52 protein-coding genes (1 of these 52 running past the window's edge) are annotated in these 56924 nt (G+C 66.7%); 17 read left to right on the forward strand and 35 right to left on the reverse strand.

Annotated features, from left to right (window positions below; translation table 11 throughout):
- A partial coding sequence (locus tag KY501_RS22875; protein ID WP_224365377.1) for a DnaJ-like cysteine-rich domain-containing protein occupies positions 1-635 on the forward strand: 635 nt, incomplete at its 5' end.
- Positions 636-918: 283 nt separating this feature from the next.
- Here the strand turns inward: KY501_RS22875 and KY501_RS22880 are convergent.
- From KY501_RS22880 to KY501_RS22945, 14 genes are all read right to left on the reverse strand, one after another.
- Entirely contained in the window at positions 919-1812 is an 894-nt protein-coding gene (locus tag KY501_RS22880) for a hypothetical protein (protein WP_224365378.1), read from the reverse strand.
- A 634-nt stretch (positions 1813-2446) separates the two neighbouring features.
- Positions 2447-2911, reverse strand: a complete 465-nt coding sequence (locus tag KY501_RS22885; protein WP_224365379.1) for a hypothetical protein — start codon at positions 2909-2911, stop codon at positions 2447-2449.
- On the reverse strand, positions 2904-3134 hold the full coding sequence (locus KY501_RS22890; RefSeq protein ID WP_224365380.1) for a hypothetical protein: 231 nt from the start codon (positions 3132-3134) through the stop codon (positions 2904-2906). The genes KY501_RS22885 and KY501_RS22890 overlap by 8 nt, the downstream gene beginning before the upstream one ends.
- On the reverse strand, positions 3127-3558 hold the full coding sequence (locus tag KY501_RS22895) for a hypothetical protein (protein WP_224365381.1): 432 nt from the start codon (positions 3556-3558) through the stop codon (positions 3127-3129). Before KY501_RS22895 ends, KY501_RS22890 begins: the two co-directional genes overlap by 8 nt.
- The gene (locus tag KY501_RS22900; protein ID WP_224365382.1) at positions 3551-4000 is read right to left on the reverse strand and encodes a hypothetical protein; all 450 of its coding nucleotides are present in this window, start codon (positions 3998-4000) and stop codon (positions 3551-3553) included. Before KY501_RS22900 ends, KY501_RS22895 begins: the two co-directional genes overlap by 8 nt.
- Entirely contained in the window at positions 3993-4349 is a 357-nt protein-coding gene (locus KY501_RS22905; protein WP_224365383.1) for a hypothetical protein, read from the reverse strand. Before KY501_RS22905 ends, KY501_RS22900 begins: the two co-directional genes overlap by 8 nt.
- A complete protein-coding gene (locus KY501_RS22910) occupies positions 4342-4629 on the reverse strand; it encodes a hypothetical protein (protein ID WP_224365384.1) in 288 nt (95 codons plus the stop codon). Before KY501_RS22910 ends, KY501_RS22905 begins: the two co-directional genes overlap by 8 nt.
- A complete protein-coding gene (locus tag KY501_RS22915; protein ID WP_224365385.1) occupies positions 4619-4864 on the reverse strand; it encodes a hypothetical protein in 246 nt (81 codons plus the stop codon). Before KY501_RS22915 ends, KY501_RS22910 begins: the two co-directional genes overlap by 11 nt.
- Positions 4857-5156: a hypothetical protein gene (locus tag KY501_RS22920; RefSeq protein WP_224365386.1), complete on the reverse strand. Its 300-nt coding sequence runs from the start codon at positions 5154-5156 to the stop codon at positions 4857-4859. The genes KY501_RS22915 and KY501_RS22920 overlap by 8 nt, the downstream gene beginning before the upstream one ends.
- Positions 5153-5425 (reverse strand): hypothetical protein, encoded by a 273-nt coding sequence (locus KY501_RS22925; RefSeq protein ID WP_224365387.1) that lies wholly within the window; start codon positions 5423-5425, stop codon positions 5153-5155. The genes KY501_RS22920 and KY501_RS22925 overlap by 4 nt, the downstream gene beginning before the upstream one ends.
- A complete protein-coding gene (locus tag KY501_RS22930) occupies positions 5418-5828 on the reverse strand; it encodes a hypothetical protein (protein ID WP_224365388.1) in 411 nt (136 codons plus the stop codon). Before KY501_RS22930 ends, KY501_RS22925 begins: the two co-directional genes overlap by 8 nt.
- Positions 5821-6207, reverse strand: coding sequence for a hypothetical protein (locus KY501_RS22935; RefSeq protein WP_224365389.1), 387 nt, complete (start codon positions 6205-6207; stop codon positions 5821-5823). The genes KY501_RS22930 and KY501_RS22935 overlap by 8 nt, the downstream gene beginning before the upstream one ends.
- Positions 6200-6463: a hypothetical protein gene (locus KY501_RS22940; protein ID WP_224365390.1), complete on the reverse strand. Its 264-nt coding sequence runs from the start codon at positions 6461-6463 to the stop codon at positions 6200-6202. The genes KY501_RS22935 and KY501_RS22940 overlap by 8 nt, the downstream gene beginning before the upstream one ends.
- Positions 6456-6755, reverse strand: a complete 300-nt coding sequence (locus KY501_RS22945) for a hypothetical protein (RefSeq protein WP_224365391.1) — start codon at positions 6753-6755, stop codon at positions 6456-6458. Before KY501_RS22945 ends, KY501_RS22940 begins: the two co-directional genes overlap by 8 nt.
- A gap of 276 nt (positions 6756-7031) precedes the next feature.
- Here KY501_RS22945 and KY501_RS22950 point away from each other — a divergent pair, with 276 nt between their 5' ends.
- A complete protein-coding gene (locus KY501_RS22950) occupies positions 7032-7745 on the forward strand; it encodes a hypothetical protein (RefSeq protein ID WP_224365392.1) in 714 nt (237 codons plus the stop codon).
- 130 nt (positions 7746-7875) lie between these two features.
- Here the strand turns inward: KY501_RS22950 and KY501_RS22955 are convergent, their stop codons facing one another.
- The 3 genes from KY501_RS22955 to KY501_RS22965 are packed head-to-tail and all read right to left on the reverse strand — an operon-like array spanning position 7876 to position 12834.
- Entirely contained in the window at positions 7876-9213 is a 1338-nt protein-coding gene (locus tag KY501_RS22955) for a hypothetical protein (RefSeq protein WP_224365393.1), read from the reverse strand.
- Positions 9210-11528 (reverse strand): hypothetical protein, encoded by a 2319-nt coding sequence (locus KY501_RS22960; RefSeq protein WP_224365394.1) that lies wholly within the window; start codon positions 11526-11528, stop codon positions 9210-9212. Before KY501_RS22960 ends, KY501_RS22955 begins: the two co-directional genes overlap by 4 nt.
- Positions 11518-12834, reverse strand: a complete 1317-nt coding sequence (locus tag KY501_RS22965; RefSeq protein WP_224365395.1) for a hypothetical protein — start codon at positions 12832-12834, stop codon at positions 11518-11520. The genes KY501_RS22960 and KY501_RS22965 overlap by 11 nt, the downstream gene beginning before the upstream one ends.
- 316 nt (positions 12835-13150) lie before the next feature.
- Between KY501_RS22965 and KY501_RS22970 the strand changes: the two genes are divergently transcribed.
- Entirely contained in the window at positions 13151-13420 is a 270-nt protein-coding gene (locus tag KY501_RS22970) for a helix-turn-helix domain-containing protein (RefSeq protein ID WP_224365396.1), read from the forward strand.
- 1031 nt (positions 13421-14451) lie between these two features.
- Here KY501_RS22970 and KY501_RS22980 read toward each other — a convergent pair.
- From KY501_RS22980 to KY501_RS22990, 3 genes are all read right to left on the reverse strand, one after another.
- Entirely contained in the window at positions 14452-15054 is a 603-nt protein-coding gene (locus KY501_RS22980) for a hypothetical protein (protein WP_224365398.1), read from the reverse strand.
- A gap of 42 nt (positions 15055-15096) precedes the next feature.
- Positions 15097-16113 carry an RNA 3'-terminal phosphate cyclase gene (rtcA, locus tag KY501_RS22985; RefSeq protein ID WP_224365399.1) on the reverse strand — a complete coding sequence of 339 codons (1017 nt, stop codon included), beginning with the start codon at positions 16111-16113 and terminating at the stop codon, positions 15097-15099.
- A gap of 131 nt (positions 16114-16244) precedes the next feature.
- Positions 16245-17474 carry an RtcB family protein gene (locus KY501_RS22990; RefSeq protein ID WP_224365400.1) on the reverse strand — a complete coding sequence of 410 codons (1230 nt, stop codon included), beginning with the start codon at positions 17472-17474 and terminating at the stop codon, positions 16245-16247.
- Between the two features lie 142 nt (positions 17475-17616).
- Here KY501_RS22990 and rtcR point away from each other — a divergent pair, with 142 nt between their 5' ends.
- Positions 17617-19260, forward strand: coding sequence for an RNA repair transcriptional activator RtcR (gene rtcR, locus KY501_RS22995; RefSeq protein ID WP_224365401.1), 1644 nt, complete (start codon positions 17617-17619; stop codon positions 19258-19260).
- A gap of 22 nt (positions 19261-19282) precedes the next feature.
- On the opposite strand, the gene KY501_RS23000 is transcribed toward rtcR, so the two are convergent.
- From KY501_RS23000 to KY501_RS23020, 5 genes are all read right to left on the reverse strand, one after another.
- The gene (locus tag KY501_RS23000) at positions 19283-19975 is read right to left on the reverse strand and encodes a hypothetical protein (protein WP_224365402.1); all 693 of its coding nucleotides are present in this window, start codon (positions 19973-19975) and stop codon (positions 19283-19285) included.
- Positions 19976-20071: 96 nt separating this feature from the next.
- On the reverse strand, positions 20072-20845 hold the full coding sequence (locus tag KY501_RS23005; protein ID WP_224365403.1) for a Uma2 family endonuclease: 774 nt from the start codon (positions 20843-20845) through the stop codon (positions 20072-20074).
- A 204-nt stretch (positions 20846-21049) separates the two neighbouring features.
- Positions 21050-22762, reverse strand: a complete 1713-nt coding sequence (locus KY501_RS23010; RefSeq protein ID WP_224365404.1) for a sensor histidine kinase — start codon at positions 22760-22762, stop codon at positions 21050-21052.
- A complete protein-coding gene (locus KY501_RS23015; protein ID WP_224365405.1) occupies positions 22759-23463 on the reverse strand; it encodes a response regulator transcription factor in 705 nt (234 codons plus the stop codon). The genes KY501_RS23010 and KY501_RS23015 overlap by 4 nt, the downstream gene beginning before the upstream one ends.
- Positions 23464-23484: 21 nt before the next feature.
- Positions 23485-25242 carry a DUF4139 domain-containing protein gene (locus tag KY501_RS23020; RefSeq protein WP_224365406.1) on the reverse strand — a complete coding sequence of 586 codons (1758 nt, stop codon included), beginning with the start codon at positions 25240-25242 and terminating at the stop codon, positions 23485-23487.
- A 311-nt stretch (positions 25243-25553) separates the two neighbouring features.
- Here KY501_RS23020 and KY501_RS23025 point away from each other — a divergent pair, with 311 nt between their 5' ends.
- Entirely contained in the window at positions 25554-26414 is an 861-nt protein-coding gene (locus KY501_RS23025) for a DUF4388 domain-containing protein (RefSeq protein ID WP_224365407.1), read from the forward strand.
- Between the two features lie 79 nt (positions 26415-26493).
- On the opposite strand, the gene KY501_RS23030 is transcribed toward KY501_RS23025, so the two are convergent.
- From KY501_RS23030 to KY501_RS23045, 4 genes are read right to left on the reverse strand one after another with little or no spacing between them, the layout of a single operon-like run.
- Positions 26494-28098, reverse strand: a complete 1605-nt coding sequence (locus KY501_RS23030; protein WP_224365408.1) for a sensor histidine kinase — start codon at positions 28096-28098, stop codon at positions 26494-26496.
- Between the two features lie 30 nt (positions 28099-28128).
- Complete coding sequence (locus tag KY501_RS23035; protein ID WP_224365409.1) at positions 28129-28782, reverse strand: hypothetical protein; 654 nt, start codon at positions 28780-28782, stop codon at positions 28129-28131.
- A 13-nt stretch (positions 28783-28795) separates the two neighbouring features.
- Entirely contained in the window at positions 28796-29476 is a 681-nt protein-coding gene (locus tag KY501_RS23040; RefSeq protein ID WP_224365410.1) for a hypothetical protein, read from the reverse strand.
- Positions 29477-29488: 12 nt separating this feature from the next.
- Positions 29489-30097, reverse strand: coding sequence for a hypothetical protein (locus KY501_RS23045; protein ID WP_224365411.1), 609 nt, complete (start codon positions 30095-30097; stop codon positions 29489-29491).
- A 250-nt stretch (positions 30098-30347) separates the two neighbouring features.
- On the opposite strand from KY501_RS23045, the gene KY501_RS23050 reads away from it, so the two are divergent.
- From KY501_RS23050 to KY501_RS23060, 3 genes are all read left to right on the forward strand, one after another.
- Entirely contained in the window at positions 30348-31211 is an 864-nt protein-coding gene (locus KY501_RS23050; RefSeq protein WP_224365412.1) for a DMT family transporter, read from the forward strand.
- A gap of 72 nt (positions 31212-31283) precedes the next feature.
- The gene (locus tag KY501_RS23055; protein ID WP_224365413.1) at positions 31284-31841 is read left to right on the forward strand and encodes a hypothetical protein; all 558 of its coding nucleotides are present in this window, start codon (positions 31284-31286) and stop codon (positions 31839-31841) included.
- Positions 31838-32431, forward strand: a complete 594-nt coding sequence (locus tag KY501_RS23060) for a tRNA-uridine aminocarboxypropyltransferase (protein WP_224365414.1) — start codon at positions 31838-31840, stop codon at positions 32429-32431. Before KY501_RS23055 ends, KY501_RS23060 begins: the two co-directional genes overlap by 4 nt.
- Here the strand turns inward: KY501_RS23060 and KY501_RS23065 are convergent, their stop codons facing one another.
- Entirely contained in the window at positions 32432-33841 is a 1410-nt protein-coding gene (locus KY501_RS23065) for a protein-disulfide reductase DsbD family protein (RefSeq protein WP_224365415.1), read from the reverse strand. It lies immediately after the preceding gene.
- A gap of 57 nt (positions 33842-33898) precedes the next feature.
- Positions 33899-35692, reverse strand: coding sequence for an SPFH domain-containing protein (locus KY501_RS23070; RefSeq protein WP_224365416.1), 1794 nt, complete (start codon positions 35690-35692; stop codon positions 33899-33901).
- A 262-nt stretch (positions 35693-35954) separates the two neighbouring features.
- Between KY501_RS23070 and KY501_RS23075 the strand changes: the two genes are divergently transcribed.
- Entirely contained in the window at positions 35955-37259 is a 1305-nt protein-coding gene (locus tag KY501_RS23075; protein WP_224365417.1) for a cytochrome P450, read from the forward strand.
- Here the strand turns inward: KY501_RS23075 and KY501_RS23080 are convergent.
- The gene (locus KY501_RS23080) at positions 37243-38205 is read right to left on the reverse strand and encodes a bifunctional 5,10-methylenetetrahydrofolate dehydrogenase/5,10-methenyltetrahydrofolate cyclohydrolase (RefSeq protein WP_224365418.1); all 963 of its coding nucleotides are present in this window, start codon (positions 38203-38205) and stop codon (positions 37243-37245) included. The two genes, KY501_RS23075 and KY501_RS23080, sit on opposite strands and share 17 nt — an antisense overlap.
- 192 nt (positions 38206-38397) lie before the next feature.
- Between KY501_RS23080 and KY501_RS23085 the strand changes: the two genes are divergently transcribed.
- Positions 38398-40800: a glycoside hydrolase family 31 protein gene (locus tag KY501_RS23085; RefSeq protein ID WP_224365419.1), complete on the forward strand. Its 2403-nt coding sequence runs from the start codon at positions 38398-38400 to the stop codon at positions 40798-40800.
- 107 nt (positions 40801-40907) lie between these two features.
- Positions 40908-42173, forward strand: a complete 1266-nt coding sequence (locus KY501_RS23090) for an ABC transporter substrate-binding protein (RefSeq protein WP_224365420.1) — start codon at positions 40908-40910, stop codon at positions 42171-42173.
- A gap of 81 nt (positions 42174-42254) precedes the next feature.
- On the opposite strand, the gene KY501_RS23095 is transcribed toward KY501_RS23090, so the two are convergent.
- Positions 42255-45650, reverse strand: coding sequence for a CARDB domain-containing protein (locus KY501_RS23095; RefSeq protein WP_224365661.1), 3396 nt, complete (start codon positions 45648-45650; stop codon positions 42255-42257).
- Positions 45651-46325: 675 nt separating this feature from the next.
- Here KY501_RS23095 and KY501_RS23100 point away from each other — a divergent pair.
- Positions 46326-47477 carry a serine/threonine protein kinase gene (locus tag KY501_RS23100; protein WP_224365421.1) on the forward strand — a complete coding sequence of 384 codons (1152 nt, stop codon included), beginning with the start codon at positions 46326-46328 and terminating at the stop codon, positions 47475-47477.
- A gap of 37 nt (positions 47478-47514) precedes the next feature.
- Here KY501_RS23100 and KY501_RS23105 read toward each other — a convergent pair whose 3' ends face one another.
- Together KY501_RS23105 and KY501_RS23110 are read right to left on the reverse strand one after the other, a co-directional pair.
- A complete protein-coding gene (locus KY501_RS23105) occupies positions 47515-47880 on the reverse strand; it encodes a helix-turn-helix domain-containing protein (RefSeq protein ID WP_224365422.1) in 366 nt (121 codons plus the stop codon).
- 52 nt (positions 47881-47932) lie between these two features.
- The gene (locus tag KY501_RS23110; RefSeq protein WP_224365423.1) at positions 47933-48160 is read right to left on the reverse strand and encodes a helix-turn-helix domain-containing protein; all 228 of its coding nucleotides are present in this window, start codon (positions 48158-48160) and stop codon (positions 47933-47935) included.
- Positions 48161-48252: 92 nt separating this feature from the next.
- Between KY501_RS23110 and KY501_RS23115 the strand changes: the two genes are divergently transcribed.
- From KY501_RS23115 to KY501_RS53665, 5 genes are all read left to right on the forward strand, one after another.
- Complete coding sequence (locus KY501_RS23115) at positions 48253-50226, forward strand: serine/threonine-protein kinase (protein WP_224365424.1); 1974 nt, start codon at positions 48253-48255, stop codon at positions 50224-50226.
- A gap of 112 nt (positions 50227-50338) precedes the next feature.
- Positions 50339-51262: a DUF2381 family protein gene (locus tag KY501_RS23120; RefSeq protein ID WP_224365425.1), complete on the forward strand. Its 924-nt coding sequence runs from the start codon at positions 50339-50341 to the stop codon at positions 51260-51262.
- 451 nt (positions 51263-51713) lie between these two features.
- The gene (locus KY501_RS23125; RefSeq protein WP_507236557.1) at positions 51714-52070 is read left to right on the forward strand and encodes a PAAR domain-containing contractile injection system baseplate protein; all 357 of its coding nucleotides are present in this window, start codon (positions 51714-51716) and stop codon (positions 52068-52070) included.
- Between the two features lie 12 nt (positions 52071-52082).
- On the forward strand, positions 52083-52937 hold the full coding sequence (locus tag KY501_RS23130) for a DUF4123 domain-containing protein (RefSeq protein WP_224365426.1): 855 nt from the start codon (positions 52083-52085) through the stop codon (positions 52935-52937).
- Between the two features lie 11 nt (positions 52938-52948).
- Positions 52949-56924: the 5' portion of an RHS repeat-associated core domain-containing protein gene (locus KY501_RS53665; protein ID WP_304608632.1), read on the forward strand. 1883 nt of this gene lie beyond the right edge of the window; only the first 3976 of its 5859 coding nucleotides appear in the window; it begins with the start codon at positions 52949-52951; the stop codon falls past the right edge of the window.

Genomic DNA, 56924 nt, shown 5'->3' on the forward strand with positions numbered 1-56924 from the left:
TCTCGGACTTGGCCAGTCAGGCCTCCCTCTTCGGGGATGGCTCCCAGCTCGACGCCACTGCCGCGAAGCTTGGCACCATGCTCGACGAGCTCGGCCCGCGCCAGGTGGGCGATGCCTTCCGCCGCTGGGCAGCGGCCGCAGACCACGATCCGAACCAAGGCAGTCTCCTGGGTGACGCGCCGACGCCGGCGTCGGCCCTCGCCGTGCTGTTCGGCCGGAAGACGAACCCACGTACCAGAGGCAAGAAGATAACGTGTCCGCGTTGTGGCGGTTCAGGCCGGGTATCCCCGTGGGCTGGCGTCATCGACTGGTGCGAGGTCTGCAGCGGGCAGGGGACGATCGCCGCCCCAACCGAGGAGGACAGCAGACAACTGCGGCTGCTCAATCCGGCGCGGGACTCCTTTTCCTCGGTGGCGAAGACGACGGGCGCCCTCGTGCGCGAGCTCCTCAAGAAGTATGCTGGCGCAGGCTTCCCCGCTCGGGTCGAGGTGACACTGAAGGGCAAGACAGAGCGCAAGCTCGTCCTCACCTTCGCAGACCGCGAGCTGACCCAGGCCACGCTCCGCGGCAAGCAGGACGGTGAACTCCTGCAGGCGCTGCGCAAGGACCTCGAGCGCCGCAAGGCCTCCGTCTGACGGCCCCTGCCCAGGCCGCCCCGCGTCAATCCCCCCGAGAGGGGGGATGCAGGCACCCGGGGCCAGTGCTCTCAGGGATGCCGGGGATGGAACCAACACCCGGGCAGCCCGCACCGCCCCACCTCACCTCCAACGGCCCCCAGGTGGGCCGCATTTGGCCCAGGACGCACGAAAAGCGCCTGGGCCGGGTTCCCGGCCCTCCTCCGCACCCCAATGCAGGCAAGGCTCCAGCGTTCGCGGCCAGCACGGCGGGCAGGGAAGCAGAGGGTCCGGCAAGACTCCCTCAACGGCCAGCCTGCTGTTTGCCGCTCGCGTGCCATGGACGGCCGAGAGCTCGAGCTCTGAGGCGCTCGTACTCGCTGGCCAGCCACTGCCGGGCCTTCACGTCACCGTGCTTCCAGAGCCAAGGCCAGAGGGCCTCGGGGCTCGTGAAGACCTGGAGGACCTGCAGGAGCTCGAAGCGCGTGAGCGCGTCGAGCGTCCGAGGCCAGCCACGTCCCTTGGGGCTGAGGAGGCCGAGGGCACATAGCGCGCGCGGGGGGAGGTCCACCACGCGAGCAGGGAGCCCCCGGCGGGCACCCGGCGGGTCGGAGCCGTGGGCCTCCGTGCCGAGGGCACCTCCCTCCGTAACAAGCAGAGCGGGCGACGAGGAGTAATTATTGTTGGGGTAGTTGTCTCCTCCTTCTGGTGTCGGGCCCTTCCGGGCGCTGGCGCAGCGAACTGCCACTGCGCGAAAAATCGGGGCCAGAGTTGTCAACAGGCGGCCCACAACCCCCCCGGACTTCTCCACACCCTCGGCGCGGATCCGCCCCATGTCCCTGAGCAGCTCCGCGCCGCTGCGGGTGAGGTACAGCACACCGTGCACGTTGATCCGTTCGCGCTGCTCCCGGCCGCCACCCTGCCCCTTGCCCCGCTTCACATCGGCCGTGGAGAGACGCCCATGGGTGACGAGCTCCACCCGGCGCACGAACGCGTGACGCTCGAGCAGGCCGAGCTCCATGCCCTGGTTGAGCGCATCGCAGATCGTCGACGGGTGGCGCCCCAGCAGGATCGAGAGGAACCGGAGGGGCAGCTGCAGCCCGCGCCCCCAGAGGCGGCGCCGCTGCTGTGCCGCAACCCCGGGCAGCCCGTGGAACCCGAGGCACAACGCACACAGAGCGATCAGCGTCGCGGACACTCCCAGCAGGCGCTCCCGTTGCTTCAGCTCCGCCTCGTGCTGGCGAGCCAGGCCCCGCAGGCCACGGCCACGGCCGTGGCACCTCTTGCAACGCTGTGGCTTCTTGCTGAGAAGCTCCGGTACCAGGCCAAGGCCCCTACAGCGTCTGCAGTCGTCGAGGAGTTGGGCGAGATCCCACTCAACCGCGTACGACTCCGGCTGTGCCATCTCCTCCGGCTTCGGGAGGGCTGGCACATCAGACTCTGGTCCCCCCTTCTCGCCACCCTCCCCCGGGGCTGCTGGGGAGGGTGAGCGAGAAGCCGCCGCCGCCACCCGTGCAGGAGTCACCGAGGAGGTGCCCCCTTCCTGTCTGCGGGCAACGCGCGCACGCAGTACACGCAGAGCCCGTGCTCGAGCTCGAGGGCAAGGTCCTCAAGATGTAGACGAACCAGTGCCCTCGACACGCCGAGCTCAACGGCAGCCATCAGTGCGGCGTACTGCTCTCCGGACGCGCACGACGGTAGTGGGGGCGGATCCTCGACAACCCTGCGGGCCGCCATGAGGTCAGCAACGTCAGCCGCGGCGCGGATCTCCGCCGCAATCGAGAGCATCGGCCGCCGAGCACGCCCACACGTGCACTTGCCGCTGTGGGCTCTCACGCTGCCACCTCGCGGACGGGCTGCAGCCCGAGCTCCACCACATCGGCCGGATCCGCCCATGGCACCTCATCCCGTCCCTGTGGGGGCGGAACGAGGGTGAGCAGGGGCTTCACCTCGACAACGTCCGCAGGGTCGGCCCAGGGGAGCTCCTGCTCTTCATGTGCAGCGGCCGCAACACGCGCGACCCTCGGGGCAGCGCGCCGACGAGAGGAGGTGCGCCGTTTGCGCGGCGCACCTGGTGGCGTCGGCTCGAGGATGAGCTCCGGGCGCCCGGAGGGTGGCTCGGGCGGACGCGGGTTGCGGGCGCGGATCTCCTCGTCGAGCTCCCGCAGGTCCCTCGCTCGAGCTTCCACCACGTTGAGCAGGTACGCGAGCCGCGGGGGCGCCTCGAGCACGGGCGGAGTGTCCTCCCACTGGGGAAGAGGCAAGGCCCCCGGCGCGCGCACGAAGGGACTAGCCATTGCCTGGCCCCTCCGCGTCGAACAGGGAGAGCTGGTGAGGCTCTGCCGCAGTCGAGAGCTTCGCGTCTCGGTGAGGCGCGGCCCGCTGGCAGAGGCTGCCCTCCACCATCTTGCCGCCATGGTGCTGGCAGACGCTGTCCCCCTCCTTGTCGGGGAAGCGGCTCGCCTCGCAGGGCTTCGCGAGCCGGGCGAGCTCCGTCCAGAACTGCAGAGCCTCACCCATGGGCGCCTCCCGAGAGAGAGCACCTGCTGCACAGCGTGGCGGAGGCGTTGGCCCAGATGCAGCCACCAGGACAGGGCAACGCATCCGTGCAGCCGCACACACTGCACCTCGTACCCGAGAGTACGCCTCCCTCATCCTTCTGGTGGAAGAGGCGAGACTCGCCCGCCTCGTACACCCCAGCGGGACGGAGCTCGCTCAAGTCCTCTGCGTCCGGAGGGAAGACGCCTGCATCCCCGGCCGTGGGCCCACTGTCGAGGTCCTCGTCGGCGTAGGCTGGACCGAGAGGATCGGCGTTGAGCACTGCCAGCAGGAAGTCACCCGCAGCGCAGTCGCAGAGCGTGTCCCCTCCGTCTCTGTCGTCCGGGCCCGAAGGGAGCCTGCCGGTGTCGTGGCACCGGGAGCAGCTCGAGCGAAGGCTATGCATGAGCAGGCCTCTTCCCGAACTCCGCCTCTTCAACGACCGCACGAGCACAGGCCAGGCAGTACGCGTGAAGCTCCCAGCTGAACTGCATCAGGCAGGCGCGCAGCACGGCCCTTTCTCCGGGGACGAGCTCGCACCGACGCTGACGGAGCTGCTCTGCAACCGCAGAGAGAGACGCGACGACCTCCGCCATGGAACGCCGCTGGTGGCCGCACGTGCTCGGCGCGCGATCAGGCACCACCCTCTCGACCAGGCCGAGCGCGCACTGCTGACACACCCCAGCCAGCTCAAAGCCCAGCTGCGACAACCTGCGCTTGAGCCAATGGCCGCCCCCGATGACGGGGGCAGCCATCTCCGAGACAGTGAGCACGTCCTCAGCGATCGCCTTGACGGGGCGCTCGTGACGTCGGCAGCCCTCCCAGCCGCACACAGGGGAGTCAGCCATGGCTCTGGCCCCCCTCAACCTTCGCCCACTGCCTCATGAGCTCAGCCTCGTCGGCAGGCGATACCACCTGGTCTATCGAGACTCGCTCCCACCACGAGGCGAGCTCAAGACGACCGTCAGCCCTCACGTGGATGGGGGCGCCACACTGCGAACCACGATCAAAGAGCGCCCACCTCAGAACGACGTAGGAGTGACGGCCACGAGGGGACTTCCACGGCCCGCTGAACACGAGGAACGCAGTCGCGTCCACGAACCGCGAGCGCTTCGCCTTCGCGAGAGCATCCTCTCGCGTCACCACTCTCCCTCGCTGGAAGTAGAGGCGCGCAGGACCCTCAAACGTGTCAGCCATGGCTCCGCCCTCCCTTCGGCTCGACGCGCTTGCGGATGCGGTGCACCTCAGTCCTCAGCGCCGCGACGACCCGCGCGAGGGTCCAGGTGACAGAGGCCTCTGTCATGCACCTCGCACTGCTGGGCACCGCCTCGAGGATGGAGCTTGCCCCATCAAGGTCTTCCACGGCCTCAGCGAGACGGATCCGCGCACGGTGGAGGGCCGCCGCCGCCCTCTTCCGCGCCGCGAGCTCCGCAGGGCTGTAGAGGGTGAGCTCGAGCCCGTTGCGTTTACTGGCCATGGTTCACCTCCGGACGCGCGCGCGCATCGCTCGCGTACTCGTTGGCGCACCACACGCAGCAGCTGTAGATCTCCCTGCCCAACGTCGTGACGTACGACTGGAGCCAGTCGCAGCGCCGCCCCGGCGAGGCCGAAGGAAGGACGTGGTCGAGCAACCTGCCCGCGTCGACCAGCTCCAGGTCGATGCTCGCGCGCGGTCGCCGCGGCGTGTCGCACCATTCGCAGACCTCAGCCATGGTGGGCATCCTCCGCTCCGCCCCCGCCGTGGCTCAGCAGCTCGAGCTTGAAGGCGCACGCGTAGCAGTAGCCGTTGATCTCCGACTGCAGGCGGGTGAGACGGCCCGAGACAACCTCAGCCAGCCGCTCGTCAAACTCCTCGACCGTCGCCGTTGGCGCGACGACCACGACGTCAGCAGCACGCGGAGCATTCTGGACGTCGCGGAGGATGGAACTCAGAGGACGCAGAGCCAGATTGCAGGCCGTGCACTTGTCACCGCGCCGCCGGGGCGCTGTCGGCTGGCCCGTCATCGCGACACCTCCGGAGGAACCTGCAGGTGCCGCTTCGTCTCGGCACTCAGATCGAGCGGTCCACCGTTGCGCAGCTGCAGCACGCGCAGCTGCACGGTGTGGAGCTGCAGCTGGAGTTCCTCCAGCTGCTTGAGGAGCTCAGGGGGGAGGGCGAGCATGGACAGGCCGCCGACGCTCTCCTCGAGCGCCTCTTGGGCCACTGCCAGGCCCACCACACCCTTCTCGCACCACCTGCGCGCCAACCCCGGGAAGGAGAAAGGATCAGCCATGGCGGGCCTCCCACCTGGCGCGCATCTGCACCACTGAGACAAGCCGACGAATGTCACAGAGCCGCATCCACACGGCCGTGCGGTTGATGACCAGCTCCTCAACGCGCTCCGGCTCGAGGCTGAGGACCTCGGGCTCCTCGAGGACCTCACCGAGCACCTTGTGGAGGTTCTCCGCCAAGGCCTGCGCCGTCTTCAGCTTGTCCAGCAACGTCTCCGGCGGGGGCTCCGTCGGAAGAGGCCCAATCCCACTCACGCCCGCAGGCAGCGTCTCCTCCCTCAACGCGTGGCCCGTCTCCACGTGGTGCTGACGACGCACTTCCGGATCAAACGTCCAGAAGGTGCACCTGGTGCACTTGTGGAGGATGGGCCTCACTTCCGTGGGCTTCTCCGCGGCGCTAGCCATCGGACACCTCCGTCCCCTCAGCCAGCGCACGCACGGCCGCGCAGACCTCGTGGTACGAGCGCTCGGACACGCCCCGGGCCAGGAGCTGCGCCTTGATGGCACCCCCGTTGTCGATGAGCTGCTTCAGCAGCCGCTCCGCGCAACCAGGCGCGAGCACGGGAACACGCGACCGACGGACACGCGTCCCCTTCTGCCGCGAGACGGGCGCACCGATGCGGCGGGCAGCGGCCTGGTACTCCTCCGAGCGCTGGCACCCCGGGCAGGTGACATCCGGCACAAGGCTGGCGACGCCGCCCGCGTGAACCTTGCGCATCGGCGTACCGCACGCAGTCTCTTCCATGGTGCCGAACCAGTGGCGCAGCTTCTTGCGCTCAGCCATGGCGCACCTCCCGCAGAGAGCGCCGCACATCCCGCGTCTCCTTCCGGAGCTGCGTCACCTGGTCGATGAGGGAGCGCACCCGGCCGGACTCGAACGCGGCCGCCACACTCCCCGACTCCTGCCTGCGGGACAGAGGCAACTGCACGTGCTGCAGCACCTCGCGCGCCTTACCGAGGAGATGAGCAGCAAGCTGCAGCAGCTCGCCCTCGTCACTCTCGTGGAGCGGCTTCCGCGTCTGAATGGAGGGCTTAGCCACGGCCCACCTCCAGGACGTAGAACGCCTGGTGCCCGCGCAGCTGCAGCCGCAAGCTCACCAGCTGCAGCGCCGCGTGCTCAAGGGCCGGTTTCTGCCAAGCCGAGGCTCGGTCAGCCATCAACTGCGGGGCAATCTCCTTCAGCAACTGCTCGAGATTGGCCGCCGCCTTCTCAGCCCTCCCCAAAGCCTCCGCCACCATGTACTGGCGGGGCTCCGGGAACCTGAAGGGGGTACGCACGTCCACTGTCGGCTCCGCCCTGCGGGCGTGCCGTTCCTGCTTCTTGCGAGCCATGGGAAGGGGCTCCTGGCGCCATCGGTAGAAACAGCACGGCCCCGGCCGCACCGGCCCCCAGCTCACACACTGGGGACAAGCACGACCGGGGCCGCCAGCCCCTTCCCGGTCTGGCGCCACTCACCGGGAAGGTCACCTGCAGCGCTACCTGGACGGTTGCTTCCTGCCCAAGCCGCGCATCACCCTCCCCCTGTGCTTCCGAGGGGGACTGGTGATATTGCTCCCAATGTCTCTCCCCATTCCCGGGGAGCCCTCGGATTGAACAGGAGCTCATGCATGGATCCCATCGGCCGCCGCCCCGCAACCCTTCGGCCCGCCACCACTTCCGCCCAGTCGGAGGCCCGTCCCGTGGCCACGGCTGCGAAGACGACAGCGACCAACGCGGTGGATCAGGTGGGACGGAGCACCTTCGACGCGCCGGTGGTGAAGGCAGCGGCGGCGCAGCCGATCCCGGGAGCATGGCGCGGCGGGCCGGACACCGAGGTGGGCAAGGCGATCGCGGGGATGATCAACCGGATGCGCTCCTCGGATGCGGCGGGCATCCAGCTCAAGGGTGACACGATCGAGAGCCTGTTCACGCGCGCCATCATCGACAACAAGCACGTGACGAACGATCAGCTGCTGGCGATGACGAAGATGACGGTGGACCAGCTGTCGGACGGTCCCGAGGACAGCGCGAAGATCCTGAAGAAGATCCCCAACGCGCGGGAGCTGCCGGCGCACAAGTTCACGGTGGCGATGCTGGCGGCGGCCACGGGCGTGGATCCGAAGGCGCTCTCGCAGGCCTCACCCGGCCTGGGCATGACGGGAGCACCGGACGTGTTCATCTTCGCTGCTCCGACCGAGGGGCTGCAGCGCTCCACCGCGCTGCATGACTTCACGGACTACCTGCGGGGCGCGGGCCTCAAGGGCATGAACAAGGCAGTGTGGGGCGTGGAGAACCGCGTGCTGTCTGCCATCGTCAGCGCGGTGGGCGGCGGGCGGTACTGACACGAGCGAGGGAAACGCGCCCTTCCACCAAGGACTTCTGAGGTTCAACCAGATCCGGCGGCGCTCATTTTTTGCCGACACCTCCCGGGCCGAAGGAGGCGAACACCCCTGGCCCCAGCCTCCTCCATCATCAAGTGCGGTGATGCACGGCGACGCGGAAGAGCTGGGTGAGGGAGTAGTCCAGCAGCGACTGGCACGAGCGCATGTACCGGTGCGCCCGGAGGAACGGAAGCCACGCCCGGTTGCCCACGCGCACCTGCGCCTCCTCAAGCTTTTTGCGCGGGATCCACTTCCCGCCCAGGTTGCGGACCAGCACCTCGCCCAGATACGCGCCCACCGCAGGCACAGCGTGCTCATCGATGTCGCGGCGCTCGAAGACTCGGGGGAACTCCTCATGCCAGAACTGGTAGTCCACGTCCGTGAGCGACTCGGGGGTTTGCTTGAAGACCGAGGGCACCTTGGTGTGCAGGAGCGCCACGAGGTGCTCCGCGAGCAGTGAGTAGTGCTCGCAGGCGGCCTTGGGGTCGGTCACGTCCGGAGGCAGCGCGGCGTCCGCAGGTAACCACTCCTCCGGCTCGGGCGGCTTCCAAGCGTTGAACTCCGCAAGCTTCCGCTGGCGCTGGCTGATGACGACGTCGTCCACCACGCGAGCCAGGAGGGGAGCCACGTCCGGGTGAAAGTGGGGCTCGACGGGGACGAGCGCGGCACTGTGCTCACGCAGCGTGCGCAGGACCGTTTCGAAGTCGAGGTCTGGCCGGAGGTGGACGAAGGCTCGAGCCTGAGCCTGGCGCGCCTCCTCTCGGGCGAAGTCCGCGGCAGTAGGCCAGGTCACCAAGAGGATGGAACCGTTGGGGAGTGCCTCCACCCGATGGGCCGGCGTGGACAGCATTCGCTCGCGGCCGACAAGTTCCACGAGTTTCGGGCCGAAGACGTTGAGCCAGGAGACCTCGTAGATCTTGTCGAACCCATCTCGTATCGAGGTTTGCATGTCGCGGCCGTAGTAGGGAGCGTTCGCCAACTCGATCTCCGCCTCGCTGTTGGCGTCGGCGTGAGTGACGGGATAGTAGGAAGCCCAGGCGCGGACCATGTCCACGAAGTTGCGACTGCGCTCCTCCGTGAAGAAGGAGAGGGGTCGTAGGCTCAGACTGACGTCCAGCTTGGGCTTGTCAGGCGTGAACAAGAGCCAGGGCGTCAGGCTCAGCGCGGGCCACTTCGTGCGATAGAGCCCGATGTCCGTGGCCTCCTCGCGGCGCGCCTCCTCCAAGCCTTTCCAGATAGCGGCCCGAGAGTATTTACGTCGCCGCTTGCCCTCGACGACGTCCGGCATCCAATCGCCCGCGAATGTCTCAAGGGCTTGAAGGAAGGGCTCCAACTCGCGCTCCAGCGGAGCCTGCGGGTTGAAGGTCCCCTCGAAGTGAAAAGTCAGGTCGTCGTCCGGCCTCATCTCGCCAAGCATCAACCGCTTCATTGGACCCGCACCTCCACGCCCTTGACCTCCTCCTGGACTCTTTTCATGGCTGTCTGCAACACAGCCGGAGCTTTAGGCTTGAGTCTCCCGCCCTCATAGATGAGGCGGACCTGTTGGACCTGCACCTTGGGACCGAGGTATTTGAGCGAGTCGCGGCGGATGTTCACCGTCTCGCCATAATACGCCAGGGCCGCGCTCGCATCCGCCCTCATCTGCGCCGTCAAGGGGCTTGGATCCAGCACGGAGCTGAAATCGCGGCTCTTCAAGCTGAAGGACTCCACGCGCGGAGGCTCGCCCGCAGGGGGCTGCCTCTCGATCACGAGCACGTCCGCGAAGCGGACGCCGGGTTGGCCCTCCTTCGCTACCCCCACAGTGGTCTCGATGAGAGGATCGACGAAGTCCTTGAGCCAGAACCGTTGCGCCCGAGGCAGTGCCGCGTCCGCGCGCAGCAGGGCCACCATGACCCGCTCGAACGCCAGCCCTCGGGCGAACCGCACTCGCAGCCACTCGTAGTTCTCCCAGGAGAGAGGCCCTTGGGCCTTCTTGCCCGCCTTCAACTCGGAGAGGCGCCCCTCCCGATAGGCCACGTACTCGCCCCAAAGCACGGAAGCCTCGGGCACTCCAGGCGGCGGGGTCTCCAGCGCTGGGCGGTTGTGCTCCAACCACGCCACGTTCGCGGGAAGGCGCGCGCCGGGCGTCTCCATTTCCGCCAGCGTCAGCTTGGCTTGGACCACCTCCGCAGTGTGGCCCACGGATTCGTCCACGAGCGAGGCCACACCGCCAAGGAGTCCTCCGGCTCCCGCCTTCTTCGGAGTGGGGCTCGTCCCCTCCTCCACCAAAGAGGCAGCCCCGCCGGGGCTCTTGCCTGCACCTGCCATGGGCCGGGTGGAGTTCCGAGGCTCGGGCTTCGCCTGGGACAACACGGCCTGCGCTTTGGCCAGATCGCCTCGGGCCTCGTAGAGAGCCATGGCCACCGGCTCTCCTCCGGCGGCGACCATGACAGCCACCTCGCGCCGGCCCTGGATGAGCCGCGCCAACTGCCCGAGGCCCTCCTCACCCAGCCGCTCCCGCAGCCGCTCCACCACCTCCTTGAGCACCTGCAAGCGCAGTCCGGGCACCTGGAGCCGCACTCCTCTGTCCCCGAAGCCCGCGGCCACCTTGGCCTCGGAGAGGTAGCGCCCACCCTTGCCGCCCGCGTACAGGCCCACCATCAGCGCCGCGGGCGCCAGTTCCCGCGCGGCCTGCTCGTGGCGGCCCTGGTACAGCGAAGACACTCCATGCCCCGTCCCCGCCGCCAGGTAGTAGAAGCCCAGCGGCACTCCGAACGTCATGGAGTCAAAGGTGCCCAGCGCCACGTGGCCCGGAGAGAACTGCTCTCTCATGAGGGCTCGCTCCGTCTCGTCGAAGGCTTCCTGGTAGAGCGGTGGCAGGTCGGCTCGCGCGCCGTACACTCGGGTACCGCTGGCCCCGTCCGCACCGGGAATCGTGGCGCCCACGTCGTCGACGGCGCGGCCCAGGCCTCGCACCACGTCCCGGAGTTGCTCCTCCCGATCCGGGTAGTCCGAGAGTTGGAAGCCGCGCCGCTCCAACGCCTCGCGCACCGCCTCCATCTGCCCCAGCGTCTGTTCCAGTTGCTTGTCCTTGGACAGCAGCACCAACAGCTCGCGCACCTCGTCATCGAAGGCGGTGTCGACGAGGAAGAGGGTGAGCACCTGGGCGTAGGCCCCGTACCTCTGAGTGGCGGAGACGAGGAAGGAGAAGCGCTTGCGCTGGAGCACCTGCGCGGCCGGACCCTCCATGGGCCCCAGCGCGCCGAGTCTCACGGCGGACCAGTCCTCCAACACCTCCACCAGCCGGGGCATGTCCACCCGGCGCTGCAACACGAGGAACTCCGCAGGTGAGGCGCACTGGAAGAAGGGCGCCAGCAGCTCTTCATCCCGCCAGGAAGAGTAGTCCGGCCAGCCTTCCGGTACTGGCAGGCCCCCGCACCAGGGCGAGCCCTGGATGGAGGGCTCCGCACGGGCCGCCGCGCGCACGGCCATCTCCTCCGGGCTCACCAGGGCCACCTCCGTGCCCACCACGGTTGGGCCGTGGCGGCGCCGCAGCCGCGCTCGCGGTCTCTCCTCCTCGGGAGAGGCTGAGGAGGGAGCTTGAGCCCAAAGGGCACTGGCCGCAGCCTCCTCTCGCAACACCGCGGGAGGACCGTGGGTGTTGCCTGGCCCAGGCGACGCAGACAGCGTGGCGCAGCCGGTGGTGAACAGGGCGGCGCCCACCAGCAGCCCCCACCACCTTCGCCTCAGAGCCTCAGCGCGCATTATCCACCCCCAGGCCGAAGACGGCGAAGGCCACCGGGCGCAACGTCCTATCCGCCCTCGGGTAGAGCCGCGTGCCACCCTGGACCAGCGCGTACAACCTGCTGGCAAAGCGCCAGCGCAGCTCCCCTGAGTACAGGTGGCGCGCCCCCAGCTGGCCCAAGCCCAGCGCCAGCCCATTCACGGCCACCTCCATGCGCCGACCGGCCACTTGGAGCGCCAGGCGCCCATCCACGTCCACGCGGCCCCAGTCAAACACCTCCGCGGCCAGCGACAGGTACAAGTGGCGTTGCAGCAGTTCGCCTAACCGCACCCCATCCCAGCCCACCTCCACCTCACCGTAGGCGGAGAAGCCCTCCGGGAAGAGTGCCGGCTCCACCGACGACCCGGAGGTGCCCACCCCATTCCAACGGGAAAGCTCGTAGTCCGGACCGAAGTACCCCTGGCGGAAGCCCCCGTGCTGCCGCCGCACCTCCACCCGTAGCTTCATGTCCAATGTGAGAGTGAGCGCGTCCGCCCCCACGCCAGCCACCGCTCCCCAGGCGCCTGCCTCGCCTGACCGCTTTCCCCAGCCGCCCAGCACGTGCAGTTCGAAACCCGGGCGCACCACCAGCACCGCCGTGCCATCCACATGCGCCAGCGTCACTGGCGGCGACTCTCCCCCGGCCCTGCCCCAGCCCCGCACCGCGGAAAGTCCCAGCGTGTAGCGCCCCGGCTCGGGGGGCGCGCCGGTGAAGACATGTGCCAGATCCACCTCGGCTTGCACTCCCATGAGACGAGCGCTCAGCACGTCCGAGGCGAACACCTCCACGTAGAGTGGACCCCGCCTGCCGGTGAGGAAGGCGCCCGCCGGGTGGTAGTCCGGGTTGGCGCGGTTGGAGTAGCGCCGCACCAGGTGTCCCGACAACAGGCTATAGCCCTCCAGCGCCCCCACTCTCAGCGCCACCGGGGACGCGTCGCTGCCCAGCTTCAGGGCTCGCACCAACTGCCCCCAGTCCGAGAGGCTGTCCCAATCCTCCCGCCGCACCCGCCCCGCGCCCGCCTCTCCGCCCCACAGCCACAGCCGCACCGGGGCGCCCACGTTGAGCCCGAACTCCTCGCCACCGTCCACCACCAGCGTAGGCTCCACTTGCAAGAAGCCCTCCCGCGAACCCACCCCCCCTCGCGGCAGGAGGGCCAGCGTGGTCGCCTCCCCGCGCGTCAGGTAGTGCCATCCCTCGGCCGATTCGGTAGCGGGCGCGACTTCGGACGGCGCGTCCAGGCCATGAGCCTGCGCTAACAGCAGCAGGAGCAACAACGAGGGCGTCATGAGGATCTCCCGTGGCGGCAGCCTCCAGATTATCCCTCGCCCCCGACAAACCTGCTCAATCAGCAATATCGTGCGGAGAGCAGTCTTCTCCGCACACAGGCCATGATCGTGAAGCCGAGGCACATGGCGGGTGGCAACTGCGCGAGAGCAATTCCGCCTCGCGAGCGAAGCGCGGGGCCTGGGAGAAGTGAGCCAATGTGAGCGCGAACGAGCTAGTGGACTGTCCGCGAAGTAATTCGACATAGTCGTGGGGAATGCCTAACTCTGGTGGATGAGGAGACGCCCTCCACGACTTGTGCACCTGTCGCCAGAAGAGGTGACCTACCTTCGGGCTCTGGTACGAGATGGACGGATCGAGCAGCGCATAGCCCGTCGGGCACGCATCCTGCTGGCGATGAACGAGCAGGACACCATCGTCTCGGAGCTGGCGGAGCGGTTCGAATTGGATCGGACCACCATTTGGGCGCTGTGCCGGCGCTTCGAGCGCTGGGGCGTAGCGGCTGTGGATGATGCGCCGCGCTCGGGCCGCCCCAGGCGGCTTTCCCCCCCTCCAGCGGGTCGAGGTGGAGCGGCTGGCCTGCTGTGAGCCAGCAGGCATCGGTCTGCACATGACCCACTGGTCCACTCGCAGCCTGGCGTTGGCTGCGCGACGACAAGGCATCGCGTCAACCATCTCCCACTCCACCGTGGCCCTCATCCTCCGGGATGCCGAATTGCAACCTCACCGCTCCCGCTACTGGAAGACGCCGGTTCCCGATGAGACCTTCCGCGCTCAGGCAGCAAAGGTCCTCTGGTGCTACGAGCATGTCGTCGCTCTTGCGGAGCAGGGAGAGGTCGTCTTGTGCGTGGATGAGAAGCCCAACATCCAGGCCCTGGAGCGTCGTCGCCCCACGCGCACGATGCGGCCGGGCCTCATCGAGCAGCAGGAGTTCGAGTACGTGCGGCACGGCACGGTGAACTTCCTCGTTAAGCTGGTGGTGCCCACCGGGCTGATGCGGGGCTGGTGTCTGGAGCACAACGACTCCGCCTCCCTGCGGGCCGTGCTGCCTCAGCTGCTGGGAGAGCACCGAGATGCTCGTCGCATCCATCTCATCTGGGACAACGGCGCCAGCCCTATCTTCAGAGAGGAAGCTGGAAGAGCCGCGCCGAACTCAGCGCCCACCTCGACGCCAGTTGGCCCGAGTACAACCGCCTCTACGCCCACCCGTTCACTTGGTCCTGGACGCGGGCCAAGATGCACCAGTGGGTGGATCGGCACCGCTCCTGACTATGTTGAAAGATTTCGCGGACAGTCCACTAGAGGCTGCTGGATCCACATGCGCCACGCGATGGCACTCTGCATCGTTACCCAGCGAGTCTCCACGCAGATTCCAACGCGGACGTGGCAGGAACACGAGCCTTCCTCTCCACAACACAGCGCTGATGCCAAATGTCAGGGTTCCCAGCGTGGGGTTGCATCAAGGGCAGGGGAGCACCGCCAAGGTTGAGCAGCCTGATGTTACGAGACTTGGTGTCATGAGACCGGGACATGTTGAGATCTAGCATAACACTGAGCCCCCAGTCGGCAGACCAGCCCAAACCACAACCAGTACCACGACTCTTCACTACACCAATGCGCTAACCCATTTCGAGACTCTTACCATGCTCAAGCCTCTCAACATAGACGCGCAAGTTGCTTGCGATCTTCTCAAACACACGAGGCACCAATGGAACAATTTCCGCAAACCCTGGATTCTCTTCTCTGGGATGACCATGATAATAGCGGAGATGCTCGATAATATCCCTCTGCTCAGACTTCGGCAGCGCGCGCAAGGGGTCTCGAGCCAGATAATCATGCTTTTCAGAGAGGTGTATAAACGCACAGCCAAACCGATAAACCGATTCGGTCCAGTTGTGCAGCTTCTGGGCGAACCGCACCATCTCCCCATCAGTTATTCGATTCCGACGACCGCCTGAATGCCTCCACATCTCCCCTTCAACGGAGGCACGAATGAGAGCAAAACGCTCTGCTTTATCGCTTATACCAAGCAAGAAGATGACCCGGACCATCGAGTCAAGTTCTTGACGAAGAAGCCCAACGCAGACACCGTGCAACCCAGCGCGACTCAGTTGATGAATAGCATGCATGTTCTCAGCCGACCGGGCTCGAATCTGCCGACAAAACGTCGCCACCACATCCCGATGTTCACTTCTTGAATTCCTGCGCGCTTTGCTTGCCATAGGCCCACCTTGAGATTGACCAGTTATTACTTTGGTTGATGTTCAGCTCCGCACCTCCACCTCCCGGACCTCGCGCGTCACCTCCCGGACCTCCACCTTCACATCCAGGAAGTGCTTGAACGTCTCAAGCTGCGTCTCCGCGTGCCCATCCAACGGTAGCGTGCGGAACGTGCCCCCCTTCGCCAGCGCCAGCAGCAACAAGAGCTGATCGCATAGGTGCTCCCCCACCGGCACCTCCGCGTCCAGGTAGCGCCTCGCCTCCTCCACCGCGTTGCCCGCCACCTCCTCCGCCCTCACGCCCCGCTCACCGAAGGCCGTGAACACCTCCGTCACGTGCTCGCTCTCCACCTCCAGCCACAGCACGTTGCCCGGCCCCACCGAGCGCTTCAGCTCCTCCGTCCGCAGCTCGTACGGCTTCCACTTCAGCGCCTGCTCCACCGTGGCCAGCTCCCGCTTCGCCACATCGAACGGAATCTGGCCAATGAGCGCCGTCGCCATCCGCCGCTTCACCTCCCCGCGCTCCAGCAGCGTCAAAGGCTTCAACGGAGCCGGCTCCACGTTCACCCGGAACTTCCCTCCTCCCGCCGGGAAGAAGCCGTGCCGCTCCAGCACCGCCTCCACCTTCGGCCCCATCCGCCTCACCAACGGGAAGTACGCCTTCTCCAGGAAGTCGAACGGCGGCGCCATCGGGTTGTGCGTCCCTCCCTCCAACACCAGCGTCGACGGCCCGCTCGCCAGCATCAGCGCCGGCAACACCGTCTGCAGCACCAGCGTCGCGCTCCCCGCCGTCCCCACCGCGAAGAAGTAGTTCCCCGCCGACAGCGCCCGCGGCTTGAACGTCAGCTCTCGCGAGCCCATCTCCGCGCCCACCACCTCCGCCGCCCCCACCTCCGCCGCCGCCTTCACCGCCGTCAGGTGCTGGCGCAACAGCCCCGGCTTCTGCCGCCCCGCGCGGATGTTCACCATCTGGAACGGCGTCCCCGTCACCAGCGACAACGCCAACGACGTGCGCAGCACCTGGCCGCCACCCTCTCCCTTCGAACCGTCGATTCGCACCATGACAAATCCCTCTGCTGCAAAAGTAGCGGCGCCCGCTCCCCCATCCTAGCGACCGTTGCAAACGGTCTCGGAGGGAACGGGCGCCTCGAATGTCGCTATCCCGGCATGGTCACCTCGCGGCTCACTCCGGGTCAGCCCTTCACACACACCACCTGCCGCAGCGTGTGCACCACTTCCACCAGGTCCGCCTGCGCCGCCATCACCGCGTCGATGGGCTTGTAGGCACCCGGCGTCTCGTCGATGACGTCCACGTCCTTGCGGCACTCGATCCCCGCCGTCGCCTTCGCGTGGTCCTCGAGCGTGAACCGCTTCTTCGCCGCCTCACGCGACATCACCCGGCCCGCGCCGTGGCTGCACGAGTCGAACGCCTCCGCGTTCCCCTTCCCGCGGACGATGTACGAACGCGCCCCCATGCTGCCGGGGATGATCCCGAGGTCTCCCTCGCGCGCCCGCACCGCGCCCTTGCGCGTCACGAAGCAGTTCTTCCCGTAGTGGTGCTCACGCGCCACGTAGTTGTGGTGGCAGTTCACCGCCGCGTCCGTCAGCCCGAAGGCCGGCAGCAGCTGCGACGCCTTCAGGGCATGCACCACCGAGTCCAGCATCAGCTGCCGGTTGGTGGCCGCGTACTCCTGCGCCCACTCCACCGCTCGCACGTAGTCCTGGAAGTGCTCCGTCCCCTCCGGCAGGTACGCCAGGTCCGCATCCGGCAGGTGGATGAAGAAGCGACGCATGTCCTCCTTCGCCAGCCCGATGAAGTGGCTTCCGATGCGGTTACCCACTCCGCGCGAACCGGAGTGCAGCATCACCCACACGTTCTCGGACTCGTCCAGGCACAGCTCGATGAAGTGGTTCCCCGTCCCGAGCGTCCCGAGGTGACCCAGGTCCGGCCCACGGCCCAGCCGCGGGTGCTTCTCGAGAATGGCGTCGTACCCGGGCTTCAGGCGAGCCCACGCCTCACGGTGCATGGCCGGCGCGTCCTGCCACGCGCCGCGATCGTTGCGGCCCCCGTTGTCCGTACGGCCGTGCGGCACGGCGCGCTCGATGACGGCGCGCACCGGAGCCAGGTTATCCGGCAGCTGATCGGCGCGCAGCGTGGTGCGCACGGCGATCATCCCGCAACCGATGTCCACTCCCACCGCCGCGGGGATGATGGCGCCCACCGTGGGGACGACCGAGCCGACCGTCGCGCCGTACCCGCGGTGCACATCCGGCATCGCCGCGATCCACTTGTGGATGAAGGGCAGGCCCGCGAGGTTCTTCAGCTGCTTCTTCGCCTCATCCTCGAAGGGGACACCGACCGTCCACGCCTTGATGGGGTTCTTCCCCGTCTCGTCCGACAACACCTCGTAGTTGCGATTCATGGCCTTGCCTTCCGTTTGTTCGCCCAACCCATGTGCCGGGCACGGGGGGAGGTAGAGCAGCCGCCGTGCCAACCCACTCTCCGAGGGCAGCGGCTCCCGTGGCTGGCTGGATTCCTATCCTTTGGGATAAAGTCGTATCCGCATGGCGAAGGCACAGGCGCGGAAGACAGTGGTCATCGGGATGCTCGGGACGAACATCGACCAGGGGCAGGGCCCGAGGCGGTGGGAGAAGTGGAGACCCACGGTGGCGCTGTGCCAGCAGGAGGACCTGTTGGTGAGTCGGCTGGAGCTGCTCTACCCACCCACGGCCACGGTGCTGGCGGCGACGGTGACGGAGGACATCCGCCAGGTGTCTCCGGAGACGGAGGTGCGCGGCTCGGTGGTGGACATCCGCAACCCGTGGGACCTGGAACAGGTGTATGGGGCGCTGCTGGACTACGCGCGGAGCTACCCGTTCCAGCCCGAGCAGGAGGACTACCTCGTCCACATCACCACGGGGACGCACATCGCGCAGATCTCCATGTTCCTCCTGGTGGAGAGCCGGCACATCCCCGCGAGGCTGGTGCAGACCTCTCCGCCGTCCGGGCGGGACAAGGGGCTGGGCGGTGCGGGTTTGTACACGCTGATCGATCTGGATCTGTCGAAGTACGACAAGCTGGCGGCTCGCTTCGAGCAGGAGCAGCGCGAGGCCCTATCCTTCCTCAAGGCAGGCATCGACACGCGCAATGCCGCGTTCAACCGGCTCATCGAGCGCATCGAGCAGGTGGCCATCCAGTCTCGGGCGCCGCTGCTCATCACCGGGCCCACGGGGGCCGGCAAGTCACAACTGGCGCGGCGCATCTACGCGTTGAAGAAGACCCGGAGGCAGGTGGGCGGGCCGTTCGTGGATCTCAACTGCGCCACACTGCGTGGAGATGCGGCCATGTCCGCGCTGTTCGGCCATGTGAAGGGAGCATTCACGGGAGCGGTGAGTGATAGGCCCGGCCTGCTGCGGCAGGCGAACGGGGGCGTGCTGTTCCTGGATGAGATTGGCGAGTTGGGCGCGGACGAGCAGGCCATGCTGCTGCGAGCGCTGGAGGACAAGCGCTTCCTGCCGGTGGGCTCGGACAAGGAGGTGGAGAGCGACTTCCAGCTCATCGCCGGAACGAACCGGGACCTCCAGATCGAAGTGGAGCGAGGGCGCTTCCGGGAGGACCTGCTGGCACGCATCAACCTGTGGACGTTCCAGCTGCCCGCTCTGCGAGAGCGTCCCGAGGACATCCCTCCCAACCTGCTCTACGAGTTGGACCAGGCCTCCGAGGCCCTGGGCCTGCGGGTGACGATGAACAAGGAGGCCCAGGAGCACTTCCTCCGGTTCGCCACGTCTCCCGAGGCCCGATGGAGCGGCAACTTCCGAGACCTGAATGCAGCCGTGCTGCGCATGGCCACGCTGGCCTCAGGCGGCCGGATCACCCGCGAGGACGTAGACGAGGAACTCGCGCGGCTGCGCTCACAATGGACGCGGGGCTCCACTCCGAACTCGGCGGGCTCAGTGGATCTCGTGGCGGAGGTGCTTGGAACCGAGCTCGCGGCGGAGCTGGACCGGTTCGATCGGGTGCAACTCGCGGACGTGATCGCCGTGTGCCGGCAGTCGCGCACGCTCTCGGAAGCCGGGCGCATGCTGTTCGCCCAGTCACGGGCTCGGAAGCAGAGCACCAACGACGCGGATCGGCTGAAGAAGTACCTCACCCGCTTCGGGCTGAGCTGGGACGACGTCTCCAGGCGCGGTGCGACCGAGGCCGCCTGAAGCACTCTCGAGGCAAGCGCGCTCAGAGTCCCTTCTTCGCGCGTAACGCCTGCTCGACCTCAGGGAGAAACGGAGTGCCCCCTCGTTTCGCGTGCGCTCTCGCCAGCGACAAGTCGAGCACGCCATTGCGCAGCACCTCGGGAACGAAGGTGTGGGCATAGTGCCCCGGCTCATTGAGGATGTCTGGCTTGAACTCGCGCCAACCGTTTGCGCCAACAATGAGGGTGCGAAAGCCTTCCGGGACGGAGTGCGATCCACCGGCGTTCGCCGAGATGGAGGTGTGAGCATCGAGCAACACGGCCCGCGCGGTCAGCGTTCCGCTTGCCCCCAGCACCGCCCCATCCGATCCCCACGTGCCGATAACCACTCCGGACGCCACGAGATCTCTATCGATCGCCACCCGCGCGCTCTGCCCATAGAAGACGTTCCGTGCGCGGACGTGACCTGTCACGATGAGCGTGCTGGTGGCGTAGTCCCCGGTCTTGAAGGAGAGGTCCCCGGATGTCACGAGCTCTCCCTCGATGATGAGCGCCCACGGACCGTCTCCGGTCTCGATGTCCTCGGTAGCATGGACGCCCCCCTCGATGATGCGAGGGCGCACCTCCGCATCGACAAGGTCCCGCGTCTCGAGAAACCAACTCAGCAACTGATGGCTCCGGTAGCGTACCCCGATGTCCTCAAAGGACACCTCACGACCCATCTCCTCGAGCTTCATGTTCCCATCCTGTTCGAGGCCCGAGCCGTCGCACTCCCGCTGAACCTGTCTGCTTGTATGACAGGTTTGGCGGGAAGGGACAGGCCGTAGAGACACTCATCGCCCGCGGAGCTGAAGGCGATCCATCTCGGCCTGGAGTGCTGCCAGGCGCCGCTCCGCATCCTGTCGAAGCCGGGCCTCCTCATCGGCGCGTCGCTCGACCTGCTCCAACTTCTCCATCGTCCGCGCCAGCAACTCCTCGGTCTCCAGCAGCAGCGCGTTGCCTGCCCAAACCTGTAACCGCGAGTCCACTACCTCGAACTCCAGCCCCAACACCTCGGAGAGGTACCGACCCTTCCGCTGCTCGATGCGCGTGTACTTCCGCGCTCCCGGAGTAGCCAGGTAGTACGCCTCCAACTTCTCCTGGGAACGGTCGTAGATGAAGTACTCAGGGATGCCCAACCGGGCGTAGCGCTCCACGTTGTACTCGGCGTCCTTCTTCCGGTCGCCGCCCACGTGCACTTCCAGCACCCAGTCCAGCCCCTTGCCCTCGTGGCTCACTACCCACTTGCTCCGCTCGTGCGGCTCCACATCCAGCACCGCCAGCAGGTCTGGCGCGAACCTCCGCTCGGCCGGGTAGTAAATGGGGAGCTCGGACCCCAGATACACCTTGCGCCGCTGGTGGCGAAAGTAGCCCGCCAGCAGGTCCTTCGCCCTCGTCTTGGCTCCGGAGTGCTTGTCGCCCTCCGGCATCGCCATCTCGTCCCACGTCACCTCTCCGGGCAGTGACTCCACCACCCGCGCCTGCTCTTCGGACCCCATCGCCTCCCACTCTTCCTGCGTGGGCGCCTGGGGGAAGGTGCCTCCACGCTCGTCTGCGTGCCGTCCCATGCCCGTAAGCGTGCGGTGGACCGGCTCGCGCGTCAATCGCCCCCACCGAACGCCATGAGCAATGCGTGGGCCAACTGTCCACGTGCTACCGCTCCGAGCGCGGACCTTGTGCCGGACCTTCCGAGCCGTCTCGAATTTCGGTCTCCGAGTCTCTGCGCGTGGACTCGGGGAGCACCCTTCCCTCGCGCCGCCCTTCTGTTCGCCTCAACCCAGCCGCAGGAGAAACACGAAGGCAGCGCCCTTTCCTGGCTTTCCCTCATACCGAAGCTCTGCCCCCATGGCCCTGGCGAGCCGACGGCTCAGCGCCAGCCCCAGGCCCACTCCCGGCGCTGACTCCGCCGCTCGCTCCGAGGACTTCGAGAATGGCTCGAACAGATTCCGGGCGTCCGTGGGGGAAATGCCCGGCCCGTGATCGGCCACCACGATGGCGATGCGGGAGCCCCGCCGCTCGGCCCTCACGTGGATGCGTGCATCCTCGGCGCCTCGCGCGTACTTGCACGCGTTGTCCACCAGGTTGAAGAGCACCTGCTCCGCCCCCGAGGGCTCCACCAACACCCGCGCCCCTTCCAACGCCTCATCGCACTCCAGGACGAGCGACTTTCCCGCCTCCCCAGCCCGCTCCTCCGAGCGCCCCAGGTTGTCTCGAAGCAGCGCGCCCAGCTCCATCGGCTCCACCGCCCTGGGCGCCCGCTTCCGCTCCAGCCTCGCGTACGCGAGCACGTTCTCCACCAGGTGCGCCAGCCGGTTCGACTCTCGCAACAACGTCGCGTAGTACCCCTGCCGCTGCGACTCCTCCGTCACCATCCCCTCGGCCAGCATCTCCGCGTACATCCGGAACGTCGTGAGCGGCGTGCGCAGTTCGTGCGTGACGGCGGAGACGAATGCGGCACGGCGCTCGCTCAGGGACAGGGCTCCGAACAGGAGCAATCCCACCGCTGCCATCGCCAGAACGAGCGCTCCCCAGGCCACGATCAAGCTCCACATCACCGGAGCGCCGCCGGCAGGCTCGACTGGCACATTCCCCGGAATCAGCCGCACCGGCAGCGAGGCCAGGCGCCGCTCGAGCAGATCGCCCGCGCCCGGAGCCACCCTTTCGAGCTCCGCTCCCGGCAGCAGGTCCGTCACCTCCGCCAGCAGCAACGTGCGCACCCGTCCCCAATCCAGCCACACCCCTTGCACCTCCACGGAGCCACTGCTCCGCTCCACCCGGCGGACCAGCAACAGTTCCTCCCCCATCCACACCGGCACCATGGGCGACACCTGAACCTCCTGCGTCGCAGGAGTCAGCCCCGAGGGAGCCTCGTTCAACAGCCCCGGGTAGAGGGCGTTGCTCCAGGCCTGCTCCTGGCGGCGTGAGAACTCGATGGCATTCTGCTCACGCGCCGCGACCACGAGTTCGGGAGAGGAGGCGCCCGTTTCGATCCCAAGCAGCACCCGGCGATCCAGCCGGGACTCCAGCTCGACCAGGAGCCTCCTGTACTGCTCGATCTGCTCCCGCCTGGCTCCCGCCGTGAGCGCCAGGGCGTACTCCATCACGGGCACCTGGGGAGAGCCCAGCAGCGCCAAGCCTTGGAAGGTGAAGTGCAGCTTCACACCGTCCGGCGTCCCATAGAGCAGTGGCGAGGCAATCCGCATCGTCGAGAGCTCGCCGCCCTCTGGGCTGAAGGCGTGCAGGGGCGAGTAGAACGACTCCCATGCGCTGGCCGGCCGTGTACTCTCCTGGGCCAGGAGCCTCGCGAGGCGCCCATCCATGCGCCACAGCGCCAGACGGATCCGCTCCTCCACCTGGGCCTGCACTCGCGCCCGAGCCTCCGCCCGCTCGAGCCTCAACGTCGTCACGCTCAACCATGCGAGCGCTCCACACGCGAGCGCCACACACAAGGCCAGGGCCATCCACGTGGGCAGCGACCGCCTCACCCCGGGTCTCCACCCGCGAAGCGGTACCCCTTGCCCCTCACCGTGAGCAGGATCCGCGGCTCGTCCGCGCTGTCCCGCAGCTTGTCGCGCAGCCGCGCCACGTGCATGTCCACCGTCCTCGTGCGAGCCAGGCTCGCTGGCAGGCGCCACACCCGCTGCAGCAGCTCATCCCTCGACACCACCCGCTCCCGGTTCAAGGAGAGGTACCGCAGCAGGTCGATCTCCCGCTCGGACAGCAACTCCGCCGCGCCGTCCTCGAACCGCAGCTCGCACTTGCGCAAGTCCGCCACGCCTCCCTCGAACCGAATCTCCTCCACATCCAGTGGCCGCTCGGCGCTCCGGCGCAGCACCGCCTCCACCCGCGCCAGTAGCTCTTTCACGCTGAACGGTTTCACCACGTAGTCGTCCGCACCCAGCCGCAACCCTCGGACGCGGTCCTCCTCCTGCCCCCGCGCCGTCAGGACGATGACCGGCAGCGTGGGACGAGCCTTCCGAGCCTCGGCCAGCACGTCCAGCCCGTCCCCTCCCGGCAGCACCAGATCCAACAGCAACAAGTCGAAGCTGTCCCGCGTGGCGCTGGCGAGCGCCTCCTTGAACGTCGTGGCCTCCAGCGGCAGGTAGCCCTGGAACCGGAGCGCATCCACCACGCCCCGGCGAATGGCCGGATCATCCTCCACCACGAGCACACGACGGGCAGGCATGCGGCCTCCATCATCTCCCAGTCAGCGCCAGAAGCCGACCTCGTACGTGAGCGTCTTGCGCTCCCCCGGCTCCAGCGTGAGGGTCCACTCGATCTCGCTGTGGCTGTTCACGGCCGCCAGGCCACTGCCGCCCCAATCCTCGGGCCGGAAGTCATCCACCTTCACCTGGCCTCCTCCGGAGACTTCCTGGGCCTTGCCTCCCGTGGAGAGCCGGATCCGCAGGGGGGTGCGCTCGGCGCGTGGGTTGGTCAGCGTGATCGTCCCCTTCTTCCGGATGAGTGCGTAGCTGCTCCGGTTGCTCTTCAGTGCGTCCTGCTTGCGCTCCAGCTCCACCTCTTCATGGAGCGCTCGCACGTCCGTGGCCACCGTGAGCGGGACCAGCGTGTCTCCGCCTCGCCCTGTGTACGTGAGCAGCTCCTGCGCCTGCGGCACCTGCCCGCGCATCACCAGCACCGGGCCCGTGGTCCACGGGTACTGCGTCGCGTTCTTCAGCTCCAGTTGGTGCCACACCTCCGCCCGCGCGAGCCGCAGCGGCGAGGGGCTCCCCATGGAGCTCTTCGAGTTCCCGTACTGCACCGTGTCCGAGTCGTTCTCGTTGCGGCCCACACGCACATCGAGCGTGTAGAGATCTCTCGTCTTCACGTCCTCGCTCCACAGCGGCACGACCGCGCGAGCCCCCTTCGGCAGATCCATCTTCGCCAGGGGGTGGATGAAGAAGTCGGGAGACTCGGCGGGCCCGCCGAAGTCTGGGATTCGCGGGGCGCTGCTCTCCTCCGCGCCATTCCTACCGCCTTGCCACTCGCCCGGGCTCTGCGAAAACATCGCGTTGCTCAGGCTGTTCATCGAGCCCATGAGCGAGGGCGACGCCTGCGCCAGGGCGTTGCGCACCATGCCCTCCAGAGACAGCGGCGAGGCCACGTCCCGGAACCGGAAGTTCGGCACCCCCACGACGAGATCGAACGGCGCCCCCTGGATGTCCTCCAGCTCGTTCAGGAGCTCCGCCTGGAGCGCGAGCGCTCCTTGCCCACCCTTCTGCGCCTCGAACCGGTAGGTGGGGATCCAGCGGAGCCCCGGGGTGAAGTAGACGATCCGCACCGAGAGCGCCTTGCCGGCCGCCTCGGAGCCGAAGTCGAGCGAGAGCCGCTTGCGCCGCTCCGTGATTCGCACCTTCCGCTTGCACTCCAGGGACAGCTCCTGGCCCGACACGCGGCGGATGTCCTTCCCCGCGAGCACCACGGTCCCTCTCTCTGGAACCGACAGAGCCACCATCTGCCCCAACGAAGGAGCTGCCCCGAAAAGTGTGGGGTCGAACGAAGCGGACCGTGAAGAGAGCGTCTCCGTGGGAACGAGGCCCGCATGGCGAGGGATTGCGACCACCGTGCCCGTCATGGTGGCGCCCTCGAGTTCCACGGTGACGCGCTTGCCCGGGTTCGCCTCGAGGATGGAGGCCGGATCCGTGCATGTGCCGCGCACCTCCTGCTCCACTTCCTGCTCACGCCACTCCGCGCGCAGGGAGCGCAGCGTGGGCCCACGGTCGCTCCACGCCCAGAACGTGCCGAGCACCGCGCTGTCCGGCACCTCGTCCATGAAGGTGACGCCGCGCGAGTCCGCGACAGCTTCCGCCCGCTTCACCAGCAGGGCATATCCATCCTTGAAGACGACCACCCGCTCCGTCTCGAGCGAGAGTGCTCCAGGACGAGCCTCTCCCTTCCGCTCCGCACCTTCCGCCACGCACGCGCTCAATAGCGCCGCCAGGATCCACACCATGATGTGTCGCATGCCGCTCCCTCTGTCTCGCTGTCAGAGAGTACGGACGGGCAAGGGCACGGTGGGTAACCCGCAGGTAACGAGCCTCACCTCCCGCGTGCTTCCGAGTGTTGCATTTCATGACGCGGCGCAGCCAAACCGTTGCGAAATGCCACACTGCACACCGCATCATGCGGTGAATACCCCAGAGCAAGGGGGGCTCTGCCTGCCTCTCCAGGTGAGGGAGAATGCTCCAAGGCTGGCATCCGCGTTGCTCCAAAGGGCTGGGCGTCACTCCCCGACCCGAGCCGCCGAGCACGGGTGTCATCCATGAGGGCCAACCCATGAAGAGCATTCTGGTGGTTGCTGCCGAACCGTATGTGCGCAATGCAGTGACGGAGGCCTTTCGGCTCCACTGCGATGAATTTTCGATACGCGTGGTGGCGGAAGCAGAAAAAGCCGCGGAGTCCATGAGGACGCGCAAGGTGGATCTCCTGATCAGCGTGCCTTCCACGGAGGAACTGGATGACTTCCGGCTCCTGGCCTTCGTGTTGAACTGCTGCCCCCGGCTGCCGGTGATGGTGATGAGCCCTCGCAAGAGGAAGAAGGAGCGCGCCTCTCCTCGAGCCACGTTCCAGGTCCCTCACCTTCCGATGTTTCCGACGCGTGAGACGCTGCTCTCTCGCGTCCGGCAGTGTCTGGATCCCCGGATGACGGAACAATGCCAGGGCGTGACACTCCCCGGGTTGATCCAGGTGCTCCACGAGGAGCACGTGACGTGTAGGGTGCTCGTGACCCAAGGAGAGCGGCAGGGCAGGCTCCACTTCCTCTCGGGAGAGCTCGTCCACGCCCGCTGCGGGGCAGCCGAGGGAGACACGGCGGCGCTCCAGATGGTGGGCTGGCGCACTCCGCGCGTCCTGCTGATGGGACAACCTCGAGACCTACGGCAGACCCTCAACATGCGGACGAGCCAGTTGCTGACGCTGATGGCCACAGCCGAGGCGGCTCAGGAGCAGGCGGCTCCCGCCCAGAAGAACTCCATGCCTCGAACCTACGCACAGCCTCCGAGACAAGACACCGTCGAGACCAAGCGCCAGACACGCCCCTGGTCGGAGCACGCCAACCGGCGTCTGAACTGGTGGGACAAGAAGCCCTCGGGGCAGTGGCTGTGGTGGCCCGCCTCCGACAAACCCAAGGACGAGTGAGCGCGGCGGACCGTCCGGCCAAACCTGTCTGCCAGGTGGACAGGTTCGGACAAACCGCGCCCGGAGGGGACCCCTCCCTTCAGCTCTTCGTCGCGGCAGCCAGCACCGTCTGGGCGCGGGGCAGCACCACCTCGAACCGTGCACCGCCCAGCTCCGCGCGTCCCGCCGTCACACGTCCGCCGTGCCGCTCCACGATTCCACGCGCGATGGCCAGCCCCAGCCCTGTGCCCGGCCGAGGCCCCTCGCGCTTGCGCCCGGTGACGAACGGCTGGAACAGACGCGGTAGCAGCTCCGGCGGAATGCCAGGACCGTTGTCCTCCACCACCACGCGAACCTGCTCCCCCTCCTGGGTGCACAGGGCCCGCAGCCTCGGCGCCGGCACCTCTCTCAAGGCCAGCAGCGCATTCTCGAAGAGCACCACCAGCACCTGGGAGAGCTGCGCCTGATCCGCCTCCAGTTCGAGGGGCTCCCCTTCCGGCTGCTCGAACGCCACCTCCGGCGCCAGCGCTCCCAGTCCCTGGCGAGCTGTCGAGCAGGCCAGCGCTACCGTGGCGCGCAGATCCACGCGACGCAGCTCCAGGGGCCTCGGCCGGCCGTAGCGCAGCAGCTCATCCACGAAGTGGCTTGCCCGATCGATCTGCTCCCGCATCGCGGAGACAGCGTCGGGATCCGCGCCCTTCCGCTCCAGCAGCTTCAGGTGCGCCGCGAGCACGCCCAGCGGATTGCGCACCTCGTGTGCCACCGCGGACGTGAACTGTCCCAGCTCCGCCAACCGCGCCGCCTGATCCGCCCGCTCCTCCTGCTTCACCAGCTCCTCGGCCAGCTCGCTCGCCGCCGCCCGCCCCTTCAACAGCCTCCGCCCCAGCCACTCCTGGAACCCCTGCCGCACCGGCTCGAACGCGAGCGCCGCCAGCGCCAGCAGGAAGAGCGCGCCCACGCGGTACTCCCGCAGGAACGGCTGGCCGCTCCCCTCCATCAGCGTCAGCACCCCGAACAGAAAGCCCGCGGACAGCACCGCTGCCAGCGCCGAGTACAGCAGGCTCCGCTCCAGCAGCCGCCGATCGCTCTCCGCCTGGTGGCCGCCAATCACTTGCGCCAGCACGAGCAACCCGCCCAGCACCAGGTACATGCCGAACGGCAGCGCATACCCGCTCGACAGGAGCATCGCGTTGCTGATGCCCCCCGAGTACGTCAGCACCCCGGCAATGCCCAGTCCCCGCAGCAATGGGCGCCGATCGGCCGGAGTCACCCGGTACTCGCGCAGCAGGTGGACGAGCGGCACGGTCGCCGCCACCACCGCCAGCACCATCGCCGGCCAGAACAGGGGGCCCCGAGTCATCGCCAGCGGTCCATAGAGGACGTTGGGCTCCACCGCGCCGAGCACCGTCAGCCCCAGCGCCACGCAATAGGCAAACACCACCAGCCGGTACGAGCGCTGGCCGGTGAGGTTGTAGGCCGCGTGGAGGAAAGCCGCGGCCGTGAAGGTGCCGAGCGACACGAGGCGCTCTCCCAGCCACATCGTACGAGGCATGCACAGCATCAGCAGCGTGCCACTCCACGCCGCCACCGACAGACAGTAGAAGGCCAGGCCCCGCGCGTTCCTCGCACGGAGCGTGGCGGTAAAACACAGCAGCAAGGCGACCGAGATGACCGGCACCAGGCTGTAGGCGAAGAGAGGCCCCATTCCCGGGGACTTTGACAGAACCCGAGCCAATCAGCCCGCCGCGAGAAGCCCTTCGGTCACCTCCTCCACGCTGGAGGCCACCGACTGGAGCAACTCCACCAACTCCGCGTCCGGCCTCCCCGCGAACTTGAGCAGTTGCAGCCGCGAGCCCATCTCCTCCAACTGGAGCACCACCCGCTCCAGGTCCGCCGCCGTCCGCTCCCGCATGGCCCCCAGCCGCTCCATGTTCTTCAGCCGCGCCTGAACGCTCTGCACCCGCGCGTCGTCCGCAGTCAGCCCCCGCCGCGCCAGCGCCTCGAGTTGCTGGGACGCCGCGCTCCGATCGAACTCGGGGGTGGCCAGCAGCGCGTCCATCTCCGCCACCCGCGCCTCCATCTTCCCCACGGCCTCCACCAGTCCTCGCAGCCGAGCCACCTCGGGGCGCAGCACGTCCGCCGCCAATCCCTCCACCTGCCCCACCGCCGCCAGCAATCGGGACTGCGCGGCCCGGGCCGGCGGAGTCATCGGCGCCGCCGGACGCGTCGACGAGAGCAGGAACGGCGCGAACACGGGCCAGAAGAAGATCCCGGCCACGAAGGTGACGACGCGCGCGCCCGGGCCCTTGCCCTCGGCTCGGAGCACGAGCGCCACCGCCACGACTCCACCCAGCAACAGGTACAGGATGCAGGTTTCCACGAAGCCCATGGCAGCCTCCTCCTCACAACCGGGAGCCGAGCGCCTCGCCCAGCCGATACAGGGCCACCGGCGCCACCGCCGTGTAGACAGCGCCCCAGCACAGGACGAGCCGACGCAGGAAGTGGCCTCGGCGCTTGTGGGTGATGGGCAGGTGCTCGGCCATGTCGCAGAAGCCGCGGTACACGGCGCGGATGCCCAGCAGCCCCACCACGAAGGGCAGGCACAGGCCCGCGAACAGCGCGGTGCCCGGCGCATCGAACACACCCACCACCGTCCCCAGCAGCCACGCCGCGTAGAACGGAATCACTCCGAGGAGCAGCACGGACTTGGTCGCCTGCGCGCGCAACGCCTGGGCCGTCACCAGCCGGAACGACGCGTCCAGCCCCGACAGCTGCGTGTAGAAGTAGAAGGATGGCAGGCAGATGCACAGCGCCCCGAGGAACGCGCCCACCAGCGCCAGCGGCATCCACACCACCGGGTGCCCGGACTGATACCAGGCCAGCGAATGGCTCGCGGGAAACAGCGAAGCAGCCAGCCCCAGCACCCCACCGTGAACGGTGAGCCCCAGCACCGAGAGCGCGAGGAGCTTCTGGATGATCTCGGGCAGGCCCGCCTCGTCCCGCATCAAGCGGTGGAGGTGCGCCTCGCCGCGCAGGATGAGATCGAACATCCCCGGGACGGGAGAAGAAAAAGCAGCGTCCATGGCAGCCTCCGGTCAGGCGTCGAAGTGGAAGAGGGAGAACAGGGTCATCAGCTCCGCGCCAATGACACCCACCAGGGCCAGCCACAGCGTGGCGTAGGCGCGGCTGTGCGCGGGCTCCAGCGCCTTCATGGTCCGCAGGAACACATCCACCATGCAGATGCCCACGCCCACGAACACCAGGAGGTTCACCGCCAGCCGCACCAGCCCGTATGGCAGCGCCAGCCCGAAGAACCAGGTGATGGGAATGCTCGCCATCAGCGCCATCGAGCCGAAGCTCACCGTCGTCAGCGCCGCCAGCAGCGTGGTGGACGCATCCAGCTTCGAGCCCAGCGCCGAGTTGAGGATGTAGAGCGCCGGTAGCGCCAGCGCCCACGCGAGCCCCGCCGCCACCGGAGCCTTCACCAGCCCTCCCAGCATCCCGTCCCAGCCCTCGTGCAGCCGCATCACCAGGCCGTAGGCGGCAATCCCCAGCACCGCGTTGGCCAGCAGCACGGGGAAGATGAGCGGGCGAGGGCCCGGCGTCAGCCGGCGATCCCTCCAGCGCGTGGTGAACTCCTCGGGTCGTCGCAGCGCCACCCCCACCTCGTGGAGGGCGATGCGCAAGTCACTCGTCAGGCTCATGGGTGTTCCTCCTGTGCGCCCCCCAAGAGCACCCGCTGTGCCAGCCCGCCCGCTCTGTCTTCTCGCGGGTTTGGCGCTCCCGCCGTCACCGCCGTGGACAGCGGCTGACGCCGAGATTGACGCCTGCCCGCCCAGCCGCCGAGAGACGCCCGGCCCTCGACTACTCCTCAGACGTGATTCACATCCACGCGCCGTGGTCTACGCTGCGCGCCCGTTCGGGGTACACGGTCCCGAACCTTCAGGAGCCCTTGTGCAGTCCTTCTTCATGGTCGCGGCTGGAGCCACCCTCTGGGGCTTCTGGTCGCTCTTCCTGCGCCCCGCGGGCCTCACCGGCCAGCAGAGCGCCCTGCTGGCACTGCTCACCGTCGCCCTCCCCACTCCGTTCCTCCTGAACAAGCAGGCGCTGAAGGACAGACGAGCCATCCTGGCGCTCGTCATCATGGGCGTGGCCGACGCCATCAACGTGGCCCTCTTCTTCGCCGCCGTGAACATCGGCCCCGTCTCCGTCGCCGTGCTCACCCACTACCTGGCCCCCCTGCTCGTCGCCCTCACGGCGCCGTGGGTGGCCCGCGAACCCCGCTCGCCCCGCGCACTCATTGGAGCCCCACTGACTTCATTGGGATTGGCCCTGCTCCTCTGGAAGCCAGGCGCGAGCTTCTCGGGGTGGACGGCGCTGCTCGGGGCCGGCAGCGCCATCTTCTTCGCCATCACCGTCTTCACCGCCAAGGAAGCGGCTCGCGCCTGGTCTCCCCTGGGCGTCACCTCCGTCCACTCGGCCGTCTCCGTCGTCACCCTGCTGCTCTTGTTCGGCCGCGGCGCCCTGCCCCCGCTCACCCCCTCGGCGCTGTGGATCGTCGCCGGCGGCGTGCTGTGCGCACTCACCGGCAACATCCTCTTCAACACCGGCCTGCGCCGCATCCCCGCCGCCACCACCGGAGCACTCACCTATATGGAGCCGCTCACCGCCACCCTCATCGGCTGGCTCTGCTTCCATGAGGAACTGGGGCCTCTGGGGCTTCTCGGAGGCGGCCTCGTCCTGGGCTTGGGTGTCTGGGTGGCAACGGAACCCCGCTCATCCCGTTCGCCTTTACCATCAATTTCTGGTACTTCTTGAATAGCGTAAATGCCCGTTTGCTACTAACAATTGGAACGAGTCCGAGGAGATCCCCTCTCAGCGCCGTGCCGTATGGAAAGCCCTTCCGACAGCCGCGACTACCGAGTCCTCTTTTTCTGCCCCGCCTCCACGGCGCGATTGGAGCGCATCGAGGCGCCGATCCGGCGGCTGTTGTCGCGCATTCAGGCGCCTCCCGCGGAGCTGACGCCCATTGATGAGGCAGGCACGCTGACCGAGGCCGGCTGGAAGGTCTTCATGGTGCGCTCGCTCACGGAGCGCTCCGCCGCGCACGCCCTGGCCGCGTACGTGAGCGAGATCACCTGCACGCTGGCGGCGGAGCTGAATGGAGAGGTGCTGGGGCTCTACATCGACGTGTCGGGAGACTCGGCGCGCATCTGCCGATGTGGCCCGGAGGACGGACCCGAGACGTTCGCGGGTCGGCGCCCGGTAGCGCTGGGCCGCACGGCCGAGTGGCTCGAAGTCTCTCCGGCGGGGCTGTCCGCGCTGTTCCAGGTGGATATGCCGGACGACTACGAGCCGGACGCCGAGGATCGCTTCGTCGAGCAGAAGCTGCGCGAGGCCCGCCAGTTCATGGAGCAGTACCGGCGGCAGAACAAGATCAGCACATGAGGTCTCGCACTCCGGCGGACCTCGCGGGCCGGTGCCCGCGATGCTACCTGCCGACGCGGCTGTGCCTGTGTGCCGAGGTGCCACGTCTGGAGACGCGCACCGAGTACCTGGTCATCCGCCACAACAAGGAGAAGGAGAAGTCCACCAACACGGCGCGGCTGGCGGCGCTGGCCCTCTCGCAGTGCCAGGTGCTCACCTATGGAGCTCCGGGTGAGCGCTTCGACGCCTCGGTCCTGGAGGGCTCCGACACGTGGCTGCTCTTCCCGGATTCACAGCCGCCCGCTTCGGATGCACCTCCCCCACGTCGACTGGTGGTGCTGGACGGGAACTGGGGACAGGCCCGGAGGATGCTGCAACGGATGCCGGTGCTGCGGAGGATGCCAGGGCTGGCCCTGCCGCCGCCCCCGCCGAACACGCGAAGGCTGCGCCGCCCACCGAACCCCGAGGGCATGTCCACGCTGGAGGCCATGGCCGGCGCCGTGGCGCTCCTCGAAGGAGAGGAGCTGGCCCGGCAGCTCTACGCGCTGCACGAGCTGATGATCGACCGAGTCCTGGCGAGCCGAGGGCGGCTTGGCGAGGAGTGGCAGTGATCAGCGGACCTTCTTGAGCTCCTCGGTGAAGGGCTTGGGCTCCAGGAAGCCGGTGACGCGGGGATTCTTGAGGATCTCCCCGCTCGAGGAGACGAAGGCCACGGTGGGCAGGCCCTCGACGCCGAAGCGCTCCATCAGCGCATCGAGCGAATCCTCGCTGTTGGTCGCATCGATCTTGATGCTGAGGAAGCGTCCCGCCTCGGAGATGACCTCCGGGGCCGGATACGTCTCACGGTCCAGCTCCTTACAGGCCGCGCACCAGTCCGCGAAGAAGTCGATCAGCACGGGCTTGCCCTCGGTGCGGGCCAGGGCGAGCGCCTTGTCGAACTCCTGGGCGGAGAAGCTGGCCTGCTTGGCGGGCATGACCTGGTGCCACAGGAAGGAGGGAGCCTGGGGAGGCTGCGCCCAGCCCAGCTTCACCCAGAGCGCGCCGGTGGGAGCGGCATCCATCGCGCCCACGCGGATGACGATGGCGAACACCACGAGCGCCACCCCCGCGGCCTTGATGGCGAACTCCCGTGCGTTGGACTTGAAGGACAGGTGGACGGCGCCCACCACGACGCCCAGCGCCGCAATCCCACCGGTGATGAAGGCTCCCGGCACGCGGCCGATCTGCGCGGCCACGCCCTTCACGGTGTCACGGGCCCAGGGGAATGCATCCCGCAGGTACGAGATGGCGAGCGCCACGAGGATGATGCCGAGCACGCTCTTCACCCACTCCATCCACTCGCCGCCGCGAGGCAGCCGCACGGTGAAGACGCCGATGAGGAAGAACGGCACGCCGATGCCCAGCGCATAGATGAAGAGCAGGCCCGCACCGAGCGGCATGTTCGCCGTCTTGGCCACGAACGCGAGCAGGCCGGTGAGCACGGGCCCGGTGCACGGCGCCGCGAGGAACCCGGACACGCTGCCCATGAGGAACGCGCCGGCCAGGCCCGCGCCGCCCACGGAGTTCAACCGCTGCTGCAGCCCATACGGCAGCGCCAACTCGAAGGCGCCGAACATGGACGTAGCCAGCACCAGGAGGAACACGGCCAGCCCCGTCACCACCCCGGGGTGGCCGAGCAGGGCACCAAAGGCCTGCCCCGTCTTGGCCGCCAGCACTCCGAGCGCGCTGAAGACCACCCCCATGCCGATGATGTACGAGGAAGTGAGCAACAGCGCCTTCCCTCGCCCCTCGGCCTTGCGAGCGCCGAACACAGACACGGTGATGGGGATGAGCGGATAGACGCAGGGCGTCAAGGACGTAAGGAGGCCGCCGGCGAAGACGACAGCGGCCCCCAGGAACAGGCTGCCCGAGGCGAGGAACTGCGAGGCATCCAGCCCAGCGCTGGGGCCGGTGGGCATGAGCCAGGGAACGAGCGCCACGGCGATGCCGCACGCCGCGGCAAGGATTCCGACCTTCTTCACGTCTGACGACCTCCTGAGCTCCCTTGCCTCCTTATATACGCCGAAGCCGGCGGCCCGTTACTGCGGCTGCTGGGTGGGGCTGGGAACCTTCAGGCCCGCAGAACGCGCGAGCCCCATCACCCCTTCCACGGCGGCGGCGATGTACCCGAACGGATTGGCGCCATCCACGGATGTGACGTGGACTTCGCCCATCTTCTGCTGGAAGGCGGCGGCCACCTGGGGCAGCTGCTGCGCCAGCGTCATCTGGATGGCCTCGGGGCTCAGGGTGTTCTCGATCTCGCGCATGGCGCGGGCGCGAGCGAGCTCCAGCTCCTGCTGGGTGTTGAGCTTCCGGGACTCCAGCTCGGCGACGGCGAGCTCGGCCTCGGCGATGGCGCGGCGGGCCTGGGCCACCTGCACCTGGGCCTTGAGCCGCTCCACCTCCTGGAGGGTGGCGGCGAGCTGACCCTCATTGCGGGCGGAGGCGGACTCCTGCTCGTGGCGGATGCGCTCCATCTCCGCCTGCTGCTCCTGGCGGATGCGCTCCAGCTCGGCGTCGGCGCGAGCGGCGGCCAGGGTGCGCTCGTGGGTGAGCTGGGCCTCGGCCATGGAGCGCTCGTGGGCCAGCCTCGCCTCGCTCAGCCGAGCCTCGGAGGCGAGCTGCTCCAGCTTCGCGGACTCCTCGGCCTCCTGCCGGCGCTGGCGCAGCTCGAGTTCGGCATTCAGCTTGTTGAGGGCCAGCTCGCGCTCGGCTTCAGCCTGGCCCTGCTTGAGGGTGCGCTCCTGGGCCAGCTTCGTCTCGGCGACGCGGGCCTCGGTGGCCAGGAACTCCAGCTTCGCGGCCTCCTCGCCCTGCTGCTTGCGCTGGCGGACCTCGATGTCCGCGTTCATCTTCGCCAGCGTCACCTCGCGCTCGGTGGCGGCCTGGCCCTGCTTGAGGGTGCGCTCCTGCACCAGCCGCGCCTCGGTGACGCGGGCCTCGGAGGCCAGCTCCTCGAGCCGCGCCTGCTCCTCGGTGACGGTGCGCTTCTGACGGACCTCCTCATCGGCGGCGAGCTTCGTCAGGGCGATGACGCGCTCGGCCTCGGCCTCCTCGCGCCGCAGGAAGCGCTCCTTGGCCAGCTCCGCCTCGCGGGCCTGCCGCTCCTGCTCGCGGCGGTAGCGGGCCTGCATGTTCTCGAAGACGGTGGCGCTGAGCACGCGCACGTCCTGGATCTCGATGGTGTCGATGACGACGCCCCACCCGGCATCGGTGCTGTCATCCAACCGGCCGCGGCCGGAGACGACGGGGGCAATCTCTCGCATGAGCTCGGTGGCGATGCCCTCCTTGCGCTTGGTGAGGCACTCCTCCACGGAGAGGTTGGCCACGAGCCGCCGCGCGGCGCCGACGAACATCTCCCGCAGCAACTCCTGCAGCTTCTCGGAGGCGCGCTCCGGGAAGGAGAAGTTCAGCATGCGGAAGGCCACGAGCGGATCGACGATGCGGTACACGGCGAGGCCGGTGACGGCGACGCCCACCTTCTCACTGGTCACCTGGTCCGCGGTGAACTGGAGCCGCTGGACGCTGGTGGGGACAATGGCCACCGCGTCGCCGGGGAACTTGAAGCAGCTGGCGCCCTGGCCGGAGACTTCACGCACCCGGCCGCGGCGCATGTGGATGAGGAACTCACTGGGACGCGCGGAGATGAGGCCCCACTTCTTCATCTTCTCGGGGTCCTCCTCGGGCTTTCCGGCCCGCCAGCCATACTCGTAGCGGTTGCCATTCACACCGAGGGTGCCGCCACCGCCCTCCTTCACCAGTTGCATCCGCGTCTCAGCTTCGATGACACCGTTGCTCCCATTCATCCTGGCCTGCTTGCCATTGGCGCTCATGCGTTCGCCCTCCGAAAGGAACGCAGTGCAGAGATGCGGCCAAGTCTGGCTTTGCGTGTTTCCAAGTACTTGCGGGGTGTCATCGCACCATTTCGGAGCGGTTGGCTCGGAAACGCTCAGCGCCCTGCCCCAGAATGGCGCAACGGGGTGGAGCGGTAGCGTCGAGGACCCAAAGGAGTATTCAATATGTAAGTTAAACAGGTGAAATTTACCCGCGCTTTGGGGTACCTCCTGAGACAGACCAACTCGGGAGGTAGTGCCGATGCGAAGAGACGTAGTGAATTCGGCCAAGGCGCTGTCGCAGGCGTGGCACCAGCTTGAGTCGTCCGTCCCCAGCGATCTGCTCGACCCAAGCCTCTGCCTCGATCTCCACCCGGCGATGCACAGCCTCCGCCAGAAAGACCCGGTGCACTGGAGTCCGCAACTGAACGGCTGGGTGCTCACCCGCTTCGAGGACATCGCGGCCATCCTGCGTGATCCGCGAGTCACGGATGCCAGCACGACGGGTCGGATCGACCGGATGCCCGAGGAGGAGCGCAAGCAGTTGCGTCCCCTGCGCGACTCCATCGCGCTCTGGATGGGGCACACGCGCAAAGAGGATCACCTGCGCTTCCAGCAGTTCCTCAAGAAGTACTTCAGCCACAGAACCGTGGAGCAGTTGCGGCACAAGACGCAGGCACTGCTCGACCGATTGATCGACAAGCTCATCCAGGACGATGAGATCGACATCGTCTCCGAGCTCGCGCATCCGCTCTCGGCGGGAGTGATTGCCGAGATGCTGGGGACTCCCATCGAGGATCTCGATCAGCTCCAGCGCTGGTCACGCACCCTGAACCTGCTGTTCCGGGTGAGAGGCTTCCAGGATCTGCTGGAGATCCAGCAGACGCTCCTGGAGATGGAGAGCTACCTGAAGCACTTCCTCGACGCCCGGCGAGTGGAGCGGCGGGAGGACTTGATCAGCATCTTCCTGGACGGCCTGGAGAACGGAGACATCGCCAGCGAGGAGGAGATCATCGCCAACTGCATCCTGCTGTTGTTCGCGGCGGAGGACACCACGGCGAGCATGATGAGCAACGGGATGTGGATGTTGCTCGATCACCCGGACCAGTTGGAGCGGCTGAGGCAGGAGCCCGCGCTGATCCCCAACGCCGTCGAGGAGATGATGCGCTTCGATGGCCCCTCGACGATGATCAACCGCATGGCCGTGGAGAACTTCGAGCTCCACGGCAGGCAAATCGAGGCTGGCCAGATGGTCTTCCTGGTGTTGCATGCGGGCAACCGGGATCCGGAGGTCTTCCCCGAGCCCGACCAGTTCGACGTGGGCCGCAAGGTGATGAAGCACCTGGCCTTCGGATACGGCGCCTCCTACTGCCTGGGGGCGGCACTGGCCCGCATGGAGGCACACGTCTTCTTCGAGACGGTGCTTCGCCGCCTGGGGGACCTCGAGCTGACCGCCGATGGAGCGCCCTGGGTCCCTCTGCCGCCGCTCTGGCGCCGCCTGAAGTCCCTCTGGGTGCGCATCCACCCCGCGCACACCGAGGCTCAGGCCCTCACGGGGACGGGGTGACGGGCCCCGGGAAGAACTCGTAGCCGAGCCGGCCCACGCCCGCGGCGAACCACGCCGCGCGCACCGTGTTCTCCATGAGCGCCGCCACCGTCACCGGGCCGACGCCGCCCGGGACAGGGGTGATGGCGGAGGCAATGGGGCTGACGCCGTCGAACTCCGCGTCGCCCACCAGCTTGCCCGTCTCCGTCACCCGCGTGGCCACGTCGATGAAGACCACGCCCGGCTTGAGCATCTCGCGGGTGATGCGGTAGTCCGCGCGCCCCACCGCGGTGACGACGATGTCCGCGCGCTCGAGCGCATCGAGCTGGTACTCGCGAGGCACGTGACGGTGGATCCAGGTGACCTCGGCGTCGCACATGCGGCCGCCGAGCATCAGCATGATGGGCTTGGAGGTGATGTCATTGCGGCCGATGACGACGGCGCGCTTCCCGCGTGTCTCGATGCGGTAGTAGTCGATGATGCGCTTCACCGCGAGCGCGGTGGACGGCAGGTACCGGAGGCGGCGAGTCCTGGCCCGGTAGAGCTCGCCGAAGGAGCTCGAGGCGATGCCGTCCACGTCCTTCTCGGGAGGGATGACATCCAGGATGTCGAACTTGTCGACGGGGTCCGCGCCACCGCTGATGTCCGGCTCCTCGATGGACCGGGGGAGCGGGAGTTGAACGAGCAGCCCGTGCACATCATTGGAGGCGCCGATGCGCGCGACCTCCTGGCAGAGGGCCTCGGCCTCGACATCCTCCTTGAGGAGGATGTGCTGCGCCTTCATGCCGAGCTTCTCACAGGACTGGATCTTCCGCCCCACGTACCGCTTCGAGGCTGGATCGTCACCCACCTGCACCACCGTGAGGGAGGGCGTGATGCCATACCGGGCTTTCAGCTCGGCGATCTCGGGCGTGATTCGCCGTTCGATCTCCTCCACCACGGGCTTTCCGTACAGAATCGTCGTCATCGTTCTCGTCCGCCTTGCGCGACCCGGGCTGCATATAGCAACGCTGCGGGCACGGCGGGTGGAGTTCCTTCAGCCGCGGGCCGAGCACCGCCACCAGGAGAACAGGCATGCGCAAGCGCACCGTCTTCAATCATCTCCCGTAAGAAGTGAGTGCCACTCGGGAGTGCACACCGCATAGGCTGCGGCCGCCCTATGCGACTCGACGACATCTCCCTGGAACCGACCCGCATCACCTTCTGGGGCGCGCGCTCCGCCCTGGAGGTCCGCAGCCCGCTGCCTGGAGTCCTGAGACTGCGCCACATCCCCGCGCTGGGTCCCTCCGTGGCCACCCTGCGCGAGCTGTCCCAGAAAGAATCCTGGGCCGTGGTGGCACAGACGGACCGGCCCCTCTCGTTCCGCCGCGAGGAACAAGGGGGAATCGCGGTGGTGGGAACGGAGGAGCTGTCCCTGGAAGTGAACGTGACTCAGGGCACCTGGCGCCTGAGGGACGCCAGCGGCCGGGAGCTCACCCGCTGCGAGGGCTTCTCCGGCGAGCAGATGCCGGACTATCCCGTCACCCGCCACCGCACCCGGCTGTCCCTGTACTCGCCGCCGGACGAGGCGTGGCTGGGCTTTGGCGAGAAGGTGGGCGCGCTCGACAAGCGCGGCATGCGCTTCGTGTTCTGGAACACGGACGTGCTGCCCCACCACCCGGACACGGATCCGCTCTACCAGTCCATTCCCGTCAGCCTCGGCCTGCGCGAGGGCCAGGCATGGGGCTTCTTCGTCGACGAGTCCTGGAGGATGGAGGTGGACGTAGCGGTGGACGATCCCACGCTCGTGCGCTGGGAGTCAGCGGGACCAGAGCTGGACACCTACGTGATCGTGGGTCCGCAGCCCGCGGACGTGGTGCGGCGCTACACGGAGCTCACCGGCCGCCACCCGCTGCCGCCGCTGTGGAGCCTGGGAGCCCAGCAGTCTCGCTGGGGCTACGAGAACGTGGGAGACATCCGCTCCGTCCTGCGCGGCTACCGGGCCCGCAACCTCCCGCTGGACTGCATCTACCTCGATATCGACTACATGGAGGGCTACAAGGTCTGGACGTGGGATCGCGCGCGCTATCCGGATCCCGCGGGGCTGGCCAGGGAGGCGGCCGCGCAGGGCGTGAAGCTGGTCACCATCATCGACCCTGGCGTCAAGGCCGAGCCGGGCTACCGCGTCTATGACGAGGCGCTGGCCAATGACTACCTGGTCCGCAACGACCGGGGCAACGTGCTGTACGGCGAAGTGTGGCCCAAGCCGGCCGCCTTCCCGGACTTCACGCAGGAGTCCGTGCGCAAGTGGTGGGGCAAGCTGCACCGGGAGTTCCTGGAGGCGGGCGTCGCCGGCTTCTGGAACGACATGAACGAGCCGGCGTGCTTCAAGCTGCTCAACGGTCAGGACACGTTCTCCATCAACACGGCGCAGGCGGTGGACCTCGGAAAGGTGGAGGGCCCCACCCTGCCCCACGACGCGAGGCACGGAGACAAGCGCCACCTGGAAGTGCACAACGTCTACGCGCTGGGCATGGCGAAGGCGGCCTTCGAGGGCCAGCGAGAGCTCGCTCCGGAGCGCCGGCCCTTCGTGCTGACGCGCGCGGGCTTCGCGGGCATCCAGCGCTACTCAGCGGTGTGGACGGGAGACAACTCCAGTTACTGGGCGCACCTGGAGCTCTCGATCGCCATGATGTTGGGACTGGGCCTGTCGGGCGTGGCCTTCACCGGGGCGGACATCCCGGGCTTCCTCGGCAAGGCCAACGGGGAGATGCTGGTGCGCTGGTCGCAGCTGGGCACCTTCTACCCGATGATGCGCAACCACTCGGGCAAGGGCACCCCGCAGCAGGAGCCCTGGCGCTTCGGCGAGCCGTACCTCTCGCACACCCGGCTGTGGCTGGAGAACCGCTACCGGTTGCTGCCCACGCTCTACACGCTGATGCACGAGGCCGCGCAGGAGGGCTTGCCTGCGATACGCCCGCTCGTCATGTACGCGCCGGGTGACGCGGACGCGCTCCGGATGGATGACGAGTTCTTCTTCGGAAGGGATCTGCTCGTGGCGCCCGTGGTGCGCCAGAGCCGCACGCGGCGGCACGCGTATCTCCCCGAGGGCCGCTGGCTGCCCTTCTCCAACCTTGCGCCCTCGGGAAAAGTCATCGAGGGCCGACAGCATTTGCTGGCCGAGGCAGGGCTGGACACGGTGCCCATGTGGCTGAGAGAGGGCGGAGCCCTGGCGTTGACCGAGCCCGCGCTGCACACCACCACGGCCAACTGGTCTCACCTCACCTGGCACATCCACGCGGGCCCGCAGGTGGAGGGCCGCCTCTATGAGGACGCGGGCGACGGCTACGGAGCCTCCCGTATCACCCGGCTGAGCGGCGCGAAGCAGGGAGACCGCTTCGTGCTCACCCGAAACACAGAGGGAACACTTTCCCCGTCTCGGCAGAAAGAAACACTGTGTGTGTACGGAGTAGCGGCTCCGCGAGAGGTGATCGGCGCCATGAAGCACCGCGTCGTAGACGGAGTGCTCACGGTGGAGATGGAGGCAGGCTGGGAGAAGCTGGAAGTCGCGACCAACTCCTGAGTGCCTGAGCGTGGGGTGCGAGTGAATTGTTGCATCCTCGCACCAGATACAGTCCGCTTCGCGCCGCGCTCCAGCGTTGGAGCGCCTCACCGAAGGGGCATTCACGCATGAAGAAGGCACTGGCAGGACTCGCGGTCGCGGCGGCATTGGGCTCCCCCACCCTGGCGCGAGCAGAGACGCTCACGATTGCCTGTGGCAGCGTGGGAATGGAGAGGGATCTCTGCAAGTCAGGCGCGGAGGCCTGGGCCCAGAAGACGGGCAACACCGTCACCATCGTCAGCGCGTCCACGGACGCCACCCAGGAGCTCGCGTCGCTCCAGCAGTTGCTGGCCTCGGGCACGGCGGACCTGGACGTCGCCCGCCTCGACGTCATCTGGCCGGGCATCGTGGCCAACTACTTCATCGACTTGAAGCAGTACATCCCGGAGGAGGTGCTCAAGGAGCACTTCCAGCCCATCGTGAAGAACAACACGGTGAACGGGAAGCTGGTGGGCATGCCGTGGTTCACGGACGCGGGGCTGCTCTACTACCGCAAGGATCTGCTGGAGAAGTACGGGCAGAAGCCGCCCACCACGTGGCAGGAGCTGGCGCAGTCGGCCAAGGTGGTGCTGGAGGGTGAGAAGAAGGCGGGCAATGACAAGCTGGTGGGCTTCGTCTTCCAAGGCAAGTCGTACGAGGGCCTGACGTGCAACGCGCTGGAGTGGATTGACTCCTTCGGCGGCGGAACCATTGTCGACCCCAGCGGCAAGGTGACGGTGAACAACCCGAAGGCGGTGGAGGCTGTCACCTTCTTCGCCTCGCTGGTGGGCAACGTCATCCCCAAGGGCGTGCTGGCCTACGAGGAGGAGGGCGCGCGCGGTGCCTTCCAGTCCGGCAACGCGGTGTTCATGCGCAACTGGCCGTACGCCTGGGCGCTGGCCAACGGCAAGGACAGCCCGGTGGCGGGCAAGGTGGCGGTGATGGCGCTGCCCAAGGGCGGCGCGGACGGCAAGTCCACGGGCACGCTGGGCGGCTGGCAGCTGGGCGTACCGAAGACGTCCAAGAACCCGAAGCTGGCGGCGGACCTGGTGAAGTACCTGACGAGCACCGAGGAGCAGAAGCGCCGCGCCGTCGTGGGCTCGTTCAACCCCACCATCGTGAGCCTCTACAAGGATCCGGAGCTGCTCAAGGCCAACCCCTTCTTCGGCAGCCTCTATGACACCTTCATCAACGCCGTGCCGCGGCCGACGATCGCCGGTGCGAAGTACAACCAGGTGAGCACGGAGTTCCGCAACGCGGTGTACGCCACGCTCAACGGCTCGGGCAAGGCGGAGGCCAACCTGTCCAAGGCCGAGACGAAGATCAAGGCCCTGAGCAAGGGCGGCAAGTGGTGAGTCTGCAGCCGTGAAGAACAAGAGGCTGCCCACCGATACAGCGTGGGCAGCCTCGAGCTGTGAAGCCTCAAGCCTTACCGGCTAGAAGTTGTTGCCGCCCCCGTTGGTGACGGAGAAGCCGGCGGTGCTCTGGTTGACGAACTTCGCCGTGGGCGCGTTGTTGACCGTCACGTTGCTGAAGGTCGCGCCGCCCGCCGCGGACGGCAGGATCTGGATGCCGTAGTTCGTCGGGTTGCTGATGGTGATGTTCTGGAGCGCCAGGTTGGTGAACGAGCCACCGTTGCTCTGGATGCTGATGCCCTGGTACGTCGGATCCACGATGTCGACGTTCTTGATGGTGATGCCGTTGGTGGGGCTCTGGTCGGCGCGCAGCCAGATGGAGCCGAACTGCTGGCCACCCCAGTAGGTGCCGCCGGTGCGCACCAGCGTCAGCCCGTCGACCGTCGCCGACTCCATGGGGAACGGATTGAACTCGGAGCTCACCGTGAGGCCCGGGTAGGTGATCGTGTCGTAGGCCACGCTGTTCTCGATGCGGTTGTTGATGCCGCCGTAGATGGCGAAGCCCGCCGCGCGCCAGGTGATCTGCGCCGTGCAGTTGCGGATGACGTTGTTGGAGTCCGGGAACCCGTAGAGATCGCGCGCGGACCAGATGGCGAACGCGTCGTCACCGGTGTTACGGGCGTGCACGTTCTCGATGAGGCTGTCCTTGGTGCCGTTGCACAGGTTGATGCCGTCCGCGCCGGTGTTGCGGATGCGCACGTTGCTGATGCGCAGGTTGGTGGACTCGGAGGGGCCACCCACCCAGTAGCCGCAGGTGACGTGCTCGATCCACACGTTCTCGATGACGGTGTTCTTGAAGGCGGAGGGGACCCACGCCTTGCCGCCCTGGGTGCGCAGACCGTCGGTGTTGCCAAAGATGGCGAAGTCGCGGAACTTCGAGTTGTCACCGGTGATGATGAAGCCCGTGTTGCCCCAGTCCCCTTCCTGCAGGCTCGCGTTGTAGATCTTCGTGTACCAGAGGCCCGCGCCCTGGATGGTGATGCCCTTGACCTGGTACTTGGTGGTCTGGTCGTACACGCCGGGCGGCAGGTAGACGCCCGAGTAGGTTCCGGCCTGGGCCGCCCAGATGGCCTGGTTGATGGCGTTGTCGTCCGACTGCCCATCGTTCGGCACCGCGGGCGCCCAGCCGTGCCCGGCCTCGGTGACGTCGATGTAGCCGGCCGGCTTCTCGATCTTCGGACCGACCAGCTCCAGGTCGATGAAGTCGATGGCGTAGTACGAGGCGGTGTCGCCCGAGTCCTTCTGCAGACGGACGGTGGCGCCCTGGGGGATGGTGGTGCTCAGCAGCTTGTTGGCCTCGTCGTAGATGCGGCGCGGGAGACCGTTCGAGGGGTTGTTGGTCTGGATGTTGTCGTCGCCGTAGACCCAGGCCTCCTTGGAGGAGAGGTTGAGCGTGGTCAGCTTGGTGCCGTTGACGTAGAGGCTCAGCGTGGCCTGGATGCCGCCGCCGCCCGCCGCGTCAGGCATGCTGTTGCGCACGACGATGGCGTTGGCGGCCGCGGTGGTCGTCCACTCCACGTAGTGGCCAGTGGAGCTGAGGACGACGGCCTTGCGGCCGGAGGCCTCGCCCGCGATGGTGCCCGTCGCGCGGCTGGGACCCTGGACCTGGGCATTGGTGCGCCCGTTCTCCGCCTCGTACTCGATCCAGGGCACGTTCGCGCCGCGGCCCACGTAGATGGTCGAGGACTGCGAGTTGTTGCTCTCCACGGCCTCGGTGATGGCGTTGGAGGGGTCCACGGTCGCCACCAGGGTGTGGTTGCCGTTGGTGGCCGTCCAGGTGCCGCTCAGGGTGACGGCCGCCGAGGCGCCCGCGTTCAGCGAGGTGGGACCGGTGCCGTTCAGGGTCGTGACGCCATCGATGACGAGCTTCACGGCGATAGCGGTGCCGGAGGTGGCGTTGAGGCCCTGGTTGGCGATGGCCACGGTGAAGGAGACCGCGCTGCCCGCCTGCGGGGTGGAGGGAGTCGACGAGATGGTCTGGACGATCAGGTCCGGCCCGGGGATCTGCGACACGGTGATGCTCTTGCTGAGGCTGTTGTTGCTGTCGTTGAACTCGGAGATGGCGTTGTCCGGGTCCACCGTGGCGTCAATGGAGTAGGTGCCGTTGGAGGTGGACCAGGTGCCGCTGGCCGTCAGGGTCGCGCTCGCGCCGGCCGCCAGGGACGTGGTGGACGTGGCGGTGGCCACCTCCTGGCCGTTCACGCGGAAGGAGACCTTGTGGCTGCTGCTCGGGGTGGCCGCGGTGCCGCTGTTCTTGATGACGGCCTTGAGGGTGATGGCGTCCCCCTCCTGCGGCGGGGTGTGACCGGCGGTCCACTGGATGTCCGTGACGGTGAGGTCGGCCTTCTGCGTCGTGGTGGCGCCGACGGTGATGTAGTCCAGGTTGATGTTGGCGCCGTCGCCCGCGTCATACTTGTAGGCGACCTGGTTGGAGCCGGAGTTCAGGTAGACCGTCTCGGCCTTGTTGGCCCAGGTGTCCCAGTTGCCGGTGGTGGGCAGGATGCTCTGCTTGATCTTCGTGCCGTTGACGTAGACGGAGATGTTGGACTCGGCGAAGCCGTTGCCGTAGCGCAGGCTCACGTCGTACCAGCCCGCGCTGGCCGCGGAGACGTTGAACGTGGTGGTCGCGCCCTGGGTCCAGTAGCCCTCGACGAACCCGGAGCCGCTGTAGTTGGCGTGGTTGGTCGTTTGGGTCGCGCCGCCGCTCAGGGAGGCGGACTCGGCCTCATACTTGGAGCCGCCGGTAGCCGTCGCGTAGGTGGCGGTGATGGTCGTCGCCGCGGCCGTCGTGGTGTACGTGGTGGAGGCCGCGCTGGTGTTGCCGAAGCTGGAGGACGTCCCACCCGTCCAGCCATTGAAGACTTGACCGGAGGGAGGCGTGTTGGCGGTGATGTTCACCACGGAGCCGGCCGCGTAGGAGCCGCTGCCCGAGCCGTTGACGACGGTGAGGGCGTAGGTGGGGTTGCCGGCCGAGGGCTCGCCGATGACCTGGAACTCGGCGACCTGGCCGCCGGTGGCGCCGCTGTTGCCCGTGAACTGGAGCTGCACTTCGCTCACGGTAGCGGTGACGGCAATGGTGACCTGGTTGCCGCTCGAGGGATCGAAGCTATAGGTGGCCGAGGACTTCAGGGTGGAGAAGGTGCTCGTGCTGGCGTTGTGGCCCAGCACGGCGAACGTCTGGGTGCGCGCCCCCCAGATGCTGTCCGGGTTGAGCTGCACGACGACCGAGGTGATGTTGTGATTGCTGCCCAGGTTCACCGTGAGGGTGTTGGGATAGGCGTTGGGCGCGCCTTCCCAGTACGTCGCCCGGTTCCCATCGTTCGCGTTCGATGCGACGTAGACCTGGGTATAGGAGGAGGCGGAGATGCTCTTCCCCTGCGCGACGTTCGAACTCGCGGCTTGCTTCACGGACCCCATGGCTTGCGGTGCAACTGACTGAGGCTCGCAGGCGCTGAGGACCAGCTGGGACATCGCCAATACGACGCCTGCGGCCCTGGCCAATCTCGACACATTGTTCCTGTTTCTCACGTGCTCTCCTGGTCAAGCGGTTTCACTGACCCCCTGCGAGCTCCCCTCTCTCTCCCCGTGGCGAGACGCCTCCTGCTGGAAGCCGAGAGGTGCTTGAGGTGCGTCGGATGCTCGGTCATCAGCGCTCGGGCTGTTCGACGCTCTCAGGGACGGCATGTAAAGCCGTTTTTCCGAGGAGTAAAGACAGAAAATGAAAGCGTCATCATGACGGCACGCGTCACTGTTGATGACCAGACGCGTCAATGATGACTGCAACACATTACAGCATTGAGTGAGCACGCATAACGCGCCACGCCATGAGCCCCAGGCCATGACGGGCCGCGTCAATACCTGTGCAATTCAACGCTCCACAGGCGCATGGGGCACGAGCACCGCGAATGCGCTTTCAGCCTCAGCGCGGACCACCGCTCGCTACCGCTCGTTGCCTCGATAATCTCATCAGGTCCAGTCAGCAATGTACCTGATAGGTACACACTTCTTGGGAAAAACCGTCCCCTTGTGATACCTATTGCGGCCAGCCCGGCAGACCCTACTGCCAGGAGTATTCCCGCCTGGGGGATCAACATGAGTGATGGAGAGAAGCCCACCGACAAACGCACCAAGGACATGCTGGAGGGAGGGAGGCCTCAGTTCCTGTTCGTCCTGGACGAGACCCGCTACGAGTTGATCCGGGAACTCGAATGCAGGGGAAACGGAGAGGTGCTGGTGCTGGCCCGGCGCAGTGTCCAGCGTGCACCCGCAGGCTCGGTCGCCATCAGAAGCCTGAGGAGTCCGAGCCAGTTCATGAACCGCCAGCGGCTCGTGGATCAGGTGCGGCTGGCTTTCTTGCTCCACCACCCTGCTATCGCTCAGGTGCATCACCTCAAGATCCACCAGGGAGAGCCGCACGTGATCATGGAGTACGTGGATGGTCCCTCCTTGGACACCGTCCTCAATCTCGTGACGATGCTCGAGCGCACGGTGTCACCGTCCTTCGCGCTCTACATCGGTGCCGAGGTGGCCGATGCACTGCACCATGCGCACACGCTCAGGGATGATCAGGGGCTCCCCCTGGGAATCATCCACCGCGACGTGAGCCCGCGGAACATCTGCCTGGAGGCGCATGGCGCGGTGAAGCTGACGCATTTTGGAGCTGCCTACTCGCTCATGGTGGGACGGGAGGAGACGCCGCATCTGTTGCTCAAGGGGGATGTGGCGTACGCCTCACCCGAGTACCTGAACGGCCAGAACCTGGCGCCCTCATCGGACGTGTTCTCCTTGGGGCTCGTTCTCGTGGAGCTGCTCACAGGCCGCCACCTCTTGAACGTAGAGGATGCTGGAGGGGCGCGCTCACTCTTCCTGCGTCCCGATGATCAGGAGCCCAGGCCCGAGGAGTCTCCCTCGCTCCCCTTCGCTCTGATGCGGACCCTGATCAGGCGCTACGGTCCAGAAGACGTGGAGCAGGCCGTGAGGGGCCTGCCCGAAGCGCTCAAGGCCATCATCCACAAGGCCCTCATGCGCGATCCTGCCCAGAGGTACCCCACAGCGGCCGAGATGAGCCAGGCGCTGTATACCTGTCTCGCGGACATGCCACAGCCCTACGGCCGGAAAGAGGCTCGCGAGGAGGTCTCTCGGCTGATCGCCGATGCCAGCGCCCACCGCGACCGGCTGGAGCTCCTCCAACAGGAGATCTTCCCGGAGGTCATGGAGGAGCACGAGTTGCCCTCACGCCCATGAGGACGCCCCTCTCGCGCGGCAGCTGGCAGGCCTCTCTCTACCGGAGGAGGGCACCTGCCATGCCGGTGAGCGCCTGGAGTTGGGTCTCATCCATCCGGAGCACCAGCGTGAGCAACCGGCGCAAGCCCGGTGAGGACTCCTCCTGCTTGCGGCGAGAGTCCTTCATGGGCTCGGAGGCTGCACCTTCGCCGGAGAGGCCCAGCAATCCATCCGCGGAGATGTGGAGCACGGTGCAGAGCCGACGTAACGTCGGGACACTGGGCATCACCTTGCCGCGCTCCATGCGGCTGTAGACCATGGAGGTAATCTCCACGAGAGAGGCCACCTCCGCCTGGGTCAGTCCCGCGCGTTGCCGGGCCTCACGAGCCACCTCGCCGATCATCCTCGCCAGTTCTTCATTCATGGGTCAGCCAGAGTGTACCTGATAGGGTCATCCCCGAGTTGCTCGATGGGGGTCAAGCCTTGACGGTGGGCAAGCCGAGGAGCGTATTGGCGGAGACCCTGAAGAACAGGCACAGGTCCACCAGCGTCGACGGGGTGGGCAGCAACTTGCCCCGCTCCATCCGGGCATAGGCCAGCAAGGGGAGATCGACGCTCTGAGCCACCTGCTCCATGGTGAGCCCGGCGTTGAGCCGGACGCTGCGGATCATCGTTCCGATGGTGGATGCCAGATCGGCCCTCATGGAAAGACCTCGGGTAGGAGTCGCACGGAGGCCTTGATATACCTGACAAGGACTCTTGGGAGATAGGAGTAGTGGGTGTACGGAGCTGGGGCATGACGGCGCTCGCCCGCTTGGAGATCCCCTCTGGAACGGACGTCCGCGGCTTCCTGATCGAGGGACAGTTGGGGGCCGGCGGCTTCGGCACTGTGTACCGGGCCCGCCGGGGTGAGCGCCTCTACGCGCTCAAGTTCATCCGCATCAAGGACGCGGGCGGCTGGGCGAAGCGCGAGGTGGAGAGCCTCCTGCGTGTCTCCCACCGCAGCGTGGTGGGCTTCGAGGGGTGTGGCTTCTGGCCAGAGGAGACTCGCGAGTACCTCGTGGTCATCATGGACTACGTCGAGGGACGGCAGCTGGACGTGTGGGCCAAGGAGGAGAATCCGGCCGCCCGCGAAGTGGCCCAGAAGGTGCTGGGTGTGGGGCAGGCGCTCGAGACAATCCATCGAGAGAACGTGATCCACCGGGACCTGAAGGAGGCGAACATCATCGTGCGTGCCTCCACGGGGGAAGTCGTGGTGGTGGACTTCGGAGTCGCGGGCGGACCCCATACGGCGAGGGTGACACGAGATGTGGTTCCTCCCTGCACGTTCGAGTACCGCTCTCCCGAAGCGTGGCGGTTCTTGCGTGAGAACGTCGGTCGGCAGGACGTCCACTACCAACCCGGCCCAGCCGATGATCTCTACGCCCTGGGGGTGATCCTCTACTGGCTGCTGACGGGCAGATATCCCTGTGTGGGGGTGACCGAAGCGGAGCAGGCGGAGGTCACCATCCACCAGGTTCCCGAGCCTCCTCGCGCCGTGAACCCCCGGGTGCCGGAGGCGATCAGCGTCATCTGCATGAAGCTGTTGGAGAAACAGCCCGAGGACCGCTACCCGGATGCAGCGACGCTGTGCTCAACCGTGGAACCCGCGCTGGCGGCAGCGGATGCGGCCTGGAACGTGCCTCTGTGCGACGCCCATGCCCCGGACAACCTCACGACCGAGGGCAAGCGGGCCCGGGAGGATGGCGATGACGGCGTGGCGCATTGGCTCCGGGAGGCACGCCACGCACACGAAAGGCCCAGGAGAGGCAAACGTCCAACGCCTGCGGCTCCAGAGCGGAAGCCGCCACTGGCACCTGGAGTGGACGCGGCACCCGCCCTGCCCGCTCCACCAGCTCCTGCGCAGCCTGCCGACGCAGCTCCTCCTGCTGAAGGGGTGCAGCCGTCCCGGAGCGTTGCCCAGCCCGTCCGCTCATGGGTTGTGCTGGGGTTGGGCCTCGTGGCGGCCTTGGAGATGGCCGTTGCGCGGCTTCATGCCCGTCCTGAACCGCCACTCCCAGCCACTGACAAGGTGATGGAGGGGAGCTCCGCCGGATTCTTCGCGGTTATCCCGGAGATGACTCTGGAGACTACCTGGAAGGTTGGCGGGAAAGTAGCGTCCCCGTGGAAGCCGCCGGAAGCTGCTCGCCAGAACTTCTTCGCCGCCGAGAGGGCGACCCTGCCATGGGCTCCCTCTGAGGTGCGCGAGCAGGGAGAGACTTCCGTGAACAGTCCCCAGGAGAAGCAGAAGAAGGTCCTCGGTGCGATGGGCAAGGCGATCTCCACGGGTATCGCCTGCTTCGGGATGGCGTGCACCGGGCCGCAGGTTCGCCCGGAGCCTCCCGCTGAGCCCTGCCCTGCCGGCGCGCTCAAGGCCATGGCCGAGCTGGACATCAGCATTGGCGACGACTACCCGGCGGTTCTCGTCTCAGGCCAGTTAAGAGAGATCATCCCTCTCAGGGAGGGATGGAACAGTGTGCGGCTCATTGGCCAGTTCAAGGAGTTGTCCACAGGCACCATCCTGAAGGGGCGGCTCATGTTTGGGAGTGAGCGCGTGTACGGACGGTTCACCGAGGCGCAAGACCGTAAGACCGCCCGCACGTGGCCCATCTGCATGGAGTTGCTGAACCACGACAACGCGCGCGGCCTGCCGATGAAGCCTGGCTCCACGGCTGAGGCCGCGAAGGTCTTCAACTCCGTGGGAGTGAAGGCAGTGGACCACTTCCAGTAGAGAAGGACCTGGCGCGCGAGCGTGGAGAGTACGGGCACTCTTGAGCCGGAAGCGTGGTAGAGCCGACGTCCCAGGACGCTACGTCTCGCCCCCACCCAGGAGGTTCTGTTCCGTGCTCGCTTCGTCTCCCGCCGCTCTTCTGGTGCTGGCGCTCCTCGCAGGCGCCTCTGCCACCGCGCAGCTCCGGGCAGTCACTTGCGAAACGGGGACCCGGCGCATCGAGCTGAAGACGGAGCCCTCCGACGAGGTGCCTGAGCTGTGCATCGGTCCTGAGCTGTCCACCACGCTTATCTTCTACGGAGCGGAGTTACTCCCTGGCGGAATATCCGTGGACAACCGGGAGCGCTTCACGCTTGTGGAGGTGGGCAATACCGTGATCCGGCTGGTGCCCTCGGTGCGCGTGATGCCTGGAGAGCGGCTGCGGCTGGCGGTGCGTTTCAAGGATGCAGCGGCCCCGGCGAGCGCAGCTTTCTGGCTGGCGGTGGTCCCCGGACAGGTGGAACCCTTCGTGGAGGTGTACCGCGAGAAGCGCACGCTGGAGTCCTACCAGCAGCAGGTGCAGGAGAAGGACTCCCAGCTCCGCCAGTGCCAGGAGGACAACGCGCGGCTGATGGCCGAGAAGGAGAGCCCTGGGGGCATTACCGGTCTGCTCGCGACAGGGCTCATGGGTGAAATGGGGGTCATCTCCAAGAGTCTCACCGAGAGCATGGTCGCGCACCCCGCAAATACCATCCGCGTGGCGCGCGCCTTCACCTACCGTTCCACGAGCAGGGTGGCCGTCGTGTTAGTGCTCGAAGTTACCGAAGGAATGAAGCCCTGGCAGGCGGCGAGAGCAGAGCTGGTGGGGCCACGCAGTCGTGCTCTACGGACAGAGTCACCCTGGCAACGAGGCCCCCTCCACGACGGAGCAAAGGACGTGCGCGTGGTGATCGAGGCAGCGGCGACAGAAGCAGAGACCCGGGGCACCTTCACGCTCAAGGTATGGGATGCGGATGGCACCCGGAGCATCACCCTCACCGGAGTGACATTCCCGTAGGCATCCATCGAGGCTCAGGGTCGAAGACCCAGCGGCCTCCATCCTTGGAGGCGCCCAGGGCGCGCACATAGTTGTGGATCTTCCCCGGCTGCTTCTGGCCGAACTCATCCAGCATCACCGCACAATAGCGGCCTTGCTCCGGGGTGTTGGCGGTGAGGCGCGACTGGCGACCAGGGCCACAGCGGGGGGCGTTTTCTTGCCCTCTTCATCACTGCGGTCGACGCGACCGTCATTGTTCGTCGGATCCTCACTGCAGTCTACACCGCCTGTTCCGTCGGGCCAGGCCTCCCTGCTTGCGAGGAGGCGCCCAGGCAAGGCAAGGCGGCCGGAGACTTTCAATAGGCTGACGAGAAATTGATGCAGGAGCACGCCTGCCATGCGTGCCCCTGGAGGGGTACAGCGTAGAGCCTCTCCATGCACCTACCCTCTTGATTCATTTCAGGAGGGACAGATGCCACCCGCAGCTCGTATCAGCGACATGCACACATGCCCCAAGGTCGAGCCGGGCCCTGTGCCTCACGTGGGCGGACCAGTGTTATCGGGTGAGCCTACGGTAATCATCGGTTTCATGCCGGCGGCGCGAGTGGGGGACTCCTTGGTCTGCATAGGGCCTCCAGATTCTGTATCGCAAGGAGAGTCCACCGTGATCATTGGTGGAAAACCTGCTGCGAGATTGGGGGACCCGACTTCGCATGGTGGTGTCATCGTCGTGGGTTATCCGACCGTCTTGATTGGGAGCTCTGCTCAGGGCAAATGTTTGGCCAGCTCAGCCGCGAGCGGAGCGGCCCTCGTTACAAAGGCTCGGTAGATGAGAGCCGTGATGGAAATCGTCTCTGGCCATCAAACCTCGCGGCGCATACCGCTCACGGAGGGAGTGCCGCTGAGGGTCGGTTGCAGTGAACCCTCGGAGGTGATGCTCCCGCAGGACGCGCTCTTGGAAGCGGTTCATTTCTCCCTTGTGTTCAACGGAGAGACGTGCTGGCTGCGGGTGGCAGCATCGGTTTCCCCGATCCAGATCGAAGGCAGAGCTGAGACATCGGTGGAGTTAGCTGACGCGAGCAGCTGGGTGGCGGGCCAGACGTGGTTCTCTCTGCGCTTGATACCGCACGCTAGGGCCAATCAGATCTCTGGCTTTCCGGCTGCTGTGTTGACGGAACTCAGAAAAAACCAAACGCCACTGTTCGCGCTCGTAGACGCCGCACGCGATGAGCAGGTCCTGACGCTGTTGCGGAACTCGGATCAACAGTCGCAGAGTCTCTACGAGGGGCTGCAGGGGCAACTCCTCTCCCGTCAAGCGCCGTATCTGCTGCGACTGATGCCAGATTCCGCTACTCTGGCGAGGATGCTCCACCAAGGGTGGAGCAAGAGTTGGGGTGTGTTCCTCACCAGCCGTCTGCCATTCGATGAAGTCCGGCGGCATTTTCGGCGCTTCCTCTTCGTCCTTGATGAGGCGGACCGTGAAGTCTACCTGCGCTTCTACGATCCCAGAGTGCTGCGCAGCCTCCTGCCGGCCTTTGTAGCTTCACAGGCGGCCGCATTCTTCGAAGGTGTGGAGTCGTTCCTCATGGAGGGCGCATCTCCACGGGAGTTGCTCAGTTTCACCTGGAGTGGGCACGAACTCCTCCAGCATGCCTTTGAACTTGAGGGAGCGGGAGAGGGTTCTCCCTTAGCCTGACGAGTGAGACCATGCTTCAGTTGGAACCCAAGCAGATGGAGGCTCTGCGTCAAGGGACGCGAGCCCTTTTTCCGGAGCGCATCATCGAAGAGTTGCGTCGGCAAGGGCGGTCTGTCGAGCGTGATGCAGCTTCTGGTGATGTGGTGGTGTCCGAGGCGGGCGGAGCGCGGACCCGTCTGGCTTTTCGTTCGGACGGATTGCCGACTCGGCTGGTCAGTCCCTCGGGGGATACCTTCTGCTTCGAGCATGATTCCGGAGGGAGGCTGGCAGCTCTCATCTTCCCCTGGGGGCAGCGCCTCGACTTGCAGCACGACCTTCGGGGAAACCTACTATCCTTGAGGCAGCCGGCGGGAGTGGAGCATCGCTTCGAGTATGATAAGGAAAACCGGTTGCTTGCCGTGGTATACCCGGACGGCAGTCGGACCCGCATGGACTACCACTCGTTGGGATTGGTGGCTCGGGTAGAAAATCGCCTGGGAGCTGTCACTCGGTATGAGCGAGACGCCTCGGGGAGGTTGTTGTCGCGGGTAGATTCGCTGGGTCGTCAGACCCGGTACGAGGCGGATGAACACGGGCGGCTGGCAGCCGTCACTTTCGCCGATGGCTCGCGGCAATCCTTCACGCACGACGCGCGTTCCCATACCACCACGACGGTGCTGAGAGATGGCAAGCCGGTCGTCCATACGCGCGACGCGGGAGGAATCCGGCACGTGCTCACCTGGACGGACGGTACGCTAACCCAGCTGGAACTGGAGGCAGACCGCGTCAAGGTTGCGAGCAACGCCTGGGGACGCGTGCAGTTCACCTTGGATGATGCGGGGAACTCCGTGGCCGAGGAGACGCCTTGGGGACGAGTCCGTTCCGAGTATGACGCACAAGGGCGTCTCGTGCGCCGTGAGATGCCCCATGGCGCCATTCTCACGTATGCCTATGACGAGGACGGTCGGGTATGCAGCTTGAAGGACTGGGAGGGGAGAGAGACTCGGGTGGTGTACGGGCCCGGCGGGCACGTGGCGGAATTGCGCTATGGCAACGGCTTGGTGGAGACCCAGAAGCATGCGATAGCGGGCCGTCAGTCGCATGCATGCGTGAGGGATCCGTCGCTGCGGTTGGTAAGTGAGCAACGCTATGAGTATGACACTTGCGAGCGCCTGGTTGTGCTCGAGGATGTGTGGGGGGAGGCTGCGGACCAGCGACGCTCGTCGGGCTTTCGATATGATTATGAGGGCCACCTGCAAGCGGAGTGGAACAAGGGAACCGACCAAGCCTTGCATGCCTGGGAATACGATGCCGAAGGCAACCTCATCCGCGAGGATGGCATCTCCATCCGAGTGGGACTACTGGACGAGCCACGCACCTGGGGGGCCGAGCCGCTTGGGTATGATGGGAACGGGAATGCCGTCAGGTTGCCGAGCCCTCGGGGAGAATTGCTCTGTGATTGGGGCGGAGAGGGGCTTCTGCGCGAGACTCAGGTGGGCGGGCGCACGGTCCGCTACGAATATGATGCACTCGGCCGCCGAGTCCTCAAGACGGACGGACGCACGACTTGGCGCTACGGTTGGGCCGAGCACCAATTGTTGTGGGAGGAGTTCGAGCAAGAGCCGGGGGCAGAGCCAGTTCGCCGCGAATATCTCTTCTTTCCCGGTACGATGGTGCCACTGGCCTTTCGTGAGCAGGGGTGCACGTACTGGTTGCAGACGGATACACGCGGGGCTGTCACGCGAGCTTTCGACGAAGCTGGTCAGGTGGTGTGGCGGGCGCGGTACGACGCGTTCGGCCATGCGCATATAGAGGTGGAGAAGGTGCGCCAGCCCTGGCGGCTGGCGGGACAATTCGAGGACGAAGAGACGGGGTTGCACTACAGCCTGGCTCGCTACTACTGCCCCTGGCTCAAGAGCTACCTCTCGCGAGATCCGCGTTGGTACGAATCCGAGGCTACCTCGTACAGCTATGCACGCAATGATCCCTGGAACCGCGCGGACCCTTCTGGCGGATTGGCTCCTCTGCTTGCGGTAGGGATTGCCGGGCTGGTGGGCGGAGTAGTTGGGGCCATTACAGCAGCAGTGACAGGGGGAGATCCCCTTGCTGGTGCGGCGGAGGGGGCAATCGCCGGTGCGGGCGCCATGGTGGCAGTCGTGGCGGGCGCTACCGCGGGTGTCATCCTTGCCGCAGGAGTAGTGGCCTCGGGAGTGGGAGCCTTTGTGGGTCAACTCACGGAGCAAGCCCGGAATGGGGACGGCTTCTGTCTCGAGTGCGCGTTGAAAGGGGCGTTGGTGGCCGCTGGGCTGGATCTGGCGCTGCTGGGATTGGGGCGGATTCCAGGAGTCAAGTCTCTGGTGAAGGCATTGGGAGCACGCCTCGCGGGCGCTGGCATGAAGCTGGCGCAGAAGTTCAAGCCGTTGCTGCGCAATGCGCTGGGTAAGGCCCGTGCGCTTGCCGAGAAGGCCCGCAACCTCATCAAGAAGGCGAAGTGCACCCCTACCGGCCACCCTGTCGATGTGGCCACGGGCCGGGTGTTCACGGAGGCGGTGGACTGGGAACTGCCCGGGGTATTGCCGCTACGCTTCGAGCGTGACTACAGCTCCCACCGCTGCGACCGGGATTCCGTGTTGGGGCATGGCTGGAGCCATTCGCTGGATCTCGCTCTGTGGGAGCAACCGGGTCAGGTCGTCTTCCGTGCGGAGGATGGAAGACACCTCGTCTTCGACGTCGAGCACCTACCAGACCAGACCTTGGCGCCCGGACAGGAAGTGTGGGATCCCGTGGAGCGGCTCACGGTCCGGCACCTGAGCGCGCAGCGCTGGGAGGTGGAGTCCGCAGAGGGGCTCTTGCACGAGTTGGGCGTGGTGGGAGCGGCTGGCCGTTCGTCGGCTTGCCGCGTGATACGAACCGCCGATCGGGCTGGTCATCGCATTTTCTATGACTATGACAGTCATGCGCGGCTGCGGTGGGTGAGAGACAGTGCCGGTCGCCGCATCCTTTTCGAGCATGATGAGCGAGGGCGGTTGGCTCGCGTCGCCCTGCCGCATGCGCGTGAAGACGGATGGATCACATACGCGCGCTACAAGTACTCCGAGAACGGAGACCTGATAGCGGTGGAGGATGCGCTGGGCCACATGACTCGCTACGAGTACAGGGGGCACTTGCTTACGCGAGAAACAGATCGCGTCGGCCTCAGCTTTCACTTCGAGTACGATGGCGAAGGAGCGGAGGCTTGGTGTACGCATACCTGGGGTGATCGCAACCTCTACACTCGCAAGATCACATACGACAAAAACGCGCGGAAGACAGCTGTCACCAATTCGCTAGGGCATACAACTCACTACTTCTCCAACGAATGGGGCGCAGTGGTGAAACAGGTAGACGCCCTGGGCGGGGAACGTATCCATGAATTCGATGAGTTCATGAATCCGATTGCCGAGAGCGATCCGCTGGGTCACGTGACTCGTTACGAGTACGACGCGCGAGGGAACTGCACGAGAGTCATAGCGCCGGACGGAGCCGCCGTGACAGTGTCCTACAATGCTTTCAATCTACCTGAGCAGGCAACGGATGCACTGGGTGGAAAGTGGTGGTGGCGCTATGACAGCGCGGGCCTGCTGGTGGAAGAGCTCAATCCTCTCGAGGAGCGTCGCAAATATGAGTATGCCCAGGGCCTTCTGAAAGCTCTCGTGGACCCGCTGGGGCAACGCACCGAACTGGGATATGATGGGGACAAGAACCTGTCTTCCATTCGATACTCAAATGGAGTCCATGTCCGCCTACGCTATGATCGGATGGGTCATCTCGTGGAGGAGAAGGACGCTGCCGGCGCCTCATGGCGCCTGGTATACGACACGTTGGGGCGCCAGATACGACTTGAGGAGCCAACAGGTGAGATCTGGCATAGGCACTATGATGCCGTAGGCAACCTCAAGCAGATCCAAGGCCCTCTGAGATGCGTGCTATTTACCCATTCTGGCTTCCACAAAATGGCTGGCTGGGAGG

The sequence above is a fragment of the Hyalangium versicolor genome, from assembly GCF_020103695.1.
Lineage (GTDB): Bacteria > Myxococcota > Myxococcia > Myxococcales > Myxococcaceae > Hyalangium > Hyalangium versicolor.

Bases quoted from the DNA above. Each gene is read 5' to 3' on its own strand.
- KY501_RS22965 (WP_224365395.1), bottom strand. From the start codon at position 12,834: ATGACGCCCTCGTTGTTGCTCCTGCTGCTGTTAGCGCAGGCTCATGGC.
- KY501_RS22935 (WP_224365389.1), bottom strand. From the start codon at position 6,207: ATGGCTGAGCGCAAGAAGCTGCGCCACTGGTTCGGCACCATGGAAGAG.
- KY501_RS22905 (WP_224365383.1), bottom strand. From the start codon at position 4,349: ATGGCTGACACGTTTGAGGGTCCTGCGCGCCTCTACTTCCAGCGAGGG.
- KY501_RS22885 (WP_224365379.1), bottom strand. From the start codon at position 2,911: ATGGCTAGTCCCTTCGTGCGCGCGCCGGGGGCCTTGCCTCTTCCCCAG.
- KY501_RS23015 (WP_224365405.1), bottom strand. From the start codon at position 23,463: ATGCCTGCCCGTCGTGTGCTCGTGGTGGAGGATGATCCGGCCATTCGC.
- KY501_RS23090 (WP_224365420.1), top strand. From the start codon at position 40,908: ATGAAGAAGGCACTGGCAGGACTCGCGGTCGCGGCGGCATTGGGCTCC.
- KY501_RS23095 (WP_224365661.1), bottom strand. From the start codon at position 45,650: ATGGGGTCCGTGAAGCAAGCCGCGAGTTCGAACGTCGCGCAGGGGAAG.
- rtcA (WP_224365399.1), bottom strand. From the start codon at position 16,113: ATGGTGCGAATCGACGGTTCGAAGGGAGAGGGTGGCGGCCAGGTGCTG.
- KY501_RS23080 (WP_224365418.1), bottom strand. From the start codon at position 38,205: ATGACGACGATTCTGTACGGAAAGCCCGTGGTGGAGGAGATCGAACGG.
- KY501_RS22920 (WP_224365386.1), bottom strand. From the start codon at position 5,156: ATGACGGGCCAGCCGACAGCGCCCCGGCGGCGCGGTGACAAGTGCACG.
- KY501_RS23125 (WP_507236557.1), top strand. From the start codon at position 51,714: ATGCCACCCGCAGCTCGTATCAGCGACATGCACACATGCCCCAAGGTC.
- KY501_RS22900 (WP_224365382.1), bottom strand. From the start codon at position 4,000: ATGGCTGACTCCCCTGTGTGCGGCTGGGAGGGCTGCCGACGTCACGAG.
- KY501_RS23030 (WP_224365408.1), bottom strand. From the start codon at position 28,098: ATGGGGCCTCTCTTCGCCTACAGCCTGGTGCCGGTCATCTCGGTCGCC.
- KY501_RS23110 (WP_224365423.1), bottom strand. From the start codon at position 48,160: ATGAGGGCCGATCTGGCATCCACCATCGGAACGATGATCCGCAGCGTC.
- KY501_RS22925 (WP_224365387.1), bottom strand. From the start codon at position 5,425: ATGGCTGATCCTTTCTCCTTCCCGGGGTTGGCGCGCAGGTGGTGCGAG.
- KY501_RS23075 (WP_224365417.1), top strand. From the start codon at position 35,955: ATGCGAAGAGACGTAGTGAATTCGGCCAAGGCGCTGTCGCAGGCGTGG.
- rtcR (WP_224365401.1), top strand. From the start codon at position 17,617: ATGGCGAAGGCACAGGCGCGGAAGACAGTGGTCATCGGGATGCTCGGG.
- KY501_RS22980 (WP_224365398.1), bottom strand. From the start codon at position 15,054: ATGGCAAGCAAAGCGCGCAGGAATTCAAGAAGTGAACATCGGGATGTG.
- KY501_RS22910 (WP_224365384.1), bottom strand. From the start codon at position 4,629: ATGGCCAGTAAACGCAACGGGCTCGAGCTCACCCTCTACAGCCCTGCG.
- KY501_RS23000 (WP_224365402.1), bottom strand. From the start codon at position 19,975: ATGAAGCTCGAGGAGATGGGTCGTGAGGTGTCCTTTGAGGACATCGGG.
- KY501_RS22915 (WP_224365385.1), bottom strand. From the start codon at position 4,864: ATGGCTGAGGTCTGCGAATGGTGCGACACGCCGCGGCGACCGCGCGCG.
- KY501_RS23055 (WP_224365413.1), top strand. From the start codon at position 31,284: ATGGAAAGCCCTTCCGACAGCCGCGACTACCGAGTCCTCTTTTTCTGC.
- KY501_RS22960 (WP_224365394.1), bottom strand. From the start codon at position 11,528: ATGCGCGCTGAGGCTCTGAGGCGAAGGTGGTGGGGGCTGCTGGTGGGC.
- KY501_RS22950 (WP_224365392.1), top strand. From the start codon at position 7,032: ATGGATCCCATCGGCCGCCGCCCCGCAACCCTTCGGCCCGCCACCACT.
- KY501_RS23085 (WP_224365419.1), top strand. From the start codon at position 38,398: ATGCGACTCGACGACATCTCCCTGGAACCGACCCGCATCACCTTCTGG.
- KY501_RS22930 (WP_224365388.1), bottom strand. From the start codon at position 5,828: ATGGCTAGCGCCGCGGAGAAGCCCACGGAAGTGAGGCCCATCCTCCAC.
- KY501_RS23005 (WP_224365403.1), bottom strand. From the start codon at position 20,845: ATGGGACGGCACGCAGACGAGCGTGGAGGCACCTTCCCCCAGGCGCCC.
- KY501_RS22990 (WP_224365400.1), bottom strand. From the start codon at position 17,474: ATGAATCGCAACTACGAGGTGTTGTCGGACGAGACGGGGAAGAACCCC.
- KY501_RS23045 (WP_224365411.1), bottom strand. From the start codon at position 30,097: ATGAGCCTGACGAGTGACTTGCGCATCGCCCTCCACGAGGTGGGGGTG.
- KY501_RS22895 (WP_224365381.1), bottom strand. From the start codon at position 3,558: ATGCATAGCCTTCGCTCGAGCTGCTCCCGGTGCCACGACACCGGCAGG.
- KY501_RS23060 (WP_224365414.1), top strand. From the start codon at position 31,838: ATGAGGTCTCGCACTCCGGCGGACCTCGCGGGCCGGTGCCCGCGATGC.
- KY501_RS23025 (WP_224365407.1), top strand. From the start codon at position 25,554: ATGAAGAGCATTCTGGTGGTTGCTGCCGAACCGTATGTGCGCAATGCA.
- KY501_RS22890 (WP_224365380.1), bottom strand. From the start codon at position 3,134: ATGGGTGAGGCTCTGCAGTTCTGGACGGAGCTCGCCCGGCTCGCGAAG.
- KY501_RS23035 (WP_224365409.1), bottom strand. From the start codon at position 28,782: ATGGGCTTCGTGGAAACCTGCATCCTGTACCTGTTGCTGGGTGGAGTC.
- KY501_RS23105 (WP_224365422.1), bottom strand. From the start codon at position 47,880: ATGAATGAAGAACTGGCGAGGATGATCGGCGAGGTGGCTCGTGAGGCC.
- KY501_RS23100 (WP_224365421.1), top strand. From the start codon at position 46,326: ATGAGTGATGGAGAGAAGCCCACCGACAAACGCACCAAGGACATGCTG.
- KY501_RS22945 (WP_224365391.1), bottom strand. From the start codon at position 6,755: ATGGCTCGCAAGAAGCAGGAACGGCACGCCCGCAGGGCGGAGCCGACA.
- KY501_RS23115 (WP_224365424.1), top strand. From the start codon at position 48,253: ATGACGGCGCTCGCCCGCTTGGAGATCCCCTCTGGAACGGACGTCCGC.
- KY501_RS23040 (WP_224365410.1), bottom strand. From the start codon at position 29,476: ATGGACGCTGCTTTTTCTTCTCCCGTCCCGGGGATGTTCGATCTCATC.
- KY501_RS23020 (WP_224365406.1), bottom strand. From the start codon at position 25,242: ATGCGACACATCATGGTGTGGATCCTGGCGGCGCTATTGAGCGCGTGC.
- KY501_RS23130 (WP_224365426.1), top strand. From the start codon at position 52,083: ATGGAAATCGTCTCTGGCCATCAAACCTCGCGGCGCATACCGCTCACG.
- KY501_RS23070 (WP_224365416.1), bottom strand. From the start codon at position 35,692: ATGAGCGCCAATGGCAAGCAGGCCAGGATGAATGGGAGCAACGGTGTC.
- KY501_RS22955 (WP_224365393.1), bottom strand. From the start codon at position 9,213: ATGAAGCGGTTGATGCTTGGCGAGATGAGGCCGGACGACGACCTGACT.